The following is a 57671-nucleotide window of genomic DNA, read 5'->3' as shown; positions in this document are numbered from 1 at the left end:
CAGATCTCCCTGAGACAGTGCGTTATTCGGCTGAATATAATCACTGAACTCCTTCACTTCAACCGTGTATCCTTTTTCTTCAAGACCGGGCTTGATCGCTTTTGTCACCATATCACTGTACGGTCCGGATGTTGCTCCGATGGTCACTTCTTTTTTATCTTCCGCACTTGAACTTGCTTCGTCTCCGCCGCAAGCTGCAAGAATGCTCATTGCTACCGTTAATGCTACTAATAAAATCCATTTTTTCACTTGTTGTTCCCCCTAAAGTAGTTATCGTTTATCGACTAATCGTGCAAACACATCACCCGTATATTGGATGAGTTGAACTAAACAAATTAAAATGACGACGGTGGTGAACATCACCGTGTTGTCATAACGGTAGTACCCGAAGCGGATCGCCAGGTCCCCGACTCCGCCTCCACCGACGATGCCGGCCATGGCTGAATAGGCAACTAAACTGATCGTGGTAATCGTAATCGCTTGAATCACTGCCGGACGCGCTTCTGGTAACAGCACGTCCTTAATAATCATCCAAGGACTTGCCCCCACTGAAACCGAAGCTTCGATAACTCCTTTGTCAATCTCCCGGAGCGACGTTTCTACCATTCTCGCAAAAAACGGAATTCCCGCAATAGAGAGCGATACGGAAGCTGCCGTCGGTCCAATCGTGGTACCGGTCAATAGTTTGGTTAATGGTAAGAGTGCTACTAATAGAATAATGAACGGAACCGAGCGCACCATATTGACGACAAATCCAACGACCTTTTTGATAAAACTATTTTGTAAAAACAAGCCTTTGTCTGTTACGAAAAGAAGAATCCCGAGCGGCAACCCCACCAAAATCGCAACTCCGAGTGAAATCCCCACCATATACACCGTTTCAAAAAAGGCTTTATTCAATTCTGGTAAAATTGCAGTCAATGAATCAGGCAGCATTCTCAAGCACCTCCAAGCTCTGCGTCTTCACCGTGATATACCGGATCGCGGCTTCGATTTCGTCATGGGAGCCGATCAGTTCCATGATAAAAATCCCCAGTGGCACTTCCTGAATATATTCAATCTTGCCGTGAAGAATATTGCCTCGCACTTTGTATTTCTGGAACACTTCTGAAACGACGCTTTCCTCTGCGATCGATCCTTTGAATTGGATTTTGATCAGTTTTCCTTTTCTTGATTCCACGAGGTGTGGCGGGAGCTCAAATTGAAGGATCGTTTCAATAAATTGCTTCGTTAAAGGCTGCTTAGGTTCTGCAAACAGGTCGTAAACCGGACCTTCCTCTACGATTTTCCCATCCTGCATCACGGCCATCCGGTCGCAGATTTCTTTCACCACTTCCATCTCGTGGGTAATGAGCACAATTGTCAATCCCAGTTCTTTGTTGATTTTTTTCAATAGCTTCAAGATGGATTTCGTGGTATTCGGATCGAGTGCCGATGTCGCTTCATCGCAAAGCAATACCGATGGGTTATTAGCAAGGGCTCTCGCAATCCCGACTCTCTGCTTTTGTCCTCCGCTGAGCTGAGCCGGATACGCATCCGCTTTGTCTGAAAGACCGACCATCTCAAGGAGCTCGACGACCCTGGGCTTGATTTTCGCTTTCGGTACACGTGCCGCTTTCAAGGCAAAAGCCAGATTGTTAAAAACCGTTTTGGATTTGATCAAGTGAAAATGTTGAAAGATCATGCTCGTTTTTTGACGGGCGAGTCTTAGTTGTTTGGATGAGAGCTTCGTAAAATCCTGTCCATCAATGATAATTTCTCCTGATGTCGGGGATTCTAATAGATTCAAGCAACGAATGAGTGAACTCTTGCCCGCTCCACTGTATCCAACGATTCCAAAGATCTCACCCTTTTCGATCTTCACGGACACGTTATCGACACCGACCACCGTTTGCTTCTTTGTTTTGTACGTTTTCACCAAATTCCGAATCTCGATCAATGTGCACACCCCTTTTTTTGTCCAATAAAAAATGCCTCTTTCAACTGAAAGAAGCATCGCCTGTTTATCTCGACTTATCTTTCAGAATGAAATCATTCTGCAGGAATTGGCACCGTTCCAATACTGGAGGTTGCCGGACGTCATAGGGCCTGATCCCTCGGTCACTCTGGATAATTGAAAGTATGTAATTTTCTAAATTTTTATCTTATAGAGGATAATACTGGTGATTGGTGGGGATGTCAATAGGTGATTTTGAGTAAAGATTAATGTAAACGTTATCTTTGTTGATGGAATAGGAAGGAGTTTTTTTCAACTACTATACTACCCATATATACATCCTAATCTCTCAAACAATCGATCGAAAACTAAAACTTCAACCCCTTCATCCCTGTCAACACATCCAACTCCCTCAACCGCTGCTCACAATAAGAAGAATTCCTCCTCAAATAAGAATCAACATAAGCCGGATGACACATAATCTCAAGCGTCGCCCCTTCGTACCGGCTGTCCAATATCCGCTCCAATCCCTCAACCGACACACCCTCACCATAAAAGTCCATCGTGAACCGATCCGTTAATACATTCATTCCATCTACGTCCCCATCAAGCACATTCCGAACCGGAACCTCATAATGCTCCGACAACCTCTTCACCACCGGGATCAAAGGCCGAAAGCTATGGACGTGATGATGACTATCGATATGGGAAAGGGGCAATCCGAATGATAAAAATTTATCAATCTGTGTCTCCCACTCCATCTCAACCTCCTCCACATCGATTTCTTTTTCTTCAAAAATCCTGCTGGTGTAACGGAAAAAGCCTCTCTCATCTAGTAGCGATGGTACCCCGCCCGAAACTGGTCTCCCACATGTCAGCGTTAAATGGATGCCAACCTGTAATTCCGGATATAGCCGAGCCAATTCCACCGCATGCTCAGTCCCCGGCATATTGACCAACATGGTTGTCGAGTTGACGATTCCATACCGGTGACTATCAACAATGCCGTAATTCACCCCTCGGCATAAACCAAAATCATCTGCATTGACGATCACGTTCCTCATAATCCCCCATCCCCTTTTCTCTAATAGGTTCTTTCTACAAGAAAGCTCGCTTTATCTCCTCTGAAGATCGCTTTGGAAAATTCGATCACCGATCCATCCTCTACATAAGCAGTCGTTTCGATTATAAAGCAAGGTGTCCCCTCTGGTACCTCAAGCTTTTCCGCCACTCGTTCATCTGCTAAAAATAACTCGATCGTTTCGACGGTTTTTTTAATTTTTATCTCAAACTGTGTTTCCAGGAGCTTGTAAAGAGATCTTTCGCATTCGTCTTTATCCAGCCCAGGCGTCTTGTACCAGGGCAGATATGCCACCTCATATTGCAGGGGCAGCCCGTCCGAATAACGGATCCTCTCTAAACGATTGACTGGATCTCCATTCTTCAATTCCAACGCTTTTTCCACTGTTGATTCTGCCGGGATGACACTCATGCTTAGTACCTTGATTTTAGGTTTCTTACCTTGTAATCGCAGTTGCTCTGTGTAGTTGTCTATCGTCGAGGATAGAATTTGACTGACTTTCTGTTCCGCGACAAAGGTTCCTCTTCCTTGCTCGCGATACACGTAACCTTCAAGTGTCAGCTGCTGGAGCGCCGTTCGGATCGTCGTACGGCTGACATTGAATTTCTCGCAAAACTCCGCTTCCGTCGGCAATTTTGTATTTGGCTCGTATTCTCTATTTTTAATCAGTTCGATAATTTCTTCCTTTACATGTGAATGCAGGGCTTTTACTTCTTGTGTCTCTTTCATTCTGCTTCTCCCTTCCACTTTCTTCCTATATTTGCTATAACACATCCACGATCAATTCTCTATTCCTATTCATTTTATCATAAAATACATTTGTTATTACAATTAAATAAAAAATAGACATAAATCTTATATTTGTCATTACAATATATAGACGAGCGAAAATTTGTATGATACATTATAAAAAATAGAAATCGCTTTCAAGATGAAGGGAGATCGACAGAATGTCATTAAAGGTGGTCATAATCGGAGGCGGATCAAGCTATACACCAGAAATTATCGAGGGGTTCATCCACCGATACGAATCTTTTCCTGTCACGGCCATTACGCTTGTAGATATCGATACAGGGAAAGAGAAGCTTGAAATTATCGGGCAGTTTGCTCGTCGGATGATCCAAAAAGCAGGTGTGCCGATTGAATTGGAATGGACTCTTAATCGGCGGGAAGCTTTGATCGGTGCTGACTTTGTTACAACACAAATCAGGGTGGGCGGCCTCTCTGCCCGGGAAAAAGATGAACGGATTCCGTTAAGTCATGGATTCATCGGTCAAGAAACCAATGGAGCAGGCGGTATATTCAAGGCCTTGCGCACCATCCCGGTACTCATGGAAATTTGTCATGACATCCATCACATTTGTCCCAATGCATGGCTTATTAATTTCACCAACCCCGCAGGAATTGTAACAGAAGCCCTGCTTAAATACAGCACACATAAAAAAGTCATCGGGGTGTGCAATATCCCTTTCAACATGAAGAACAGTGTGGCTGAGATGATGAATTGTCGTGCAGATGAAGTACAAATTGAGTTTGTAGGGATGAATCATTTTGTGTTTGGAAAAAGGGTTTGGATCAACGGACTGGATATGACGGACCTCGTCCTCGAAAAACTAATCAATCAAGAAGGAGACTATTCTCCTGCGAACATCGTTTCACTTGGATGGTCCAAGGAATTTTTAAAAGCCCTGGGGATGCTTCCTAATCCTTATCATCAATACTACTTCCAACGGGACTCTGTGTTGGAAAAGGACCTTCAAGCTTATAAAGAAAACGGTACACGGGCAGAGGTTGTTCGAAAAGTTGAAAAAAAACTTTTCATCCAATATAGGAAAGAAGAGTTAAACAAAAAACCAAAAGAACTGGAAAATCGAGGAGGTGCCTACTACAGTGATGCTGCCTGCAGCCTCATGACGAGCATTTACAACAACTCAGAGGACATCCAAACCGTCAACACACTGAACAAAGGATCCATCCCTGACCTGCCTCACGACGCTGTCATCGAAGTAAACGCCGTCATTACGGGGGACGGACCTCGGCCAATCGCCATCGGACCTCTCCCTCCATCAGTCAGAGGGATCATCCAACAGATGAAAGCGTTCGAAGAGCTCGTCATTCAAGCAGCAATGTCCGGTGAGTACAATCATGTTTACCAGGCCATGGTGATGAATCCGCTAGTACAGAACGAAGGGGTAGCAAGCCAACTAGTCGATGAATTATTAGAAGCTCACAAAGAGTTTTTACCGCAATTCAATTAATCTAGTAAATGGGGGAAAGAGAAATGAGTAAAGTAATGGGGTTTATGGAAAGCAAGTTTATGCCTATTGCAGGACGAATCGGGTCACAACGACATCTCGTTGCCATCCGTGATGGTTTCGTCACGATCATGCCGTTGATCATCGTAGGATCTTTGGCTGTCTTATTAAATAATCTGCCGATTGAAGCCTTCCAGAATTTCATGGTCGCTGTGTTCGGTGAGAACTGGAAATCCGTTGGCGGGAATATGTGGAATGGGTCATTCGCCATCCTCGGACTGCTCGTCGCCGCATCCATCAGTTATCATTTAGCCAAGTCCTATAATATCGATGGGTTATCTGCAGCATTAGTGTCGATCGCTTCACTCATCATCCTCACACCGGTAACGGAAGACTGGGGAATTTCCTTCGCGTGGACCGGAGCACAAGGGATATTCGTCGCCGTGATCACGTCGCTCCTTGTCACAGAATTATTTAAAGTGTTAATTCGCTCGAAGTTTACGATCAGTATGCCCGACGGTGTGCCGGAAGGTGTTGTAAAATCATTCAAAGCCCTGATTCCGGCTACGATCATCTTGATTCTTGTGGGTCTTATTCAAGCTCTCTTAACTTCATATGCAGGAAAAAGCATCTTCGAAATCGTTTTTACCGTGGTTCAGGAACCACTGCAAGCTGTATCAAACTCACTGCCATCAGCCATTGTTGTAGCCTTCTTAAATCATTTCCTTTGGTTCTTTGGTTTACATGGCACAAACATATTAGGTCCGATCATCGAACCGATCTACCTACCATTGATTGAAAAAAATCAGCAGCTGTTCGCAGACGGCATGAGTGCCTTCGACGTTCCATACATTGTGACGAAACCATTCTTCGATGCGTACGTGTACATGGGTGGATCCGGTACGACGATCGCCTTGATCATCGCCATCTTCCTTGTGGTGAAAACGAAGCATTACCGCACAGTCGGGAAACTGTCTGCTGCACCTGGAGTCTTCAATATTAATGAACCGGTCATCTTTGGGTTGCCGATCGTGTTAAACCCACTTATGTTTATCCCGTTTTTACTCGTACCAGTTGTGCTGACCGTTACATCTTATCTGGCACTGAGTTTAGGTATTGTACCCAAAACCGTCGCGATTGTTCCTTGGACGACACCACCGATCATTAGTGGATACCTTGTAACAGGCGGATCCTGGAGTGGAATCGTGCTTCAACTCGTGAACCTGACGATCGCTACACTCATGTACATTCCATTCCTACTCGCATCTGAACGTGCCCAATTAAAGAAAACGACCGAAACGAGTGATAAAATCGCATGAATGCTGAACAAAATTTAACCTTAGAAGAAATATCTTTTCATATCATATTACACGCTGGCAACGCGCGGTCTTCCGCCATGGAAGCCCTCCAGGCAGCGAAGAAAAAACAATTCGACACGGCCGGGGAAAAAATGGCTGAAGCAGCGAAAGAAGTTCATCAAGCACACCATTACCAAACGCAATTACTTCAAAAAGAAGCAAGCGGTGACACACAGAATCCTACGATTCTATTGATTCATGCCCAGGATCATCTCATGAACGCCATCACCGTTAAAGAACTGGCCCAGGAAATCATCGAACTACATCAAACCAAGTAAGGAGTGCTTTATATGAATATCATGTTAGTCTGCTCGGCAGGAATGTCAACGAGTATGTTAGTCCAAAAAATGCGCAAAGCTGCTGAAGAAAAAGGTCTTGAAGCCACCATAAATGCTACATCTGAAGCTGACTTAAGCAATCACTTAGATAAACTTGATGTGATTCTCATCGGTCCCCAAGTACGCTACCTATCATCTAAAATTATGGAAAAAGCTGAGCCTTATCATATTAAGGTGGATGTAATCGATGGGATGTCTTATGGGATGATGAATGGTGAGAAAGTGTTGGAACAGGCTGTGAGTTTGTTGGGGAAATAATTTTTTCATGATTGAGAGTGACCTGTAATGGGTTACTCTTTTTTTATGTTGAATAACATTAAGAAAGTGTCCCCCAATTAAGGAGAACACTTTCACTCGATTACATCACATCATAATCCGTCACATTACGCTCGACCACTCGAGCTCCTTCCACACTCACAAACATTCCGCTCGAACTTCCAAATACATTGGTCGCGATCAGGTTATCCATCGCTGCTTTCACCGCCACAGTATCAATCGGATCAATCGGGTCATTGATGGATAGTTTCCCTGACTTCCCCGTTTCCGTTTGGAATTCCAGTTCTAATACTTTTGCCATGTTGCATCTACCTCCTTTCTATTAAACGATCGATCATCATTTACTCGTTAATGTCGAAGCTTTGGACCTTTTCGATGTTGAATAATCCTTTTGATGAAAGACTTGCCAGGGATAAAGCCGCGCTGTTCATCTCATCTGCCGTTGCCAGTGCATTGATGTAGCTATACGATTTGTACACAATCTTAGGATTCCCTTTCTCGTCCTGGCCATCATTGTAAGCCAGACGTATTCTCGTAGATTTCAAATCCGCTGTTGCCATGTGCCTCACCTCCTTTCACCCTTTATATAGAGTAAAGGGAAAGGGAAGGACACCCTTTATTAAAATTTATTAAAAGAGGGACGGACCTCCACTCCTAGTACCAGCTCCTAGGAATAGAGGTCCGTCCCTCGTTCTTAATAAAGTTTCCCCTGTCTGTATAGAACCGTGGATAGTTTCATGACGGAGTGGATGTAGCAGTTTTGCCGTAATGGGAAAGGGTCGCCGAAGAATAGTGGCAGGACGGTGTCCATGGTTGTTTTCATTTTGTCGTAGAGGAGGTTGAATACTTCTTCCTCTGTGTAGAACTGGGTTTCCCGTCCTTGCAGCCATTCGAAGTAGGAGACGATGACCCCACCTGCATTCGCAAGGATATCCGGGATGATAATGACTCCTTGATCACTTAAGTAACTATCCGCTTCCGTTGTGATTGGTGCATTGGCCCCTTCCACGATGATTCTTGCTTTCACCTTTTCTACATTATCTTTGTGTACCTGATCCTCTAATGCCGCTAACATCAGAACGTCTACATCTAAATACAGAACCTCATCACGGCCACGGATTTCAGCCTTTACTCCGATTTCCTTCAACTGTTCATCTTTCGTGGGAAGATCTCCTTTATTCTTCATCGTAAACTCCACTAATGCCGGGATATCAAGACCATCCGAGTTGAACAACGTCACATTCCGGTCACTCACCGCCACCACTTTATTCTGTAAATGAGTGGATTGATATGCTTCAAGTGCCGCCACCGAGCCGACATTCCCGAACCCTTGTACAGCAATCGTTAACGCACGGTCTTCAAAATCAAGAGCTGTTTTCGCAAAGACATTATCGGTTTTCGTCAATAGACTCTTCTGTTCTTTTACAAAATCATGAACCAGATAGCGGAATGTAAAGAAGACACCTTTACCCGTCGCCTCTCTCCGGCCCAACGATCCGCCGTTCACAACACTCTTGCCCGTAAAGCTACCTCTATAAGGCATTCCCGGCCGGATGCTCTTGTACTCCGCCATCATCCAGTCCATTTCACGTTCCCCCGATCCCATATCAGGAGCAGGGATGTCTTTATCGGGTCCCAGGACATCGCTGAAATATTGGACATACTTCCTCGCAATCAGATGAAGCTCCTTCTCGGAATACTCCCGGGGATTCAGGATGATCCCGCCTTTTCCTCCACCGAATGGAACATCATGAAGGGCATTCTTCAACGTCATTAATGAAGCCAGATTCACGACCTCTTCCTCATTCACGGTCTCGTGAAAACGAATCCCTCCCTTATAAGGCCCGAGGGCATTATTATGTTGAACACGAAAAGCAGGGATTCTGACCACCTTCTCATCCTCCAACGGAATCCTCAAATACGATTTATGTACGTGGTTCGGTGTCGACAGAATGGAAGTTAATGAAGTGAACGCTTTCTTTCTCGTCTCACCTTTCACTTCGGGTAAAAAAGATTCGTCCTCTAATAAAGCATCCAATGACTTTTGAACAATATCTCTCGTTTGACTGATCAAATCGGTCCCTCCTATTAATTTGAAGAAAATAATGGTATTTACTATAGTGTTACCCTGTCACTCCTGGTTAAAAACGACTATTCTTAAACTCTCACATCAACATCTCCCACCAAGCAGAAAAACCACACCTTATCCAAAAGGTGTGGTCTTCTACAGATGCTATTCAATAACTGCTTTTTCTGACGACAAGCTCGGATGAAACAAACACTTTATGAGTGACTTTTTGTTTTTGTTCAAGACGCTTCATCATGAAGACAACAGCCGTTTCCCCCATGACTTCAGTTTGGACTTTGACAGAACTAAGTGGAGGATACACATACTTTGCGACACTGATATTATTGACGCCGATAATATTGACACGGTCAGGTACACTGAGCTCCTCTTCATGAAGAGCACGCAAAGCACCGATGGCAAGGGAATCATTGCCGCAGAAGAATGCCGTTGGCAGTTTGTCACCGTTCTCTGCGATCGCTTTTTTCATTAAGTCGAAGCCATCGTCCACCGTGAAGGAACCGACATACATAGCTGATTCTGACAGCATCCCTTTTTCTTTAAACTTCTCACGGCCACCTATATAGCCGATTTCAGTGTGTCCTTTTTCGATAAAATAGTTCAACACTTTTTTCGTGGCGATGGAGAAATCAGTGAGAACAGAATCAAAATCCTCACCCTTTGGTCTGAAGTTGACGAAGACGATGTTCTCCGTTATGCAATGGAGATTCTCTGCCTGTTTTGGACTAGAGGATTAAAGCTTCGATTCTAAAAAAAAAGAAGATTGTTTAAAATGCCCACCTTAGTGGCCTTTTTCAAGGAGGATGGCTTCTGGGAGAAATGATGAAGATTTAAATTTTCATGAAATCTGTTCAAAGTGAAGATGTTATGAATTGGATTCCAGTCACCAGATAGCCGATTTGTACCTGGAACCCTATGGAAGGAAACAAAAAAAGACACCCCATATACTATGATAAAGGATGTCTCTTCTCTTCTGGCTTTTCACTCAATCAATTGAGTATATAAATTGCTGTCATAAGTTACTCTACCATCCATGATAAAACAACTTTCCATTTTTTATTGAGAGTAATTCTCCTGAGTTCCCTTCCTCAACTTTATACGGCTCACCACTCTGCATAACCGTGTCTACAATGGAAGCGAATTGGTCCCTTGTATATTTTTTTGATCGATGTGACATCAAATCGATAAAGAGGTCTTTATATTTCACGTCAGTTGCAGAAACGAGAGAAACGGTTGCTATTATCTTTCTGCCAATAATAACGTGTGACACATCTGAGCTTGGAGTATAGTAGAAGCGCCCTCCGTACCATTTCGCAATTTCATCATACTCCTTCCCGACTTTATATATGTCAAAATCACGACTTAGCTTAAACGTATGTCCATTAGAATCAGTCATGGTGAATTCCATCGGGTATAGTTCCTCATCAGGACTGTCTTCGTTTGTACCATCCTTTTCTTTCTCACCTGCAGAGGCACTTCTCATTTCTTCGTTGCTTGCCTTTTCCTTTTCAAGACTCGCTTCTTCTTCAAGGCGCTTTTTGTCTTCAACCTCTTCTTTCACCTGATAGAACGCATCTTTTGCCGACTGTATTTCTTCTTTCATCTCAGCAGTCGTTTGATTATCCGGCAAAAGGTTGACCTGTTTCATCATTCTCTCTGCTTGTTGTTCGAACTCCTGTTCGTTTAATGATGGTTCTTCTGCAATTGCTTTAAGGTTTTGGATTTCTTCTTGTACTTCTTTATATTGATTTAACGTTTGATCAATACGATTCACCTGTGTGGAATAATGATTAGTAAAGAACGATCTAAGGGATGAGCTTTCAAGGTTGTCGAATGTCTTTAATTTTTTTGCCAGTTCGCTTTTTATTGAAGCTACCTTTTCAGCCATTTTTTCTTCTAAAGGGCTTTTCTCCAGGAGACTGCTCACATCGTTAATGTTCTGTTGAAGCTCATTGGCCACTGGAACGGTCTGGTTATAATCCTCTATTTCTTTCATCATGGGGATTAAATTTTGGCGAAGTTCCCTTTCCTTCTCTTCTCCACTTTTCAAAATTCCCTTCTCAGCATTTCGGAGTGATATTTGAGCCGACTTTAGTTCTGAAGGTTCAATCGTTTTTAGTAATCCGCCCTCTTCCGTTTCTTGCAGGTTCAATTCCATTTCTTCATAAACCGCTTTAATGTTTCCCTCAGCATCAGCGAATAACTGATTTGCTTTATCTTTGTCTGTTTGGGAAATGATATATACCGTCAAGATTGAAAAAACCAGTAACCCAACAGCTGCAGCGGCAAAGCTTTTAAACCTGCCCTCTTTCCAGACTTTCTTCTGTGAAGACGGAGAAGGTTCATGATGAAATATGGCTGTATGAATGCGTTCTTTCGCCTCGTTATTTAGTTGAAGCGGGGGAAGCTTTTTTTGTAGATTGTCTTCATTATGATTCTTCATTTGTAAATCCTCCTGTTATGGATTGCAGCTTTTTACACGCACGGTGATAGGTGATTCGAACTTTGTTCTCCGTCCACCCAAGAATGGTGGCTGTTTCTTTTACGTCAATGCCATTTATTCCTCTTAAAACCAACACATCCCGATAGTTAGATTTAAGCTTCTGAATAGTGGTTAAAAGTTCGCGACTTCCTTCATTCAGAAAATAAAGAGATTCAGGTGTTTCTAATGAAGCGGCTTCATGATTTTTTGGGGAAAAAGAAGTAGTGGACCATTTATTCCTCTTCATCTTTCTTAGTTCATCAAGGGCCAGATTCCTGGCAATGGAATATAACCATGTTTTCGGATTCGCTTTTCCCTCAAACGAGTCCACGGAATTCAGTGCCCGAATGAATACTTCCTGAACAAGATCTTCCACATCAGCAGAACCCATCCGATATACCAAGAAAGTATATATAGGATCACTGTAAAGTCGAAACCAATCTGCGACCAATCTATTGTTGGACATCCCATTCCCCCGCTTTTTTCTTTTACATATTAGACGATATAGAAGTTGAAATCATTTCACTTTTTAGTTTTTTTTCCAATATAATAGGAAATTATTTTCAACAACGGTGATCATGCCTATCCCAAACTAATGATTAAATTCGGTACCAGGCACTCGTATATCTAACCCCTCCAAAATAAAGGAAACCTTGACAACCATCCCCAATATACTATAATTGTATTATTTATATTCCGACTAAACTAATAAGAATTATAAGATAAGGATGATTACATGTTTATACAGATCAACCACCTTAATAAGCAATATCTCGATAAGAACGGGAAGCCAACTGATGTCCTTAAAGATATGAACCTTGAGATTGAAAAGGGTGAGTTTGTTTCAATCCTGGGACCTTCAGGATGCGGAAAGTCTACACTCCTCTCCATCGTGGCTGGACTGACCAGCTCGACTTCCGGAGAAATTCTTGTAGATGGAAATCCGATCAAGAAACCTGGAAAAGACCGGGGGATGGTGTTTCAACAAGCGGCACTTTTTCCATGGCTGAATGTCCGTGACAACGTGACGTTCCCTCTCAAAAAAGAGATGTCAAAAAAAGAAGCGAAACAGCAAGCCGCCAAGTACTTACATATGGTCCAGCTGGGTAACTATAAGGATCATTATCCTCATGAGCTGTCGGGAGGGATGCAGCAACGGGTTGCGATTGCACGGGCTCTCTCCATGAACCCGGAAATCCTTCTCATGGATGAACCATTCGGCGCACTGGATGAACAAACACGCTCCCGCCTTCACCACCAGCTTGAAACGATTTGGATGGAAACGAAGAAAACGGTCCTGTTCGTCACTCACAGCATCTCTGAATCTATTAAACTTTCAGATCGGATCATCGTCATGGGTACCCGCCCCGGTACGATTTTGGCAGATATTAAAGTGGATCTTCCTCGTCCACGAGATGCTCATAAAGAAGATATGGTGAAAATCGAAGAACATATCATGAGCTATTTAAAGAAGGAAATCGATAAAGTGATAAGTGAGGAATTGGCCTATGAACACAGCTCTTAAACGCATCATCTTTTTTGCCCTCATTATAGGCCTTTGGGAATCGGGATCACGATTTGGACTATGGACAGAAGTTGTCCTCCCCTCTCCCACATCCGTTTTCGAGGCCCTATTTACAGGAATTGCAGATCAAACCTTGATCATTGACCTTATTGCGAGCTTCAAACGTTTATTCATCGGGTTAGGTATTTCATTGCTTATCGGAACCAGCATAGGCGTTCTTCTGGCCAAATCAAAAACGGCCGACGATACGCTGGGATCTTTACTGTTGGCCTTCCAAAGTGTACCGAGCATTGTCTGGCTGCCACTGGCCATTATGTGGTTCGGTCTCAATGAAAAAGCGGTGATTTTCGTCGTCATCCTCGGCGGTACATTCGTCATGGCCCTCAACATTCGAATGGGCATAAAAAACGTCTCTCCCCTCTTTTTAAAAGCAGCACAAACAATGGGATCGAGAGGTTTGGACTTATTCATTCGAGTCATCTTCCCTGCATCGATTCCTTATGTGGTCACGGGTTCACGTCTTGCTTGGGCCTTCGCCTGGAGAGCGCTGATGGCAGGGGAACTGTTAAGCACCGGTCCCGGACTCGGCTACACTCTCCGATACGCATCCGATTTTGGTGACATGAGCCTGGTCATTGCCGTCATGATCATCATTGGAGTCATCGGGGCGATTGTGGATCAACTGATTTTCCAGCGCATTGAAAAATCAGTGATTAAGCGTTGGGGATTGGAGTCTTAAGCATATTTAAGAAAATAAAAACAGGAGGTTACAAAATGAAAAAAGCATTTCTACTCTTAACGATTTTCTTTACATTCCTAGGTGTATTAGCAGGCTGCGGTACTGAAAAGAGTTCAGGCGGTGACGTAAGCGAGAAGGTCGTCATCGGTTACTTCCCTAATATTAATCACGTTCCCGCAATGGTTGCGAAGGATAAAGGATTCTATGAAAAGCAGCTGGGTGACGGTACAAAGATTGAATATAAAACCTTCCCGGATGGCTCGTCGTTTATGACCGCTTTAAAAACAGGCGAAATTGATGCCGGTCTTGTCGGGCCTGGTCCAGCTATGAACAACTACATGACCGGTGCTGACGTGAAGATCATCGGTGGGGGATCTACTGGTGGAACCGTGGTCCTTGCCAGTAAAGAAAGCGGCGTAAAGACCGTGGACGACTTTGCAGGCAAATCCTTCATCACACCAGCCGTTGGTTGTACACATGATGTTCAGGTCGAAACATTCTTAAAAGAACATGGCATTGAATCTCAACGTATCGGCGGAACCATGAAACATGTGACAGGAAACCCTGCACAATATGCCAACATGCTGAAATCAGGGAAAGTCGATATTGCCGTAGCGCCGGAACCCTGGGCCGCCGTGATTCAACAGGAAACAGGTGCCAACATCATCATCGATCATGATGAAATTTCATTCGGGGAAACATTACCTGCTTCCGTCCTGGTTGCTTCAGGAAAATCCGTTAAAGAAAATCCAGATACCATTCAAAAAATCGTGGACGCTCATAAAGAAGCAACTTCTTTCATCGCTGAAAATCCGGAAGAAGCAAAAGAAATTACCATTAAAGACGTGAAAGACGTAACCGGCCAAGAACTAAGCAAGGAAGTCGTCGACCAGGCATGGGAACGAATCGGTTTCACTTACAAAGTGGACTCTGATGCCGTTCAAGCCTTCGCTGATTCATCCTATGAACTGAAGTTCCTGAAAGAAAAACCGGAATTCACCGATTTAATTGATAAGCAGTTTATAGACTAACCTGACAAGGTCCGTCCCTCTTCTCGTATGAGGGACGGACCTCTGTTTCAGAAGGAGGAAGTGGAGTGGGAGTAAAATCTATTATTGCAGTAATTGCCTTATCTTTTATCTTGTTGGTTGGCTGCCAGGGTGAAAATGTTGAGGAGTCTTTTCCTATGGAAGTAGAGGTCGGTGAATTGGCCGCTGTGGATCAGAATGGGGAAACTACGTCTTTAGGTGAGCTCAATAAGGGAAAGATAGTGATTGCTGATTTCATCTTTACGAATTGCGATACAGTTTGTCTTCCGATGACGGCGAATATGTCGAAGCTACAAAAGAAGATACAGGAGGCGGGATTGGATGGAGAAGTTCAGCTGGTTTCGATTAGTGTGGACCCCGAACATGATTCTCCTGACGTTTTAAAGGAATATAGTGGCCGATATGAAGTTGAAGATGAGAATTGGAGTTTCTTGACGGGATACTCCCGGGACGAGATCGAATCTTTTGCCAATGTTTCTTTTAAAACTCCTGCTGCTCAAGTTGAAGGCTCTAATCAATTTGTTCATGGAACTTCTTTTTATTTAGTGAGTGAAAATGGGATTCTGCTGAAGCAATATGAAGGGGTGTCCAATCCTCCATATGAAGAGATCATTGAGGATATTGAGAAGTTGAAGTGACCTTTTCGAATTGAATCGCGGAGGTTTTTTATGTAGATTTACTTCTGAAGTTTATTCTAAACCCTTTATAGTTCGTTTCTTGTACTGTTTTTGGGAATCTGTATGAGATAGAAGAGTTATTTCACTAATCTTTCATAATTAAGCCACTTTCATGGTGGATTAAGCCAGATTGGGGTTTATTAAGCCTTTTTTCAAATTATTGATCCGGAATTGGGGGTAATTGACCCGGTTTTCAAATCATTAAGCATCCCTGTCGAAAAATCTGATTCTTTCCTACTCACAGCCCGATTAACAAGGGAAGGAGTGGATATACTTCAATCATATTCCATAAAAAACCTTCCACAAAAAGTGAAAGGTTTGCATTTATACAATCAATAATCAACTTCAGTTGAAATTTCATCCCACATAATGGATATCGTTTGAGAGGAGCCGCTTACACCGCAGTTTTTCACAAATTCAGTGTGATTGACGTAAGTTGGCTGTCCAGATTTGATTATTCCTTCTACTGACCCTTTCACATATAACTTCCCATCTATATCTAGCTGACTGGCTTCCAGGTTACCAGCTACACACATTTTTGAGTTTGTACTAATGGATAAATGTTTGGAAATTGAAGCGTCCCCCCCAACATAAGTATAGGAGTTGTCTTCTATATCCATCTGCCCGGCAAGGCTCATGCTGCCTCCGATATATACCTTGGAACTGTCCAATCTTAACTGCCCTCCAAAGCTCATCGTACCTTTTACTTCAAGGATCACTGTTGAAGCATTATTCATATTCTTCCCGAGTGACATGGAACCGTCTGTATGAATTTTTGTATTGTCCATGTTATTGGCATTATCGTCCAGGATGAGTGCCCCAGTTGTATAAATAAGTTTGTCATCTAAGTTATTATGGTTTTGAGGATAGGACCCAGATCCAAGAACTAAGATCTCAGCGCAACTATTATATATAATCGGCGGGTTTTTACATTCAGCCCGAATATTTTCCGGTTTCTGAATCTGATTAAAGTCTGGTAGTTCTTTCGATGAGGTCGACCCGATTCTAATCGGGATCGTCATGATCGTATGTAAGGTAGTTTCTTTACTTTCCGAACTTCCTAAGCTTTTAAAATGGATGATCAGTTCATTCTCTTGTTCATTAAGGCCACTAAAGTTCATTAAACCATCATTTTTAGTTAGTTGAAAATAGGACGCCAATTCTTCATCTTCTATTTCTACTTTTTCATTTTCCAGGGATCCTTCAACCTTCACTTTTAATCCTTCACTATTTGTTGTCCCATCTATCTCTGATTCTTTCAAGACATTCCTGACCTTACCCCCGAAATACTCCACGCCCATCTCCGCCAAAGCAACCGATTGATATCCCTTCTCCACTTCCTTATTCTGTTTCACACTACTAAAGGACTGACCCATAAAAGATAATGAAATCACCATAAAAACGACCACCATCAATAAGACGGTTACCAATGCATATCCTTTTTCGTTTTTCATATCATTCATTATGTTTACTTCCCTTCAGTCTATATAAGGTTGTATCTATGATGAACTTATTTTTAGGATGGTGCTTATCTGTAATCGTAACGAGTAAAGGATAATCGATATTGCTTGGTTTGATAGGCTTTTCCGGGGCATTCTCCAGTGAAAAACACAGATCGTTATGATGAAACTCCTCTTCTTGTTCACTGTATTTCATTTTGATGGTACAACCCGGGTTTTCCAGTTCATAGGATTCTGAAGTCTGATGAATCCTCGTCAACTTCATGGTTAAAATATTCGCTTCCTGCTGAATACTATTTTGAGAGACAGCCTTTTTGGTATAATTGATCCCTTGATAGAAAACATTCCATACAACTGCACCTATAATGGACAAAATGGATAAAGTAACAAGGACTTCAACAAGTGTTAATCCACGTTCGTTATGTATCAAAGTAGAAGCCCCCTTAGTCATGTACCATCAAGTATCCGTAAGTTTCACTTACTATTTTTTGATCTTCAAGCACTTGAATGAGCAATTGATGAGCTTTTATTGGAGATGGAGATTCTGTTGTATCCAAATCCGAGTGTTTATTGATCGTTACATTTACCTTAAACCCATCTATGGTGGAAGTGAAATAATGATAGTTATGTGGGTCTGTGCCTTCATTTTTTATGTAATGTGATGGCGGAGTTTCAAGGCTGCCCCTTTCCTTCCACGCAGCAAGTTCTCCCCTGGCCACGTTCACAGCCTTCATTTTCTCGCCATTATACGTATTCATCCTGCCCATCTGGGGAAAGAAATTCACAATCGTCAAGAGAACGATCGATAAGATCACCATCGACAAAAGCACTTCAAGTAACGTAATCCCTTTTTCATTTTGCGTCATAATCTTATCCAACATCCTCTTAAACTGATTATATTTATCTAAATCGATTATACCATTTACATTCTACTAATCACTAAAGCATTTGCTGGACTACACCAAAAAAAATCGGTGCCGGGCACAAAAACCACGTTTTGTGCCCGGCACCGATAGGCCAGAATTCTACTAAATAACTATATTCGTTTCCACAGGGATCCCAATCGTAAATATGGTCATCTTATCATTTGATTGACAATGGATCTGGCCTCCGTGCTTCTCTATTAGCTTTTTACAGATGTATAGACCGATTCCGGTTCCAAGATCTTTCGTTGTGTAAAAAGGTTCGAAGATGGCTTCGATGGTTTCTTCTTTAATCCGCGGACCGTTGTTGGAAATCTCCAGTTTTGTTTTGCCTGCTTCTTCTTCACAGGAGACGGTTATCTGACGGTGGCCTTCCACTTCTTGAAGAGCGTCAATCGAGTTCATGATGAGGTTAAGAAAGACCTGTCTTAGCTCATCCCTGTTTCCCAACACCTTGATGGCCATATCACACTGAAAATCAATAGATACACCACCATCCAGAAGGCTTGGATACAAGAATTCAATGGTTTCCTCCAGGTGATTCGAAAGAATGATCTCTTCCCTTGCACTCTCAATTAAATCTTTTCTCGATACATGCAGGAATTGAGAGATACGGTAATTCAATTGCTCAAGCTCATGCTGCATTATATCCAGATACGGTAAGTCAGGATAACCGTTTTGCAAGAGTTTGGTGAACCCCATAATAGAAGTGAGTGGATTTCTAAATTCATGGACAAAGCTCGAGCTCATCTGGCCCAGGATCGTCAGGCGTTCTTTATGGGTTTGATCAATATATGACTCTTTTTCCTGGAGCTGCTGCTCTTTGATTTCCGTGTATTTTCTGACGGCCAAGTAGGAGAAACGATCGAATAACGCATTGATTTCTTCAATGATGGGCTGTAATTCCCTGAGCTCGATCCCTGAATTACTTACCCATTTTATGATGATGCTTTTTCCTATATTCACGTTGTACACAAACTCACTGATATTGACGTTGGCGTTGACTCGTTCCAGGGCAGTCTTGTGTGCAAGGCAGGTGATTTCTTCTTCACTGAGGGGCTTCTCGATCGCGCGTTTCACTAAATGAAACATTTTCACCCCATTGTTCAACACTTCTTTTTTATATAAATCATTTTCTGAAATGACGATGTTTCTGCGCCAATTAAGTAAAAATTCGTCTGAATGATCTTCTAGAAATTGTATTAGCATGGTAGAAGCACTAGTCATTGATGGCAATCCCTTCATTCCGTTTATTGTCAAAATATTCGTTGATATTACTATAACAGAAAATGACGGATAGGATGATAGTCATTTGGTATTTTATACAGCTGAAGATTCCTGAGATGGTTGCAAAAAAATAAGACTAATGACCACCACATAGTGTAATCATTAGTCTTTCTATATGTTATATAACCTACAAACCGCTAAGCTCCTCTACAACTTTTTGAGAAACCGCTCCTTCTCCACCAAGTACAGTATAGTACCACGTACCATTATCTGAGATGTACTCTCGTACAGGCTTAGGAACCTTATTTTTTTCTACAAGGATGATAGGTTCGTAGTATTTAGCGGAGAGTACAGACCCGGTCAGTGCATCGGCAAAGTTTTGACCTGTCGCAACCGTGATGATATCTCCAGGCATTGCAAGCCGTGTGGCGATGTTAACCGATGTTTCAAAACGGTCCGCTCCAAAAATCCGTACAGGATTCGTATGAGCGAGTTGCTTTTGGACTTGATCGGAAATGGCTGCTTTTCCTCCGACAATAATCGTGTCCGTGACAGACTTCAAAGCACCCTTCGTTTCATTCGCTAATTCATTAGTAGGACTTAACAAAATCGGTATTCCATTGGAGGCAGCATAAGGCGCGATGGATAAGGCATCCGGGAAATTGCCGCCGTATGCAATGATTGCCTGATCGTAATACCCTAATTCTTTTGCAATGTTGACCGCTGTTTCATATCGAGTTTCCCCCCCGATTCGACGAACATCCAAGCCGTTATTCTTCAAATCCTTAGCAACTTTAGCTGATATTGCTCCCTCTCCTCCTAAAATAACAACCTCCTTTGCTCCTAATTCTTTTATTCGTTCTTTCACCTTACCATTTAAACTATCCTTTGGATTTAATAGGATCGGCGCATCTTTCTGATAAGCGAACGGTGCACCCGCCAAAGCGTCAGGGAATGTGTTATCTCTTGCTAATACAACCGTTTCAGCCCCGTCAGGCCATCCTGCCTTTGAGATTTCAATGGCGGTTTCGTACCGGTCTTTTCCATAAATCCTATACACATTATCCGTGGTTTCTTCTCCAGTGAATGCGGTTAACCCATATCCTCCGTCCCCGCCAAACATATTCAGATCAGTGGCTGCAATATAATAGGAGCCTGGAGGTAATGAGTAATAAATCTGGAGATTATCGCTTCCATCTTCCAGCCATTCGTCAGGATAAACAGGCTCACCTTCCGAAGTGAAAAGTAAATATCCCAGACTATTGAGAGTCGTCAATGTCTTTCCGTAAATATACGTATCTTGCGTTTCACCGATATCTAAACTATAAAAATCCAAGTCTTCAGCCCAACCAAAAGTGCCAAGTACAACATCGTCGAGGCGGATATGGTCAGCCTGGTAAGGATAATCATTGGGTTCCTTTTCATACACTTCACCCATCAACCTCATTTCATCGGTCTTCCTTAATCCTTTCATCTTTTCTTTCAGTCTAGTGAAGGTTGAGTCATCAAGTGTCGTTGAAGATTGTTTCTTTGAGAGGGATTGAATTTCTTCCTTAATGGTTCGGTGATCAAACGTACCTGCAGCAAGCGACGGTGAAACACTAAAACAGAAGATCAATAGAAATACAAATAAACCGGTACTGATTTTCTTCATGATCCCAGCCCCTTCGAATTGAATTATATGTAACGCCCAACAATATGTTGGTTTACAAACTTATATTATTTTGGAAAGTTGAATTTAAGTCGTGAGAATTGGGTTCTATGATCTTCTTAAAATGGTTTGTTGGAGAATGGAATATTCAAAATACGAGAAATCGTATAAATGAGGTTAGTGACAGAAAAAGCAGTTGGGAATGTACGGATGGAAATATAGGATTGCCTGCCTATATTTCATAATAAAAAGGAATAACAAACTATGGCCTTAGAAAATACGCATTCTTGGCTTCTTGAGAAACTTCATAAATATACGATTTTCTTCAGTTTTAAATATTTTTATCCCTACTAATTTTAATGGTGTCCATATTTCTTTCATATAATATCCAGACATTGTTATTCCTCCTAACAAAGTAATTTTTCATTAACAGATATTTCCTGTATTTCTATTATAGAATAAATTTCAGAATAGTCTATCGATTAAGCAGGAATACTTATCGACAACTTTTTCAGTAGAGTCCATCTCTATTAAATATTTTATTATAGTATGGTTATCCTTTTACATAATTCTAAGTACCCATAAAACTTCTATTTATAACCTCCTAATATTTTCTAATCTCCCCCCATTTTTCTTTCTCTTTCGACAATAACTAGTCCTTACTCATTACTTCTAATTCCGAAATAAACAAGAGAGAGATGCTTATTAATCAAATTTCCTCATAGTGCACTTCTCTTCCTACCAATAAATACCTATATTTTCAGACTTTTAAGATAATGAATACGAATCATGTAATTATTTTCCTCCCTCTTTATACTTGTACATAAGCTACTAAAGGAGGAAATAAATTGAAAAAAATACTAATTGCACCAATTATCCTTTCCACTACTCTCTTTTCTGCCGCCCTTCCGTCCAGTGATGCCCTTGCCGTCCACCCCCAAGAACACGCATTAAATACAGCCTCCAAGGAATGGAATGAGAATGCTAATGTCTCTCTTTTTGTAAAAGAAAAGCAAGCAGTCAAACGTGTTGCAGTTAATTCCAATGATGCTCTTAACTATTTAGATCAACATAAAAGTAAAATTGGAATGAAGAATCCCAAAGCCAGTTTAAAGGTGAAGGAATCAAAAAAAGATGAGTTGGGGATGACCCACGTCCGCTTCCATCAAACAAAGAATGGACTGCCTGTTGAAGGTTCTGAGATTATTGTTCACTATAACAAAAACAATGAAATTACAGCTGTGAATGGTTCTTACAATGAACAAGTGGAAACGAGTGAACTGAATACGTCTACGCTCGTTTCCAGTGAAAATGCGATGGAAGTAGCGAAAGCCTCTGTTCATGCTCCCGAAAAAACAGAATACACTCCAACTTCGGAACTCGTGATTTATCCGTTTGAAGGAAAAAATCATATCGCCTATAAAGTGAATGTGAACTTCTTAGGAGCAGAGCCAGGAAACTGGTTTGTTTTCGTAGATGCGAAAAGTGGAAAAGTGGTGGATCAATATAATGGAATCATGCATTCCGAAAAGATTAAAACTCAAACAGGAACAGGGACCGGTGTATTAGGGGAACATCGTCTTTTACATATTTCTCAAGTAAAGGAACCGCGTTCAGGCACCGAGTTCCAGATGGCGGATTATAGTCATGAGAATTTGGAGGGGATTTTAACGTACGATTATCCTTCAAGAGAGGTTTTCTCCAATAAAGATGCTTCATTTAAATCAGATTACGATCGTCCTGCTGTGGACGCCCATTATAACTCAGAGAAGGTTTACGATTATTATCTAAATGAGCATGGCCGAAATTCCCTTGATGATGAGGGAATGGCGATTGTTTCTTATGTTCATTATGGAACAAATTATAACAACGCCTTCTGGAACGGACGCCAAATGACGTATGGTGACGGAGATGGCCAATTCATGGTTCCTCTTTCTGCCGGGCTTGACGTGGCTGCTCATGAAATGACCCACGGGGTTATTTCCAACTCCGCCAATCTTGTGTACCGTTTTCAACCTGGTGCGTTAAATGAAGCTTTCGCAGACATTTTCGGCGCATTGATCGATGATGAAAACTGGGAGCTGGGAGAAGACATCATGGCACCAGCTGCTAAAGAAGACGGCAGAGAATCTCTTCGCAGCTTAAGTGACCCAAGCAAGTATCCGGTGGGAGAGAAATATGTAGCATACGGAAATGGTGAAGGAAAATATCCATCACATATGGATGAATTTTATGATCTTCCCCGTGCCTTGGACAATGGTGGTGTTCATATTAACTCGTCCATCATTAATCATGCAGCCTACCTGACGGCTCAGGATATTGGACGAGAAAAGCTCGGAAAAATTTATTACCGTGCATTGACGGTTTATTTGACGCCTACGTCTGATTTCAGCGATGCCCGTCAATCGATCATTCAATCTGCTGTCGATTTATATGGAGAAGGCAGTGCAGAGGTAGAAGCAGCTACCGGAGGCTTTGATTCTGTAGGTATTGTGGAATAAAATAGGGTATTAAAAAAGCATGAAGGTCATTCTTCATGCTTTTTTATTATTTTCATAACCATTCAGGTAAAGAATTTTCCTTAAATACATTTGTCTCAAACTCCTCAGGTGACATTGGGTGACCAATCCCATATCCTTGTACCATATCACAGTTACTACTTTTCAAGAACAGATATTCCTCCTGACTCTCCACTCCTTCTGCGGTTACGTTTTTAGTGAAGATGTTTCGCCATAGAAATAGTGCTTCTTACAATAGCTTGATGATCTTCATGAGTTGTAATTCCTCTAATGAAAGAACGATCGATTTTTAACGTATCTAAGGGATATTTCTTTAAGTAACTTAGAGATGAATAGCCCGTTCCAAAGTCATCCATAGATAAACTTACTCCTAAACTCTTTAATTCCTGTAGTTTAGAAACCATCACTTCTTGATCGCACATAGCAACGCTTTCTGTTACTTCTAAAATCAATGTAAGCTGGATTGATATTGTTTTTCTTGATACTTTCTTCCACTTTTCCAACAAATGATTTGTCCAGGAGTTGTCTAATCGAGATGTTAACTCCTACTTTCAATGCTTTATATCCCGCCTTTTGCCATCGATGATTTTGTTTCAAAGCATTATCAAGGACCCATTCTCCAATAGGGATAATCAGTCCAGTTTCCTCAGCTATTGAAATGAATTCAGCTGGAGATACATTACCTAAGGTTTTACTTCTCCAACGTATGAGTGCTTCCATTCCCCCTGTTATCACAATGTTGTCCACTGAAATCATCCTTTAAATTAGTAGAAGACGGCATTACCATTTGAGTTACAATGCTTATTATATATGAGATAACGAGACATAATCTATCATTTCACGACAAATCTCCACGAATATAGATATATTTCTTCAGAGTATTGTAAAGGTTAATACAGTGTGGAACAAGGAAGTAAAAGTTCAAATCTTCTTATAAGGATTAAAATATAAAATTATGTAAAAAGCATGAAGATATTTCTTCATGCTTTGAAAAAAATGCATACTGTACCGGAATCAACTATTTCAATGTCCAAAATCAAACCGCTCCTCAAAATCAAAAGGTAGCTGAAATTGATCACGTACCCCCGTTAAATACGCCACATCGAAATACGTTTTCTGTGGCCGCGGCAGCTTATCCACCCATGGGGAATAGGTCTTAAACAAAATCACTTTGTCTGATTCATCAAATTCTGCAAACCTCATCCAGCCATTGCCCCCGTGATAGCTTGACTGGTAGTCGACAAGCATTTGTAAAACTTGATTACCTGCTGCATTTTGTTTCATTCTGTGAGTGGATCCTTGATGATGGCCATTGACCGTCATAAACACCTGGTTAAATGGATTGACCAGTTCTTTCCAGACCAGTGCCCCTCTCTCCGTATCAATTGGAGCGGCTCCATCTATACTGATGATTTGATGAGAAAGAAGGATGGTCGGTGTTTTTGGGTGTGCTTTTAGAACCTTTTTTGCCCAAGGAATATCCTCTTTCATATGTTCCATATCGAGGGATAGAAATAAGTAATGATAACTTCCCGCTTTAATGATGGAATACGAACTATACCCGCTTGGAGAAGAATCTTTATAATACGATTTGCCCGTAAAACGCGTCGATCCATAATATTTAAGATAGGGATCTCCTTTACCGTAGTCATGATTTCCTGCAATAGTAACATACGGTGCCTTTCTTTTGTCGAGGATACCGACGCTAGTAGAAGAGTGGACCCATTCCTCCAACGAGTCGCTTTGATCGACCATATCTCCTAAAAAAGCAGTCATGGCGATGTTTAACCTGTCATACCTCTTTGAAATCCATCTCATTTGTTCTTTGAATATCTCTGGTTTATAGCGTACAGTTTTTTGAGGATCCGGGACGAAAACAAAGGAATAATTCTTCTTCTTCGTTCGTAATGATTGATATTGATTGGACCCATTTTTGACGTGATCACCGGGTTTATGTTGGATAAGCCAGTCTTCTTTCTTGAGAGATCCATTGGCGATGCGGATTTCCTGTAAATTCCCTGTAAACAAAGCATTCGCTTTATTCTCTCTTTCTGATGCCCCGATATTCCATCCTTTTCCTTTTGCAAAATCAATCCCGAACATTTCAGCAGTGGAGTGTCGAAAGCCGGCTTCTCCATTTATATAGATGACAGTATTTTTCCCGTCATTAATGATCGCTACATGATACCAGTCTTCTTCACTATCCAGGGCAAGGGACCATTCTGTTTCGGTGCGTTGAAGATTCAAGGGATGACTGGTCCAGTGAATTTGTTTATATTCGGATACAGATAAGTTGGAGCGTTGCCCACTCCTTGAAAGGATGCTCATTCCACCGTGCTCTTTTGGAGAGAACTGTTTCGGCAGTTTGAATAATACCTCGATCGTATATCCGTTTTTAAAGCGATTATGATTCAAAGGGGCACCTTTACCCGTTTGAAAGTATTGACCTCCAGCATCACTTTTTTTGTGATTAAATTGTAGGGTTTCCATCTCAGCCTTTTGTTCGTAATCTTCTTCCGACCAGCGGATGAAAGGAAGTTTTTGATTGGAGTCTTCAAGGTTGATTAACCGGAGATGATTGGCGTTCCCACTTACATCTTTCATCACTAGATTCTTCCCGGTGATCGTTCCGGATTGAATATAATCCTTCGAGAAGATCCAATGGGCAGCGATGGAGGTAGTAGAAGAACCTCTCTCTTCGATGTCCCGTCCAGATATAGCAGGAGGGAATAACACCCAAAGTAGAACCATAAAACCCGCCAGTCCCGTTATGAATAGCATGTGTTTTTTGTCTAATTTCAATGTCGTCCCTCCATTTCACTTTGAATTGCAGAAGTGTTTTCTAATTAGTATGGACCGTGTCGAATAGAAGATGTATCCTACTGAAACAAAAAAAATCTCCTAATGAACAATCATTAGAAGACTTTTTATTCGGACACTTCACTCTCTGAGGTCCGTCCCTCTTATCACTCTTATCAACCGTATCTTTTGACCAGGCTCCAATAACTCCAATAGACCAAGGTCTTCCTCACGAATTCTACCGACTACGTTCACAGCAGGGTTTTTCTCCAGATCATTTCGGACAATCTGCATTTCCCCTTTATAGCGTCCATACAGATCATTGTCCTGGGTGATGGTCCCCCGGGGTCTTTCCACGGTATTTGAAGGGGGAACATCGTGACTCGCCCTTGTATCCAGGAATCGATACACATCTCTTCCCGGATCAGGTCTGAGTTGATATTCTCCCTCAATTTCACCGCCGCCCTCATACGCAAGCTCCATTACATTTTCTTGATTGTAATCCATTAGCTTACGAAGCAGTTCCTGTGAACATCCGGGATCCCCAATGAATACACCCTGGACACCCCAACGTCTCAATTGGATGGCACTCCAGTAAGGGTTTTGATCACGATGATCCTCCAAAGTTGGGAGACCCTTGTATAACGGTCCTCTTTTTTCCTCGTCACCCGGTATAAAGGCATAAACCGGAATGTCTAAAGCTTCAAACAGTTTTTGTTGCTTCTTATAATAATCCTGATCCAATCCTGTTTCAGGTTTAGGATAAAAATTATGCCACGCTACCATGCTTCCTGTTTCCAGTCCGCTCGAGGTCCACTCTTGAAGCTCCCTTTCCCCAACCGTACTGGCATTGATGGCAATCTGAAAGTGCTGGGATAACGCCAACATTTCTTCAACTGTAAACCCATCATCCAGACGCAGTGCCGTCACACCCAATTCCTTTAACTCTTCAAAACTGTCCAACCCTAAGAAGGAGGAAGTGTTTTTTGATACATCGGCGAACACTTCGAACCCTTCACTTTTAAAAATGGATAACAGGTGACCGACATGCTCCCTGCTAAATGCCGATTCTTCAGGAATGTGAAGAGAGGTGAACGCCAGATTGATACCCAGCGAAGAAGCGCGAAGAATTCTCTCTTCGGCTGCTTCATCAGATAAATAAACGGAGATTCCGATCATTCGAACTCACTTGCCATTTCGTCTTTAAAGCCAACCAGATACGTGATAGCAAACCCGGCTGCATAGGCAATTAAAAGTCCGATAGTGTAGTAAAGAATTTCTCCTGCATTCACAAGAAAAATCAGCGGCAATCCTGAGACACCGATCGCGAATGTCGCGACATCAAAGTACGCTTGGAATGCTCCGCCGAATCCAGCACCTAAACAAGCCGTCAGGAATGGTCTGCCTAATGGTAACGTCACACCAAAGATAAGCGGTTCACCAATTCCAAGCATCCCTGCAGGAAGAGCTCCGCCAATGGCTCTCTTCAACTTCTTCTTCTTCGTTTTCATGAAGATCGCGAAAGCTGCTCCAACCTGTCCTGCTCCACCCATTGCAAGGATTGGAAGAAGCGGGTCGTCCCCGATTGTGTTGATCAGTTCCAAATGAACCGGTGTCAGTCCTTGATGTAACCCTGTTACGACCAGGGGCAGGAAGGTGGCACCGAGCACGAATCCTGCCACTAATCCACCCATTTCAATCAGCGAAAGGAGTCCGTTCGTGATCAAATCTGAAATAAATCCACCTACCGGCATGAACACCGTGTATGTTAATAATCCCGTGACAAGTAACGCAATCGTTGGGGTAACGATGATGTCCACTGCTTGTGGAATAACCTTACGTACCTTCTTCTCAACAAACGCCATAAAAATTGCAGCAATCAATACTCCGATCAGTCCGCCCCTGCCTGGAAGCAGATTTTCACCAAATAGCGTCACATCACCAATGGCAGGGTTAATAATCAGAATACCCGCCAAACCACCAAGTGCAGGAGATCCACCGAACTCCTTCGCCGCATTCATCCCGACAAGGATACCGAGATAGCCGAATAATCCACTTCCGATGATTGATAGCATCATCACAAGCTGTGACTCACCATTTAACCAGCCGGCTTGAACGAAGAACTTCGTAAACCCTGTAATCAATCCTGACGCAATCAACGCAGGAATAAGAGGAATGAAAATATTCGCCACTCGTCTTAGGAGTAATTTAAAGGGTGTGCTATTCTTCTTTTTCAAATCAGCTTTTTGCTCGGCAGCACGAGCTTTCAAGTCAAGATCACCAGAGCCCTCAGCAACCAGTTTCCCGAATTCTTCTGTTACTTTATTGACTTTACCCGGCCCTAAAATCACCTGGTACGTTTCATCTTCTACAAAACCTAATACTCCTTCAATCTTCTTGATGCTCGTCTTTTGTACCAGATCTTCGTCATATACTTTCACTCTCAGTCTAGTCATACAATTTTCATAGCTTGCTATATTATCAGCACCGCCAAACTGCTCTAAAATAACGCCAGCCAATTCTTTATTCGTCATTGTTCAGCTTCCCCTTTCAAGTCTTCTTTGTATTCCTTTTTCCCTTCTATTTCTATGAAGAGATCTGGACAGGTACCCCTATACAAAAAGCCTATTTTTCAATGGCTAATCGAACATAACCATTGGCATCTTCTAATCGCCTCTTCGCTTCTTCATAATCACAGCCAAGAGTGATCATCACAATGGAAGGTTTCACTTCGTTGTTTGCTTTCTTTAAGGTGGATGCTGCCGTTTCCCTATCAGCACCTGTGATACTCTCGATGATTCCGATCGCTCGCTGCTCCAGCTTATAGTTACTGATATTCACATCTACCATCAGATTCCCATAAGCCTTACCCAGCTTGATCATGGCCGCAGTCGAAATCATGTTGAGGACCATTTTCTGTGCAGTTCCGGCTTTTAAACGAGTGGATCCGGTTAAGGCTTCCGGTCCGGCATCTACTTCAATCGCATGCTTTGCTTCTGCAGAAATTTTTGAGCCTGTATTACACGATAATGCAACTGTAGTAGCACCGAGTTCTCTTGCATACCTTAGACCTCCGATGACATACGGGGTACGTCCGCTCGCTGCAATCCCGACCACCGTATCCACCGACGTCAGCCCGATTTCTTTCAGGTCGGATACACCTAACTCCTCATCGTCCTCAGCTCCCTCAACCGCTTTGACAAATGCTTTTTCCCCTCCTGCAATCAATCCGATAACGACGTCACTACTGACACTAAAGGTCGGAGGACATTCCACCGCGTCAAGCACACCGAGTCTGCCGCTTGTACCCGCACCTATATATATCAATCTTCCGCCCTGAGAGATGGACTTCACTACCTCGTCGACCGCTTGTTCCACTTGAGGAATCACCTCTTGAACAACCAAAGCCACCTTCTGATCTTCCTCATTCATCATGCGGAGAATCTCACCTGTACTAGCTGTATCGATCCCAAGCGTATTCTGATTTACCTTCTCTGTTGATAATTCAAAAAATTTATCTTTCATAAGTCATTCCTCCCAAGAGTCTGTATGCGTTTTCATTACTTCTATTATAATCATGTTTGAAATTAAATTTCAATTGTATTTTTCATTGTATGAAATTTTATTTTAAAACAGACCTATGTTTTTTGTGGAAAAGGAGGAGAAGTTTTCTAGAATGGGGGGGTTCATAAAAGAATAAAACGACAAATAGGAGTTGGAACAAGCTTCCTACTCCTGTTTTTTCTTTAGTTTATGTCTATCTTTCTTTACATTCAGAGGTCCGTCCCTCAAAAATCGATCTGAGAATCATTTGTAATGTCTGCTGAATCAAGCATTCCTGGATGAAATCCTGGAAGATATAGTTCGCTTTCAGCCCTTCTCATTGCTGAGCGGGATGGGAAGCTGACGAAGTGGTTCATGGTGGCAGCCGCCCGTTCCCGTTGTTTGGTGATCACTTTTTCTGAACAGTTGATTTCCAACTGCTCGCCATTCGTAAACTGGATGTATGTTTTTCCCTCTGAAGTGACAGTTGACTCGATATGCTGGCAGAATAACCAGATACAATCATAGTCGGTTGGAGCGATGGTGGGTATCGCATAGATGAATTCTTGCGGGCAGACCATAAGAGGTGTCTTCCGTAAATACTTCGTAGCATGGCGAACGGCTTTGATCCTGCCGTCATAGGTGGAGCGATAAACCATACAGGAATCTTCCAAAATCTCCATTACGGATTTTTCACTGAATGTCTTTCTCCCGGAATAGTCATACATGACCGATTGATGAATCCCATCATACGCAGGACCAATCGCCACCGTCCTTCGAGTAATCAGCACCTTTAATTCCTTCAATACAAACACCATCCTTTTCCTTTTATAATAAAGCCTCTTTTATCTGAATCTTCTTAAATATGAGACTTTATTACTATTATATACTAATGCCAGAAGATTTCCATTTATATTTATATATTTTTGAGAAAAATCTCATAATTTGAGGAATTGGATTATTTCCTGGGAGATAGTGTCGAAACAAATCATTCGATAACATTCGCTCATTTAAAAATTGATTGTTCCATTCTCACCTAGATAAATTGATGGGAAAGTCTGGACACCTGTTGGAAGAGTGCGTAGTGTTCCCCACATGAGCAATGTATAAATGTTCAATCCTGGGGAAATTTTACGTGTAACGGGAAGAAAACGGTTGCAGTGGCGTCTGTCCATTTAACAATTTTCGACAAACAGCACATAAGTATGAAAAACTGGCTCATAAAACAGAATTCCGAATCAAAAAGTGTTGATTTCGGCTTATATATTCCAATAATGGATCATAAGTAACGAAAAGTGGCTCATAAACCAGGGAGAGTCTTATCTAACCCTTAGTTTCCTTCACGATCATATTCTAAAGTCATGAAAATCGACCAAATGATCCTATTTCACTTAAGAAACTAGATTATTTTTCATTTGTAGGGACCAAAATGACTTCAGAATGAAAAAGGGAGGGAATTAGTTAATAGTAGAAGCTACGGTCCTACACCATTATAGGTTGTTAGCTTTTTACAAAATTCATTGATCCCCGGAAGACAATAAATTTATTTTTGTGGAAATCAACAACAATTATTAACAGCCTAAACATTAAAAGTCAGGTTTAATCATTCATTTCCCATTGTTTTGTCATTAACTCTCAACACATTCCCCAAAAACAAAAATCCAAAATTCACAATAAGTGAATTTTGGATTTGAGTAGAGATGGGTAACAAAATGAGCATCAGTCATGCGTTTTACACATTCCTAAATTGCTTCCTTCGTGCTCTTTGAACCGCATAACTTCCTTGATCACATCCTCCACAAAAATAGGAGTCTTTATAAACGCGCTTTCCACATGCAATCGTTCTGTACGTTTGTGGGCGTCTTTTCCAAATGGTCCTACGTTGAGAACAGGACCCTCTAACTTATTCATCTCTTTAAATGGAATGCTATAAGTGGTGCTCCACACAGGGGTATTTTCTTCAAATACAGCCCAGCCTTTGTTATTGTCCTGATAGTTCACATAGCTGAGGTCAGATATTCCATTAAAGTAATGTGCTTGTTCGACAGGCAGATTAAATTGCTCCTTAGCTGTTTCCGTTACTTTTTCTATACATTTTAACACCAAAGGATGCTCAGACGTATTGACAGCAGGATAATAAGGTGGCGTAAACATCAGTACAATGGCAGGTGTCAGCTCCTGACAATTAATGAGGAGTGTATCGGCAATTCTAAAGGATTTCTCACGATCGTCCCCTTGGTTTATCCCTATGTCATGTTTCAGGGCCTCGATATAATCTTTCCCCAGCTTCTTTTCAGCATATTCAACCAGCTCGGAATAACGAAGGACTGAAACCTTTCCTACAGAAGGAATCCCCTCTCGTTTACATAATTGACGATACCATTCATTGCATTCCTCCGCTGCAGACACGGCAACCTGCTCAAATATGTTCATGATATCCGCGGCTGTTCGTTTCATTGTAAAGACATTATATAGAGCGACAGTTCCATATGGAGTTTGTGCTGAATAATTAAGCCTTAGATCTTCTTGCTGAAGTGTAATGGGAAGAGGAGCATTCTCTCCGTATTCTGTTTCTCTAAATAGTGGATTCCATTCCATTTTCTGAGTAAGAAATGACGCAATAAAAGAAGAAGTCATCCCACTTAAAGGTTCACCAACATGAGTCTCTCTTCCATAAAAGAGTGCGGATGGCATAATTTTACCGATTGAGCCTGAATAAACGTGATATGCCGTATCGGTAGGTTTCTGGGAAAATACCGGTTCACCATTTAGAAAGAGAGTATAGTCAAGATCATATTCTTCTTTTAATTCATTTAATACAGCGACCGCTGAACGCATTCCAGATGAATTGACCTCTTCATCCGGTACTGTTAATAAGACAAGATTGATCGGCCACTCTTCATGGGCAGCCTTTTCAATGATACCCATATGAATGGCTAATCCCGCTTTCATATCCATGATCCCCCGTCCCCATAGGTAGTCCCCGGAACGTAAATCATTTTGGGCTTCGGGATGCAGTTCATCAATATACTGTTTCAGTTCGCTGGTTAAGCTCTCCGGATTGAAAGCGAGTGCTTCTAGCTCTCCATATTCTTCTGTACTAACCGTATCGAAGTGACTGATTAACACAATCGTTTTATCCGCTTTTTCATGCTTGTATAAAGCAGTTAAAAACTTACGGCCAAAATCTGCTACTCCCAGCTTAAGCAACTCGGGGTTAGAATGGAAATAAGGAATGTTTTTCATTTTTTCAAACAACTTAACGGGGAAATCTAATTCTCCCTCTGTTAACGTTCGACTATGCCAACTCACCAGCTCACACAATAATGCTCGTAAAGACTCAGGCGTCCCCCACTGTCTCATGATATAACCTCCTTCATAAGCTGCTGATTCAGCCAGTGCTCTAAACGAATCAGTCCTTTTTCTAATACTTCCATGCTATAGGCAAAAGAAATGCGAATATACCCTTCTCCATATTGCGTGAATGTGCTACCGGGTACTACGGCTACCCCGGCTTCCGTCAATAGGCGAGTAGCAAATTCCAGGGAAGAAAGATTGTACTGTTTGATGGAGGGGAAAATATAGAATGCTCCTTTGGGAAGTATTACCTCGAATCCCATTTCCACCAATCGTTTGTAGACAAAATCCCGTCGCTTTTTGTAGGCCAAATTCATTTCAGCAGGGACATGGCGATTATTCGATAATGCTTCGATGGCAGCAAATTGGCCTGGTACCGATGCACAAACGACATTGTAGATATGGACCTTCACAACATGCTCCATAACAGGTTGTGGTCCCAGTACAAAACCAATCCGCCAGCCTGTCATAGAATGAGATTTCGACAACCCATGGATAAGAAATAATCGATCTTTCAAGTTTTTATAAGATGCGAAGGAGTGATGCTCTCCTTCAAAAGCATTCTCACTATAGATTTCATCTGAAATAATGAACACATCATGCTTATCGATCACTTTTACCAGCTCATCCATTTCTTCCTTACCCAAGGTGACACCTGTTGGATTGGATGGATAGTTAAACAAGATGGCCTTCGTTTTATCCGTGATTAAAGCTTCCAGTTTTGCTGGTGCAGGCCTGAATTGAGTAACAGATGTATCTAAATAAACGACTTTTGCTCCACACATCGTAATAATTGGTTCGTACCCAGAGTAGAGCGGTGCTGGTAAGATAACTTCGTCCCCTTCTTCAAGGATCGTTCTGAAAACAGAATCAATGGCTTCACTTGCCCCATTTGTTACAATCACTTCCGTTTCCGGATCATAGTCTAAGCCATATTGATCAGCGAAGAAATCTCTAATGGCGGTTCTCAATTCAAGTAAGCCGGCATTATGGGAATAACCTGTTTTATCCGAGAGAATGGCCATGATTCCTGCGTTTTTCACCGCTTCAGGCGTAGGAAAATCAGGTTGTCCAACGGTAAGATTGATGGCGTCAGGGTAAAATACCAACTGATTAGAAAACTGACGAATTCCAGGTATAACCAATCCTTGAGCTCGCGCATTTATAGTGATTGACATATACTTCTACACCTTTCTCTTTTCCACACTACTTCGTAAATCCTGGTAACCAGAGAGATAGCGGCGGGAAAAATGTAATAACGAGTAAACAAATGAACATGGAAACAAGAAATGGCACTATCGCCCAAGCAATTTTTTCAAATCTCACTCCTCCTACACTGGAAGCTACGAATAGATTCACACCCAAAGGTGGCGTGATAAACCCGATCGCTAAATTCGCTACCAGGATGACTCCAAAGTGTACAGGATCTACTCCTACTGCTGTAACGATGGGCAATAGTATTGGCGTAAGGACTACTAAAGCAGAAATCGTATCAATGAACATCCCGACAATTAAGAGAAGGATATTGATTGCAATGAGTATGATGAGTGAGTTCGTCGAAAGATCCGTTAAGAACACAGAAATATCATTTGGAATTTGTTCTAATGTCATAAAGTACGCAAAGGATACAGATAAACCAATAATGATCATAGTGGTAGCGTTAATCACGACTGCCTCACGGAAACTCTCGAATACTGACTTCCACGTTAATTCTTTGTAGACGAATAGACCAATGATTAATGAATACACGACAGCAACCACGGCAGCTTCAGTCGGAGAGAATACCCCTCCATATATCCCACCTAAGATGATGACAGGAATGAGCAGCGCCCATTTCGCATCATTGGTTGCTTTCACAACATCTTTAAATCGGAAAGATATTTGTTCTTCAGGAGCATATCCCCTTTTCTTTGCAATCACATAGGCAGTAAACATCAGTCCAAGACCTATGAGCAATCCGGGAAGGATTCCAGCTAAGAACATACTTCCAACAGAAACTCCGCCGATGACTCCGTACAACACAAAAGGAATGCTTGGAGGTATGATGACTCCTATTGATCCTGCAGCAGCAGCAACGGCTGCCGCAAATCCACCTCCGTAGTTACGTGCTTTCATAGCTGGAATCATGAATCCTCCTATAGCAGCGACAGTAGCTGGTCCAGATCCGGAAATGGCAGCAAAGAACATACAGGCTACGATGGTGACCATGGATACCCCTCCAACCATCCACCCAACCATGGCAGTGGCGAGGTTTAAGAGCCGTTGGGAAACTCCTCCTTTCCCCATTAAAATACCTGCAAGCATAAAGAATGGAATTGCCAGTAATGGGAAGGAATCCAAGGATGTAAATGCTTTCTGAGTAATGATGGCAAGGGGCAGTGTAGATCCAAAGTAAATGGCTACAAGGGCTGAAACCCCAAGAGAGATGGCAATCGGAACACCAATGAGTAAACAAAGCGCAAGGGATCCAAAGAGTAAAGCAATGGTCATACTTGTACCTCCTCAGAAGGCACGTCATCATTCGTGCGCCAAATCTTGATGAACTGTTGAACTAGACGCAGAACCATTCCTGCCCCGCCTATAGGAATCGCTAGGAATGGCAACCACATCGGGATTTGCATGGCCGGGGTAATTTGTCCGTTTTGAAAACTGGCAAGTACGAGTTGCGTCCCATAAAAAGCAAGGAATACGGCTAATCCAAACCAAATGATCAACGCTACCGTTTCAAGTATTTTTCTTGATGTCCCTCTAAATAGATCGATAAATGCCTCAATGCGGATATGCTGTCGTTTTTTCACGGCATAGCTGGCACCAATCCATACTTGGAAAATATGAATATATCGAGCCATTTCCTCAGTCCAGCTTGGTGCTGAAGAAAAGACGTACCGTCCGACCACTTGAGCAAAAATCAGGGCAACCATAATGGCTAAAGTGAGGACTAGAATCATTTCTTCGAGGTACTCGAATTTCTTTTTCATACATGTTGCTCCTTTCAAAAAAAACGAAGAATCAAGGAGGTGAACCTTGATTCTTATTTTCGTTATTAGTTGTTTGCTTCTAACGCCTTGTCGACTAAATCCTCACCGATTTTCGGTACGTATTGGTCATAAACAGATGTCGCTGCTTCACGGAAGGCTTCACGTTGTTCATCCGTTAAGTCATTCACCTGCATACCGTTTTCCTTCAGCTTATTTAAGAACTCTACATCTTGTTCCTGAGCTAACCCACGTTGTTCATCACGGTATTCTTCAGATGCTTCTGTTACTAATTTTTGCAAATCTTCAGGTAATTCATTGTAGAAATCATTATTCATTAACAGAGCAGTTGCCGCATAGACATGTCCCGTTAGAGATAGGTAGTCCTGAACTTCATAAAACTTATTCGTGTAGTAAAGTGAAACCGGGCATTCCATGGCATCATACGTCCCCTGTTGCAGTGCAGTATATAATTCACCAAATGCGAATGGTGATGCGTTAGCTCCGAATGCCTTGAACGTATCTGTGTGAAGAGGATTTTCAAGAGTCCTGAACTTCAATCCTTTCAATTCCTCAGGATTTTCAATCGGCCCATTATTGTTTGACATGTGGCGGAAACCATTTTCTCCAAACACCAAGCCTTTAAGGTCATTCTTTTCTAAATCGGCCATCAGTTCTTGACCAAGTTCACCATCAAGGGCTCTATAGGCTGCTTCATTACTATTGAAGAGGAAAGGTAAGTCGAACACTAAGAACTTTTCATTAAATGAGGCAAGGGGGGCAACGGCGGGAATCGTCATTTCAATGTTCCCTAATTGAACAGCTTCAATTGCTTCACGATCTGATCCATAAAGCTGGCCATTAGGGTAAAGCTCTACTTTAATTCGGCCGTCCGATTCTTTTTCCAGTTTTTCTTTAAATGTTTCCGCTGCAACATGGGAAGACTGTTCCTCCGGTACTAAGTGAGCAATCCGGATCGTGTAGGTATCTTTATCACCTTCACTGGAAGAACCACTGGGCCGTCCGCATGCTGATATAACCAAAATGGCAATCAATAATAATGGAATGAATTTTTTCAATTTTCTTCCTCCTCTTGATAATATCCTTGAATTCTGCGTTCAATGTTGTTCATATGAGCCGACATCTCTTTTTTGGCTATTTCGACATGTTTTAATTGGAGTGCTGTGAAGATGCGGTTATGTTCTTCATAAGCCTCTTTGGCACTTAACCGGAGAGTGTTTGAAAGCACCAGAAATGCACGGTTCACTCCGGTGTTTGAAGTATGTATCATATCTCTTAGTTTCGGGTTTGGATTTTCTTTAGCTAATAGAAGATGAAATTCCCGATCAAGCTCAATGAATTCCTCATAACAATCTTCTGTAATCGCTTGCCATTGTGATTTCAGGTTTTCCTTTAATTCTTCCAGTAATTGATCTTGAAATGTATCTACAATGATTTCAAGATTATATACTTCCAATAATTCGCGGATTTCAAGGAACTGCAAGGCGTCTTCTTCGGTAAATGAAGCGACCGTTGCCATCTTAGCATCTGAAATCATGATAAGTCCTTCAGCTGCAAGTCTCTTCAACGCTTCCCTAATCGGGGTTCGACTGATCCCTAACTCCTCAGCAAGCTTTTTCTCCGGAAGTTCTTCATCGGGTGCCAACTTACCAGAAATAATGTCTTTTTTGATTAAATTGAAGGCTTGCTCAGCTAACGTTTCCTTCTTAATGATTCTCTGCAAGTCACTCCCTCCCATCTTTTTATTTATATTTTCTCTTCATGATGTCTAATGTATTTGGTGGTATACCGTATACTTAATAAGTAGGTATACCGTATACAAGTATGATAATTTATGCTAGTCTATTTGTAAATATAAAATTTAGAATATTTTAAATATTAGGAAGGTGACTTGGATTGAGCACAGATTGGATGAAAGAATTAACCGCTATTCTTACAAAAGAAAAATTAAGCACTAGTGATGGTGACCGATTCCGCCATAGTAAAGATGAATCATTTCATCCTCCTTCTGAACCGGAAGTTGTGGTGTTTCCCCAAACCAAAGACGATATTACCGCGGTCTTGCAGGTAGCTAATCGATTTGATATCCCGGTGACTCCCTATGGGGCCGGCTCAGGACTAGATGGGCAGTCCATACCTGTTAATCACGGCATTTCAATGAACTTTGAACGAATGAAAAAAATTATTTCATTTAACCCTGAAGACTTAACGGTTACGGTACAACCCGGAATCACCCGTTTGGAACTCAATAAAGAAATAAATCGGCATGGGCTATATTTCCCTATAGATCCCGGTGCTGATGCGAGCATTGGTGGGATGACTGCAACGAATGCCAGTGGTACAACAGCCGTCCGTTATGGCTCAATGAGAGACCAGGTGTTGAACCTGGAAGTGATTTTATCAGATGGCAGAATCATAAAAACAGGTAGTGAAGCAAAAAAATCTTCAAGCGGTTATCATTTAAACAGCCTATTTGTAGGGTCAGAGGGAACTTTGGGGATTATTTCAGAAATCACCTTAAAACTGCATGGCATCCCGGAACACACCATCGCTGCCCGCTGCACCTTTCCTTCACCTAAAGCATGTGCGGAGGCTGCTCATGCAGTATTAATGAGCGGCATCCCTATAGTAAGAATGGAGCTTGTTGATGCCAGCAGTATCAAGCAAGTAAATGTCTATGGAGACTATCGATTTCCCGAAGCCCACTCCCTCTTTTTCGAATTCTCAGGCACCCTGGTTTCAGCAGAGGAAGAAGCTTCCGTTGTACAAGAATTAATGGAGGAATCGGGATGCGGGAATTGGGCTCGTGCCAGCGGGTCAAAAGAACGTGCTGAATTGTGGCGGGCACGGCATGAGCTGGCCTATGCCTATCGTCATATTAAAGGAATGGCCGTAGCGGGTTCAGACGTATGTGTTCCTATTTCTAAACTGGCAGTCTTAGTCGTCTATGCCCGTGAACAAATAGAAGAAAGCGGCCTTTCTGGAGGTGTCTTCGGACATGTGGGAGATGGGAATTTCCATACGATCATCGTATATAACCCGGATGATCCCGGTGAAGTGAAACAGGCAGAAACGATTAATGAGAAACTGGTATTGAAAGCAATAGATGTTGGTGGCACATGTACGGGCGAACATGGTGTCGGCCTAGGAAAGATGAAGTATCAAGAAATGGAACATGGAGGGGCTGTTGAAGTGATGAAATCATTTAAAACACTCCTGGATTCCAGAAATAGATTGAACCCAGGGAAGATATTCTATTAAACTCAGAACTATACAAAAGCCTCCATTCGATACAAATGCATCGAATGGAGGCTTCTTATTATTACTATTGTGCCAAAAGTGATTCAACCACCGAATCAGAGATGGCTCCTTCTCCACCAAGAATATAATACCTATCGGTAACCGGAGCGAACATAGTAAGGGTATCCATCGTTGTAAACTGTGCCTCTTTCGGATGAGTCAATACTACGGGATTTCCTTCTACAGCTGCCAGTGCAGAACCAGCCAGGGCATCAGGATAGTTCTTACCTGTTGCGATGAATGGTGTGGACATGTTCAATTCACTAGCGAAATAGTTGATGATGCTGCTATTCGTTTCGTAACGGTCACTTCCGCTCAATCGCTCATAGTTCATGAACTCCTCAGCTACCATTTCCGGGATAGCTGATTCTCCGCCGATTACATAGAACTGCTCAAACATGCTCTCTTCAATATAGCTGCGAACAGAATCCGGTGTTCCGCTTTTCTTTGTTAATAGAATCGGCATTTCCAAGGAAGCCGCTATCGGGGCAATGGAAAGGGCATCCGCAAAGCTTTGCCCGCTTGCCACGACTGCACGATCAGTGAAACCTAATTGTTCAGCGATTTTCACCGATGTTTCATAACGATCGGCTCCGCTGATGCGGGAAATCGTCTTGATTCCTAAATCTTTGACTTCTTTCTCGACATTGGCCGTAATAACCGATTTCCCTCCAACCAGAATCACCTTTTGCACTTTCAGGCGTTTCAGTTCGTCCTTCACCGACTTAGGAAGGGTTGTCGAATTGGTTAACAATAATGGTGCATCGTGGTGATAAGCAAGAGGTGTGGCGCTTAATGCGTCCGGGTAATTACGCCCCGTTGCAATTATTGCTACATCAGATTGCTCCCAGCCTTTACTTGAAATCTTCACTGCCGTTTCATAACGATCGGTTCCAAAGATTCGTTCCGTACCAATATCCGCTTGATCGATCCCTGTAAAGGCACCTAAGGCATCCAATCTTCCCCAGCCGGATACAGTATCATATCCCGGAAGAACCAATTCTGCAGGGTACGGATACTCATCTTCGTAATAATAGTCGTTACCCGGGCTATCTTCTTCGTCAAACGTAATGTCGACAGCTGTTCTTGTTAAAATTCTCTCTACTTGAGCGGGCGTTAACCCGGTATCATGGGAAAGCAGTAAACCAGCTACCGCCGCCACATGAGGTGTCGCCATAGACGTTCCACTCATATAGGTCACGTTTCCATCTGGAACTAAACTTGGAATATCCGTTCCCGGTGCCACGAGGTCAATTCCATTTCCAAAGTTTGAGTAATCAGAAACAAGGTCCATATTATTCGTCGCTCCAACGGAAACCACATATTTTGATGAACCAGGGTAAGAAATTTCTTCCATTCCATCATTACCTGTTGCGGCTACCACGGTCACTCCATGGTCATGAGCATATTTCAATGCGTACTCAATGACCCGGCTGTAAGAGCCGCCAAGACTTAAATTAATGACTTGAGCTCCGTGATCGACTGCATATTTGATCCCGTAAGCGACTTGTTCTGTATCACCGCTACCAGATGCATCAAGTACTTTAACAGGAAGTATCTTCGTGTGGGGGTTGATTCCTGCCATCGAATAGTGATTATTCGCTTCTGCTGCGATGATTCCGGATACATGGGTTCCATGACCGTGGTCATCCATCGCATCTGAATTTCGTCCTACAAAATTATAACCGTCATTCTTTAGGACATGATTGCTCAGATCTGCCAGCGTGTGGTCTACACCTGTATCCACAACAGCAATGACCGTATCTTCCAGATCTTTTTCTTTCAGGAGCTCCTGAAGCTGTTCGTACTGAATATCTGCATCAGGGGTACCGCCATTGTCTCCATTATTCTTAAGTGACCACTGGTAAGGATATTGAGCATCTGCGGACAAGGCTTTATAGTGTTGAACAGGTTCAACAAACTCGACTTCAGGCAGCTTCGCAATCTCTTTTGAAGTAGCTTTTAATGATGCTGTAGACACTTTATCGCGAGCGTCTCCATCAACTTCTACCACATACATATGAGAGAAGAAAGAATCCTTCGCCTTTAACGGGGAGATCGATTCAACCCCCAGCGTCTCCGCTTTCCCCTGGATACTTGCTGCATCTTTTTTATCTTTTAATTTCACTATTAAACGAGTTTCGTCACTGGCAGCCTTAATAGGGGAAAGTCCCGCTTTTGCCAGAATAGTAGAAACCGTTGAATTCGTCAGGTTTGAAATCCCGACGCTTTTACCTGTGTTCTCGACTTTCTCCTGGATGAACTCAGGAGTCGATTCAAGTGCATTCTTGTACAGATTATTGATCGCTTTTTGATCTTCTTTAGTGATTTTGTATGAACTTGCACTGCCATTAGCTGCAACATCGGCAAACAAGTCCTTTAATTGAACAAGATCACGGTAAACACTATCACGCAGTGTTTTACTGAAAATCATTTTAGAGCTGATAAAGGGAGCAGCTTTGTAATATAGAGCCGACAACTCTTGACCTTTTTCCGTTTTCGCTAATACCGTTTCACGAACGGTACGTAAATCTCTTAAAATACTTTTTCCATTTTCTCTTTCTTTCGTGCTTAACTCCGCTGGACACTCCTCAGCTATGGCTTCATCAGAAGGAGGTAACGTAATGCCATCGTAGCTGACCGTATATGGAATCACCATATCTTCAAACTCTTCTTCGAACTCTGCATACTCTTCTTCCATTCCATAGGACTCAATCTTAATATAATAAGGACCGACCCAGGAAATCGGGAAGTCAATGATTGCTGGTTCATTCTGAAAAGAATATCCCATATATCGATCGAAGGCTTGATTATCGATCGCGTTTTCCAGACTCGAGTAAACCGTCACATTTAATTCCAGTTCTGATTGAAGCTTCATCCGTAAATGGGTATAATCTGTCATTTCACTTTCAGAAGGATCAACCTTATACCAATGAACGTTTTCAGAGACATCGAATTCCCCATCGAACGGTGTCCCAATCGTCAACGTTCCTTCCTCATTCGGTACACCAGACTCTTCCGCCTTGAATTCCATTACGGAAAACTGGCTGAAAATCAACGAAAATACGAAAACCAAAGCTACTAAACTACGAATCCTCTTTTTCATGTAGAACCTCCATCATTTTAAAATTAAACTACAGAATCTATTAAAACACAGAATGACGGAATTGGAAATATTTTATATTTTAAGGGAAAATATAGTTATATATTCCCTGTTTAAAAGTCAACTTTTTATGGAGAATACCTATTCCACTTAACCTGTAAATCAATCGATTTTATCTTTTCACGCCAAGATCAGGTCTAAACCAGATAGAAACACACCAACCTTCAAGAAAAGAGCCAGCCACTGTTCATGATGAACAATGGCTGGCCCTTTCAATAATGAGGTCCGTCCCTCCTTATAACTGGGTCAGGAACATGGACAATGCCGGGAAGTACGTGATGATTAATAGGTCAAATACCATGACGATAATGAATGGTGTGACGGCCCTGATTAATTTATCATAGGAAACATCTGCGATTCCTTTTACGATAAAGAGGTCTAATCCTACTGGAGGTGTGATTAACCCGATGGAAAGATTCACAACCATCACGACTCCGAAGAACACAGGATCGATCCCCACTCCCATGGCGATTGGCAGAAGCAGCGGTGTCAAGATCGTAATCGCAGCAGAAGCGTTTAAGAAGCAGCCTGCGATAAAGAAAATGACATTGAACATGAGTAATATGAGTAACTTATTGTCTGAAATGCTTGTCACAAGTTGAGTAAGTTGTTGAGGGATTTGTTCTGCTGTCAAGAGCCAACCGAATAAGTTGGCAGCTGCTATAATAAATACAACCATGGCCGTCATCTTACCTGCTCTAAGGAATGATTCGGGTATGTCCTTCCAGTCCATATCTTTATAAACAAACTTGTTAATAAAAAATGCATACGCTGCAGCAGCTGCACCCGCTTCGGTCGGAGTGAAGATTCCTCCGCGAATCCCGAAGATAATGATCAGTGGCAGGACGAGAGCAAGTGCCCCTTCAAATAATGTACGTCTAAACGAAGCAAATTCAAACTTACCTGACTCTTCGGAATAGTTATTCTTTTTTGTAATCCAATAATTTAACATCATGATGGAAAGACCGATAATGATGCCCGGCACAATCCCTGCCGTAAATAGATCCCCGATTGATACACCCGCTGTAACTCCATACACGATCATGGGGATGGAAGGGGGTATGACCACTGCAATCGTACCTGCACTTGCTACCGTAGCAGCAGCGAAGCCTTTGTCATATCCCTTTTGCTCCATCATGGGAATCATCATCTTCCCTACTGCTGCCGTGTCAGCAGCCCCTGAACCTGAAATTCCGGCAAAGAACATACTTGTTAATGTAGATACCTGTGCCAAGCCTGCACGAATCCAACCGACCGTGGCAAAGGCAAAGGCTGCAATCCTCCGCCCCATGCTTCCCGACATCATGAACTCTCCTGTTAACATAAAGAACGGAATAGCTAATAATGGAAATGAATCCGTCGATGTGATCAACCTTTGAGGAATGACTTCCAGTGGGACATAATAAATACTTGCGAGAAATCCGGCTACTGAAGCCCAGATGAGAGAAATGGCGATTGGAACTCCTATCAGCATCAATAGAAACAAAATACCAAGAGCTACTAAGGCAACGGTCATACTATCTCCCCCTTTTCTTCAACTTATATTCGTTTGCTGCTGAACTTCTTCTACCTTCATCGCATCTTGCACCTCAACTTTTCCCTTCCTCACATCATATATATTGTTTACCGAATGGATAAGACAGATAATTGAGCTGATCAGAACTGTAACGTAGATGAGCGTCATGTTAATCCCCATTGCTGGTGAGATTTGCAGATTAGTATATTGCAGGATTCTACCCCCAAAAAATATGAGGAAAAGAAACAGAGCTGAGTTTATCGCTTCCATAAAGTAATGAAGATACTTTTTGGGTTTTTTAGATAAATAATGATGCAAGATTTCTACTTGAGCATGACCTTTCGCTTTGTATACAATCCCTATCCCCAAAAACACAATCCACACAAATAAATAACGAATGAGTTCTTCCGCCCATGTCAGGTTAAAGACGGAAAAGTCAACCATAGGCAAAGCATCATTTAAGAATGTGCTTTGCAGAACAAAACGAGAAAACACCTGATAAACGGTGGTGACAAATGCAATCATAAAAAACCCTATCATAACCCATCGACTGATCCTATCTACCCCATTACTCAAATGAGAGATAAACTGTTTCAACATGTAGCCCCCTATTATTCCCGTAGATTTTCAATCTTTTTAAATAATTCTTTTCCAATAGATGCTTCAAACTCCTTGTAAACAGGTTCGACTGCTTTTCTGAATGACTCTCTGTCAGGGTTTTCCTCTATTTGGATGTCTGTCTTCTTTAGATCCTCGAGAAGTTTCTCTTCGTCTTCAAGAGCTACCTGTCGTTCAAATTGGATTGCTTCCTTTGCAGCTTCATCGACCACTTCTTGTAAATCTTCCGGGAGGGTGTCAAAGGTTGTTTTACTCATGATGAATACGGCTGCATCGTAGTTGTGGGCGGTTAAGGATAAGTATTGTTGAACTTCGTTGAATTTATTAAGATAAATCTGGGCCAGTGGATTTTCTTGGCCGTCTACCACATGTTGCTCTAAAGCAGTATACAATTCCCCGAACGGGATGGGGACAGGAGTAGAATCAAGTGCTTTGATGAAAGAAATATAGGGTGGTGATTCTTGAACACGGAGCTTCAAATTCGCTGCATCAGCGCTCGTTTTAATTGCCTTTTTGTTATTCGTCATATGTCTCCAGCCGTTTTCCATATAACCCAGATTAATGAGTCCCCTATTCTCTAAGTCGGAGGCAATATCGTTTCCAATCTCACCATCCAGCACTTTGAAAGCATGTTCCCTGCTTTCAAATAAGTATGGAAGATTAAGAAGATTAAACTTCGGTGCAAAGTTGGTGACAGGAGCGACAGAACCAATGTGGAAATGAATGGATCCAATCTGGGCACCTTCAATTTGATCACGGCCGTTTCCTAACTGGCTGCTCGGAAAAATATCGATTTGAATTTCCCCGCCTGATTTTTCTTCTACCAGCTCTTTAAATTTCAACGCCCCTTCGTGATAAGGATGCGTTTCTGTCTGCAAGTGACCAAGCCTCAGGACATATTCTGCAGATTGTTCATTTCCTTTTGCCATTTTTGAACATCCACTTACCAGGATCATCATGATGATGGTTAGAAATGCCACGTACTTTTTCATGCAACACCCTCCTACTAACAAAATGTAAACCCTTACAATTTTCTGTAGATGAAATGATCACATTCTTGGTGATAAAAATCCCCTGTAAAAGTCATGACATGGCCGCCATCATGACTTATTCAACTCCACGGGGTGACAAAGTTAACCTAATAAAGGAATTCCATGCTATGTATTCTTTACTGTCCATACCAAGTCCTCCTAATTTAAATACAACGGGACTTAGGAAACACTATAGCATCGTCTACATTTAGGTACAGTCACCCAACCACTACAATTTATTTTATTTTTAATTTTCAAAAAAATCAATACTTTTTCATGATTTACAGAAAAATAATTGTTGAATGAACAAGTTGAAAGTGGTTTAATTAAACTATATTGGTTGGGTCACTGTACCATTCGTGATTTTTTTAAGATTAAAAGGAGGTTTTGAAGTGAGTCCGATTGGAGCGGCAAAGACAAAAGAATCGTCTGTTTCCTTGGAATCCAGAAAGATGCGTAAATCATTACGCTTGAAAAAGGGTTGGATGAAAGGAGTTATCTTAACATTAGTACTTGCTTTACTTGCGGGGATTATAGCCGATTTTCCCATTTTCTCAGTCATGGGTGTAATGATTATATCCATCCTTCTCGGGATGAGCTGGAAAGGATGGATGGAAGTCCCTGCAGACGCAGCACCAGGGATCACCTTCAGCAGCAAAATTCTATTGAGGGCCGGGATAATCCTGATGGGATTGCGATTAAACTTTGAACAAATCCTTTCCGCCGGCTTCTCTATTGTATTCATTGATATTGTAGTCATTGTGTTCACATTGGTTTTCATGATGTATCTGGGAAAGCTTCTATCCATTGATCGTCATCTCTCTACTTTAATTGCAGTGGGAACGGCCGTTTGCGGAGCTGCAGCCATAGTCGCTGTTGCTCCGCTTATAGGCGCAAAAAAGGAACTTACTGCTATTTCAGTGGCCTTCATTGCCATTATGGGAACGATTGTTACGATATTCTATACATTTCTATACCCTGTACTCGGCTTTAATCCGTATGAATACGGAGTGTTGACAGGAGCGACCTTGCATGAACTGGCTCACGTGATCGCTGCTGCTGCACCTGGTGGAGACGTCAGCAGTGATACAGCCATTCTCGTTAAGCTGGGGAGGGTTGCCCTTCTTATACCTGTCGCCATTGTGTTAGGTTCCATGTATTCCAAAAAAAGCGGACATTCCCTTCAACAAAAGCGGACATTCAAGGACCTACCTGTGCCCTGGTTCATTTTCGGTTTTTTATTCATGTGTTTAATCAATACAGTGGGAATTCTTCCTACCGCATTTACACAAATGCTTATTGCATTAAGTATTTTACTATTATCGATGGCAATGGCCGGTTTGGGCCTTAGTGTCAACTTCTCGGAATTCAAGAAATTAAGCTCTAAAGTGCTGGTCACAGGTATCGCAGGATCATTTGCCTTAATACTACTGGGGATTCTCCTGACTAAGTTGTAAACAGGGAAGTGCCAAATGTTTCACTAGAGGTTGATCCATTAGACATGGTACACTGAATTTACAGAATAATACCTGTCATTACATGTATCTATTCATATGAAAATCAGAAAAATATAGTTTAAGAAGGTTGAGTCAACCTAATAACAGCTACCATTTCACAGATGGATAGGGGCGATTGTATGCAATTAAATAGAAAAGGCATATCTGAACAAGTGGCAGATAGCATAAAAAAGAAAATACAAGATGGAGAATTTAGAGTTGGAGATAAAATTCCCGGAGAACGGGAAATGGGAATCGAGCTTTCCGTCAGCCGAAATACGGTGAGAGAAGCATATAAGATCCTGGAAGCTTACGGTTATATTACAGCAAAACACGGAACAGGTGTATTCGTTGCAACACCTGAACATCAGATACAAAAAATGACAGAATCCTTCTTTGTATCTTCTGATCAGATTGATGATTTCTTCTCTGTGCGTAAGATTCTAGAAGAATGGACGGTAAAATGGTCCATCGAAAATTCCAACGTAGAGCAATTCCGTGAGTTAGAACATATCCTGGAAGAAGCCAATGAGATCCTGAGCGCAGGCGCAGTGAATTATGAAAGACTGGCAGAGCTTGACCATAAATTCCATTTAACATTAGCGAACAATTCAAATAACATTGTTCTCATTCGAATCATGAATTTCCTTATTGATCTATTATCAGAATCACGTACCAAGTCGATTCAAATTCCCGGCAGAGCCATACAGTCGGTCGAGGAGCATGCCAAGATACTGGACGCCATGAAACAAAACAATATTAATCTGGCTCAGAAATATATGAAAGAACATATAGAGAGCGTGGAACACTCCATTAAAGAAAATATAGATTCCCTTTAATCTCACATTGAAAGAGCCAGCTTCCTCACCCGGGAAGCTGGCTCTTTAGGTTATCTGCTGATGGGGTGTTGAGAGGACAATGGGACAGGGAGTTCCACTCCAAATTGGCTGCCTAATGATCGCAATTCTTCCAATACACTTTGAGATAACTGCACTCCTTCTCGTTGACGTTTATCCCGTTCCCTTTTTCTTCTTTCCCCCGGGTAACGGATTTCATCGTTTCCAGGGACCTTCGGAACAGCTTTCATTTCTTCTAATAAGATTTTAATAGAATCAAAGAATACATTCAGGTTCATGAATTTTTCTATATCCATGAGAATGAAGAAGTGACCCACATTTGCGTTTTCCTTTTCCTTATCCTCATAGATACTCTTCACATGTGGTCCGAATGCAGCACCGGTTAAGAGGCCCGTCAGGATTTCAACAGCAAGCGCCAGGGCTGATCCCTTTGCTCCTCCTAAAGGCAGGACAGAACCGTTTAACGCCGCTTTGGGATCATTAGTCGGTTCCCCTTTTTCATCAATCGCCCATCCATCTGGAATTGTCTGTCCCTGTTTCTCCGCTAAAATGATTTTCCCCCTTGCCACAATGCTTGTGGATAAATCGATAATGACAGGTTGATCATCCCCCGTAGGAAAACCGAACGCCATAGGGTTCGTGCCAAAGAAAGCTTCCTTCCCTCCCCATGGAGCAATACCAGAGGGGGAATTTGTGAAACCGATACTCGCAAGATTCTGTTCACAAGCCAGTTGACAAAAATAAGACGCAGTCCCGAAATGATTACTATTTTTAATTGCGATGGCCGTTACACCGCTCTGTTTTGCCATCTCAATTCCTTTTTTTATCGCCTTATAGCTGATGACATGACCAAGCCCATTATCACCGTTCACTACGAGAACAGAAGGACTCTTTTGCTCCATCTGGATGGACGGATTCAGGTTGATCCTTTGATCGCTGAAGCGTTTTGCATAGATAGGAAGTCTGCTGATACCATGACTATCCACCCCTTCTAAATTAGCCCTTAAAAGAGATTCTGCCACGACTGTAGCATGATCTTCTATCATCCCTATTTCCCTTAACAGTTTTTTGCAAAATTGACGTAAATCAGATTCAGCATACGTAGTCATTTTCTGCTCCTTCTTATCATAATGTTTTTTCCATAAACATTGACTCCCCACACGTAAAATGTGCAGGGAGGAAGAAATCAGGCACTGCGATATAATTTCGTCATAACAAATTCTTTATGACCTAATGCTTCAGCACAAGTGAGTCGTCCATTCACCGTACGACAAATCATTTCCATTAATTGATCTCCCGCTTTCTCTAAAGAAATTTGACGAGAAAGAAGTCCTTGCACATCCACATCAATATGTTCGCTCATCGTACCCGCCGTAATAGGGTTCGCAGTAATTTTCACAACCGGCTCGATCGGGTTACCTATGATATTTCCTTGACCTGTCGGGAAAAGGTGCAGAACCGCTCCACCAGCAGCCATCAGAGTAATACATTCTGCCGCTGCGGATGACGTATCCATGAAGTAAAGCCCGTTGCCATTGGCCGGTACTTCAGCAGGATCCAACACGCCAATAACCTCTTTTGTACCGGTCTTGGCAATGTTACCAAGCGCTTTCTCTTCAATTGTAGAGAGTCCTCCAGCAATATTACCTTGAGTGGGCTGAGATCCTAATAAATCGACTCCCTTGGAATCAATTTCACCTACATAGTCATTGTAAACCGCCATGAATTTCTCGTGTAACTCAGGAGTCGCCATCCTGTCACGGATGAGATGTTCCCCACCTGTCAATTCTGATGTTTCACCAAAGAATACAGTAGCGCCGGCTTCAACCAAACGATCAACCGCCTGGGCCACCGTAGGACAGGATCCAAGACCTGTCGTCGTATCAGACTCACCACATTTAATACTGACGGTTAAGTCCTTTAGTTCAACCGGCTCTTTCTGAAGCTCGGTAGCCCATTGAACATACTCTTTCGCTTTCCATGAAGCAGCCCGGATCGTTTCTAAATCCCCGTTTCCTTCAATGGAGAAATACGAAACAGGCTTCCCGGTTTCAGCAATTCCATCAGCAATTTTCTTCGACCAGTTCTCTTCAATTCCAATAACGACCACAGCCGCCACGTTAGGATTGGAACCTGTTCCGATCATTGTCCTGAAATGTAAATCAAGATCAGGTCCATACTGAAGTCTTCCATATGCGTGAGGCAAAGCCATTGTACCTTGAACTTGTCTCGCTACTGCTTCACAAGCAGCATTTGAAATATCATCTACCGGTAAAATAATGACGTGATTACGAATTCCAACTTTTCCATTTTCTCTGCGATAACCATATAATGTTTGTTCCATCCTTACCACCTCGCCGTTTTAATGTTATGAGTGTGGACGTAGTCGCCTACTTCCCATTTTTCCGTTGTTACACCGATTTGAACACCATATTTCAGCACCGGCTCATCTTTCTTTAAAGAAACCAATGAGATCTTGTGGCCTAATGGAACATCCCCTTTTGAGGTGACTTCTACTTCTGAATTGTCATCCATGAAGATCCCCACAACCTTTTCACCTGTTGAAATCGGTGAAGTGGCAACTCCTACGTGATCACCGTTGTGATGGATAAGAAACTTATGAGTGATCATCGCTTTTGAATCTTGAGTATTTCTTTCCGTAACCGTACCTGCCTGACTATTGTGACTCATTATGGTACCTCCTTTTTAAATTGGTTGAGTGACCCAACCACTTAATATACCTTTATTAAAACACCTATCATTCTGTTAGTCAATGAGATTATTTAAATTTTCAGAATTTATTTTCGACAATTTACACGGTACAGAGAGAGCGCTCTCCTTTTAGTACTTTCCCAATTTCCTTTGCCACTAAAAAGGACGTACGGACTTGAGATTCTTCAGTCAGACCTGCAATATGAGGTGTGAGGGTGACGTTCTCACAAAGAAGTAGAAGATGTGAGTCGAGTATCGGTTCATGTTCTAATACATCCAGGTAAGCTCCTGCAATTTGTTGATTCTGCAGGGCTGAAGCCAGGGCTTGTTCATCAATGATCCCTCCTCTTGAAGTATTAATAACATAAGAAGAAGGCTTCATCCTTTTTAATTCAGATGTTGAAAGGAGATGCTGCGTTGATGGAGTAAGAGGGACATGGAGGGAAATAAAATCGGCTTCCACCAACAATTCTTGAAGGGTTTCTTTTACATGTACACCCGTTTCGGAAACCACATGATCATACTCTGTAATAAACGGATCATACCCGATGATGTTCATACCAAATGCATTGGCGCGCTTCGCTACACGGTGAGAAATTTCCCCAAGCCCGATTAACCCAAGGGTTTTCTGATAAAGCTCCCCACCTGTGTATTTCTTTCGATTCCACTTTCCGTTACGAACATCCGCATTTGCCAAATGAAGGGGCCTTGATGAGCTTAGAATCGCTGCAAGTACATATTCCGCTACAGAAGTTGCGTTGGCATGACGGGCAAACACCACCGGAATATTCTTCTCTTTCGCCCGTTTAACATCAATATTATCCAAACCGACTCCCAGCCTCCCAATCGCCTTTAGGCGGGTGCCTGCTTCCATTAATTCTTCATCAACGATAGTCTGGTTTCTTACAATCACCGTATCGTATTGAGGAAGAATCTCAAGTAACCTCTCTCTATCGGTCCACAGGGTATCATCATAGTCGACCTCAAACCCTTGATTCTTCAGCTCTTCAATACCCTCTCTCCAGATTAACTCTGTGATCAATGCTTTCATTTAAATTCCTCCCTTTTAAAAGTCATCTCTTTATGGTTCGGTCACCCAACCAATAACTACTTATCATTTAATCATTTCTCGTTTGCCCGGTCAATATTTTTTGAATATTCTTTAGGTTCCTCTTAAGTCCTATTATTAGGTTCTACATAGATACAGAAACCCCTCCTAGAATAGGGGGCCACCTCTGCTCTTATATTTAAACAAACGTTTGATTAATCAAATCCATCCCTCTCACAGCAATAATAGGGCAGTTAAACGATCGTTTAAAACACAAGGAAAGTCCTGTACTATTTGAATATAGTCCAGGACCCTTTTAATCGTTTTGATCAACTTTGCTCCACTAACTTTTCTACAACACTGCTCTCAACCGTACCTTCTCCACCCAAAACCATAAAGTGCTTCAAACCGTTTTCCATTTCTAATCCTTGTGTTTGCAGTAGTAATTCATCCTTTTTCACCTACAATAGCAGAACCTTATTTATAGTAAGTAAGACAGATCACGTAAGCGAATCAGCAAAGCACTGGCCTGTTGCGACAACCCATAGCTTGTTGGACCTCGATGCATCTGTTGGCATATTCCTCCTCGTTTAAATCAATACATCCTGCAACCTGATACTTTTGGAGGAGATCTTTCAGATGCGGACATTACCACTGCAAATTTTGTAATAAAAATAAATAACAATCCCTATATATTCGAAATCCTTTATAGTGGAAAATAAAATAAAAAAGGATAAGGGGAGTGAAGATCGTAATGAAGATGATTCATAAGTTTCTCGCCACTTACTATTACACCTTGATCCAAGACTGTCTTGATGAAAAAATGAAGGAACACTTAATCCATAAATTACGCTATCATGAATCAAAATTAAACACGTAGATAGAGCACTCTATTTTCGTCTACTTATTTCTTATAATGTCCTTTTTTCATTCAATAAAGAAGCCCTCAACCGCAATGGATTGAAGACTTCAAGAGCTATCCCCTTATAAAATACTTTATTAAATAATCAAGCCAGACCTTATTTCCTTTTTCGTTAGGTATATTTTCCTCTGTTAAATAGTCCTTTAATTCTTTTTTATTGAAATCCGGCCATGAGTCCCAGTGGTTAAGATACACGTATTTTTTCTCTCTGGTGTACTTCTCTAAATCAGCTTCTTCCTGAGGATAGTAATAAGCACCTGAAATTGGATTGGCCGGTTGGATAATGAAGGTGACTTCAGGATTCTGTTTCTTGAAATCTCCAAGGATCGTCTCAAGATTTGCAATCCGGTTCGACATTCTTATTTCCCCGTTGTCATACAATAAAAATGGTTCCAGCAACAGAATATCCGGCTTCATATCAGCCAGTGGTTTATGTAATTCCTCCTTCACAACCTGTTGTGAAGTTTTTTCTGCGATTTCTTTCAACGTCACCTTTATCAAATCGGGACCGTACGTGTCGAGCAGCGCCTTTTCTAGTTCTTTCGGCCACGCCCCTTCCTTCCCAGTTGTAGAAGAAGATCCAAGAATCATCAGATGAACTGGTTCATCACCTTCAATCTTTCTCTTAAACGTTTCTTTTAATTCTGGCGGAAGATAATTTAGCTTATCTAGTTTTACTAGCCTCTTCCTATCTTCTTCAGCCGCTGCTTTTTCTTTCTGCTCTTCTTCACTCACCGCCTGAACGCTGGCTGCTTTTTTTTGGTCCCAATGATATTTTCCGCCTGCTAATGTAGAAAATGTGACAATGGCCAGTACCCCTAACAAAAACTTCCTCATTCTCATCCCCCATAACGTAAAGTCTATGAATCATATGATAGAGGAGAGAGAGTACAGAATTTGTATATACGTGTAGATGGCGGTTCGAAAAGTTACGACAAAATAACTGGTATTATTTAGGGTTTAGAAAGCATTAATCAAACGTTTGTTTAAAAAAAGAGCCTATCTATACACAATAGATAGACTTCATAATTTCCCTAACGCACCGGCACCAATTCAAACATATCTTTCTTATGTTTTACCCGGTACACACCTTCCGAAATTTCATGTTCAGTATACTTGGATAACCCATCTTGTATATGTACGTCATGATCCAGCACCATCAAAAAATCCGATTTCATCAATACTTCCTTCAAATAGGAGAGCCGATCTTCTGTTTCAACGCCCCTTATGAAAGAATAGTTCTTCGACAGGTGTTCGTACCTTATCAAATAGGTGAAATACCCTCCGTCATCCGCACTGCCGGGACTATAATACGTAATCATAGGTTCCGATACCCCTGATGTTTTAATCACAGAAGAGTACTCTTTTACGTCGCCCCGACGCTCAACATGTGCTTCCGGCCGGGTCACCAATACTTCCAGATGTCCAATGTACGGGATTAAGAAACAGACTGCCAATAGAATGCCCGTTACCCTTTTAAAGGATTTCACATAGTTAGACCATACATAGACAACCACCGTCATGAGCATGCCGCCTACATACACGGTAATGGTCGACTGATAGCGGTTAAACCCTGCAAGCCTTGACGCTTCGTTCTCAGGCATCAGATACACATACATATAATAAAGAGAACACATGTACACTACGTAAAAGAGATTAAACAGAACAAACGAAGCCACTAGTTCATTAGGCGTTTTGCGCTTCATACAGACTATTAATGTAAGGGCAACCAGATTGACCAACAATAATGCCATCACATGAGGCGACGACAAAGGGTTCAGCGCAGCGTCCAGTATCATTCCATCAAAACCTGCTAAAAACACCTCCGATTTCTCAATATCCTGCAGTTTATCCCCTGTAATGGCAAACTTATTATCTCCATAGCTCTCACTATAAGCTTGTAACGTATACGTGTGCCAAAGCAAATTCACCACTAAAGGAAGAACCATCAACAGAACCAATGAAGCATAAGGCATGACCTTATCGATTCTCTTTTCAATTCCTTCCCGATGAGAAGCAATCAGTATCCCTAGCATAGCAATCCCGTTAAACAATAGAAAAACCTTTCCGCTGTCTTTCAATAGAATTAACAAGATCACAATCGGAATGTTTACGAGTAGCAGTCTTTTCCAATCCTTACGGTAGTAATAAGCGATTAAAGGAATCGCTAACGCCACTGACCCTAGAATAATATCTACCAGTAAACTGTAGAAGATTTTCGCATTCACTAATAGGAGGGTAAAGGAAATAACCACAGGCAGGATAACCGTCCATGGCTTTTTCCAGAAACTCCACGTGAATAGAACTGTGAACCCAGCCATCGTCATGAATCCTTGAGCCATCAATGCCAAACCTTCATGGAATCCTAAAAGATTGAGGAAATAGTAAATAAACACGGCACTTCCAGGCGGATAGTTCTGAAAAGTCACCAGCGTACTGGCATCCGGCAGACCATCCAGCCTGACAATCTCCTTCACCACCAACCCCCAGTGGCTGAAATCATCATAGTTTAAAAAGAGAGTCCCCTTCATATATAGCATGACAAACAGAACAGCTAAGGAAAAGAACACCAGCGCAGGATGCAGCAAAGGCTGAAATGAGATTTTTCTAAAAGAGAATAGTACGAGATAAATCAGACATAAAAATAAACCAGTATAATAGATGATATTCGCTGCCAATGGCATCCGATGAAGCAACCCTGCCCCGAAAAGCACCGTCGTGACACTCGAAAAAAGGAATAACGGAATATAGGCAGGCTGAACGTTCACCTTATAGAGGAAAAATAATCCCCACCCGGCAAGGGAAAGAAATAACAAGAATAGCAATAATATAGACGTAAGCATGATTCCTCCTGATACGTAAAAAACAAGTAGTAGAAAACCCATTATATCATTCTTCGTTGGAACAAAATCGCACATCAATCAAAAAAGGAATCTCCGAATTTCGGAAACTCCTGACTCATTTATGCTTCATGTAGTTTTCTTCGGTTGTTTCTACATTTTTCGAAGTGGTGTAGGAAGAGGAAGACATGGTAGTAGATGAGAGTAGCAGGAACACTATAGATTGAAAAAAGCAATGTCAACCCAATCCCCTCTGACGCAATGGCAAGAAATATGCCAGGAAGAATGGCTATTAACGCATACATCAAAAGTTGGAACAAATACACGTTTCGTTTAATTTTTAGAGCATCCGTTACTTTATCAATCAGATAGGCACATAAAAGTCCAAATACAAGGTAAATGGGAATGGAAGGCATGATCGTCATGACAAATCCATCACTATAATTCATATAACAACATTCATATTCTCTTTCTTCCATTGGAGTATGCAGTGCCCACCCCATAAACAGAGCAAAAAACAGAGGTGAGATAATAGCAGCTAATGCTTTATTGTAAAGATCCTTCATCGGACATCACCTAATATTGTTTTGATAATGTTTATTTTACCATATTTATTTGTGAAAGGAATCACATATTATAAAAAAACTCCTTTATCATGAACCTGATAAAGAAGTTCTCTTTCATTATTGCTCAATGACTCTTGCTACTTTACGCCAACACGTCTTGCAGCTTCCTTTCAGAACAATATTATGATTATCAGAATCTACACTGTAATCAACAATTGTCGTGACACCGCATGCTGGACAAAATACATTTCCTTCAAATTTCTTACGGATATGTTCCGGCAAGGCAATCCACCTTTTATGTGCTAATTCATCCCTCACGTTTCCCACCACACAATAAAATAATCTTCAACAATCATTAGAAAAAGTACGTCGAATCGCATTTTCAAATTCTGTTTCAGGCACGCGTGAATTTGCATACTTCTTCGTTACATTAATATCCCTATGACCCGCCAACTTAGATACTATTTCAAGACTGACACCCTGATCGATAAGATGCTGACAAAATGTATGTCGCAGCTTTTGAGCATTTATGTGGAACTTCTTAAGCATATACTGGACCGATCTCTCGGTTAATCGCTCATTCGTTTTGGAAACGAACAACGCTTCCTGTGGTTGAATAGCACCCATATAGTCAGAAAGAGAATGCACCACTTCTTCCGACAGAGGAATAATTCGTTGATCCCCATAAGTATCCGAAACGCTTACTTGTTTCGTTTCAAGATCTATATCCGCTATATTAAGGGCACAGAGCTCTGATACCCGTATCCCCGTATGAAGCAGCATATACACAATCGCTATATTTCTTTCATTTTCACTTTCTCTTATTTCTGATATAAGTGCTTCACATTCTTCTTTAGACAGCGTTTCGATCTCATTCTTTTTGCTTCCATGTTTGATCTTTATATCAAACGTAATGTCAGGTCTCTTTAAATATTTTGCAAAAGTACGTATCACTCCCAAGATTTTATCCGTCGTGATCGGACTCTTACCCTTTTCTTCTAAAAATAGAATGTAATCCTGAACATCACGATGAGTAATGTCCATTAACTCTCTGTGATTCTGTTGAAGCCATTTCTCATATTTCTTAAGTTCCTGTTGGTAAGTCGAGATGGTATTTGATGATTTTCCTTCATGTTCAAGCCATGTTAAAAACTGATCAATCGTAGTACTAGAAGATCCTTGCAAGAGTACCACCCTTTCGAATCAAACCTCTGTATACTATTATCGTAGAGCTTATAAATGAAGAAGTCAACTTCTCCGAATGTAGCAAGTTGTAATGAGGAAGGAATGATTCATTTTTAAAACTAGACTTTAAACCAAACGAC

The 57671-nt window shown here is 41.8% G+C and carries 55 protein-coding genes and 1 riboswitch (1 of these 56 running past the window's edge); of the genes, 13 read left to right on the top strand and 42 right to left on the bottom strand.

The window, feature by feature from the left end; all coding sequences use genetic code 11:
* The 5 genes from AC6CIB_RS11195 to AC6CIB_RS11175 all read right to left on the bottom strand — a co-directional run.
* Positions 1-210, bottom strand: the start of a protein-coding gene (locus AC6CIB_RS11195) for a MetQ/NlpA family ABC transporter substrate-binding protein (RefSeq protein ID WP_498281382.1). Its footprint begins 573 nt before the window's first position; the window shows 210 of its 783 coding nt (coding positions 1-210); the start codon lies at positions 208-210; its stop codon lies off the left edge, out of view.
* Between the two features lie 60 nt (positions 211-270).
* Positions 271-936 (bottom strand): methionine ABC transporter permease, encoded by a 666-nt coding sequence (locus AC6CIB_RS11190; RefSeq protein ID WP_498280690.1) that lies wholly within the window; start codon positions 934-936, stop codon positions 271-273.
* Positions 926-1939: a methionine ABC transporter ATP-binding protein gene (locus AC6CIB_RS11185; protein ID WP_498280688.1), complete on the bottom strand. Its 1014-nt coding sequence runs from the start codon at positions 1937-1939 to the stop codon at positions 926-928. The genes AC6CIB_RS11190 and AC6CIB_RS11185 overlap by 11 nt, the downstream gene beginning before the upstream one ends.
* A 71-nt stretch (positions 1940-2010) precedes the next feature.
* Positions 2011-2116: riboswitch (SAM riboswitch) on the bottom strand.
* A 188-nt stretch (positions 2117-2304) separates the two neighbouring features.
* On the bottom strand, positions 2305-3000 hold the full coding sequence (gene chbG, locus AC6CIB_RS11180) for a chitin disaccharide deacetylase (protein ID WP_498280686.1): 696 nt from the start codon (positions 2998-3000) through the stop codon (positions 2305-2307).
* 20 nt (positions 3001-3020) lie between these two features.
* The gene (locus AC6CIB_RS11175; RefSeq protein ID WP_498280684.1) at positions 3021-3746 is read right to left on the bottom strand and encodes a GntR family transcriptional regulator; all 726 of its coding nucleotides are present in this window, start codon (positions 3744-3746) and stop codon (positions 3021-3023) included.
* 221 nt (positions 3747-3967) lie between these two features.
* On the opposite strand from AC6CIB_RS11175, the gene AC6CIB_RS11170 reads away from it, so the two are divergent.
* Genes AC6CIB_RS11170 through AC6CIB_RS11155 form a run of 4 tightly spaced genes read left to right on the top strand, consistent with a single transcriptional unit; the run spans position 3968 to position 7226 of the window.
* Positions 3968-5275 carry a 6-phospho-beta-glucosidase gene (locus tag AC6CIB_RS11170; protein ID WP_498280682.1) on the top strand — a complete coding sequence of 436 codons (1308 nt, stop codon included), beginning with the start codon at positions 3968-3970 and terminating at the stop codon, positions 5273-5275.
* Between the two features lie 23 nt (positions 5276-5298).
* Positions 5299-6591 carry a PTS cellobiose transporter subunit IIC gene (celB, locus tag AC6CIB_RS11165; protein WP_498280680.1) on the top strand — a complete coding sequence of 431 codons (1293 nt, stop codon included), beginning with the start codon at positions 5299-5301 and terminating at the stop codon, positions 6589-6591.
* Complete coding sequence (locus tag AC6CIB_RS11160; RefSeq protein ID WP_498280678.1) at positions 6588-6908, top strand: PTS sugar transporter subunit IIA; 321 nt, start codon at positions 6588-6590, stop codon at positions 6906-6908. The genes celB and AC6CIB_RS11160 overlap by 4 nt, the downstream gene beginning before the upstream one ends.
* Before the next feature lie 12 nt (positions 6909-6920).
* A complete protein-coding gene (locus AC6CIB_RS11155; protein WP_498280676.1) occupies positions 6921-7226 on the top strand; it encodes a PTS sugar transporter subunit IIB in 306 nt (101 codons plus the stop codon).
* A 100-nt stretch (positions 7227-7326) separates the two neighbouring features.
* Here the strand turns inward: AC6CIB_RS11155 and AC6CIB_RS11150 are convergent, their stop codons facing one another.
* The 6 genes from AC6CIB_RS11150 to AC6CIB_RS11125 form a co-directional block, all read right to left on the bottom strand.
* Positions 7327-7545, bottom strand: coding sequence for a DUF2922 domain-containing protein (locus AC6CIB_RS11150; protein WP_498280674.1), 219 nt, complete (start codon positions 7543-7545; stop codon positions 7327-7329).
* Positions 7546-7585: 40 nt separating this feature from the next.
* Positions 7586-7804, bottom strand: a complete 219-nt coding sequence (locus AC6CIB_RS11145) for a DUF1659 domain-containing protein (RefSeq protein ID WP_498280672.1) — start codon at positions 7802-7804, stop codon at positions 7586-7588.
* Between the two features lie 134 nt (positions 7805-7938).
* Entirely contained in the window at positions 7939-9318 is a 1380-nt protein-coding gene (locus tag AC6CIB_RS11140) for a Glu/Leu/Phe/Val family dehydrogenase (RefSeq protein WP_498280670.1), read from the bottom strand.
* A 163-nt stretch (positions 9319-9481) separates the two neighbouring features.
* Positions 9482-9934: a substrate-binding domain-containing protein gene (locus AC6CIB_RS11135; RefSeq protein ID WP_498280668.1), complete on the bottom strand. Its 453-nt coding sequence runs from the start codon at positions 9932-9934 to the stop codon at positions 9482-9484.
* Positions 9935-10354: 420 nt separating this feature from the next.
* Positions 10355-11773: a coiled-coil domain-containing protein gene (locus AC6CIB_RS11130; RefSeq protein ID WP_498280666.1), complete on the bottom strand. Its 1419-nt coding sequence runs from the start codon at positions 11771-11773 to the stop codon at positions 10355-10357.
* The gene (locus AC6CIB_RS11125) at positions 11760-12278 is read right to left on the bottom strand and encodes an RNA polymerase sigma factor (RefSeq protein ID WP_498280665.1); all 519 of its coding nucleotides are present in this window, start codon (positions 12276-12278) and stop codon (positions 11760-11762) included. Before AC6CIB_RS11125 ends, AC6CIB_RS11130 begins: the two co-directional genes overlap by 14 nt.
* 270 nt (positions 12279-12548) lie before the next feature.
* Here AC6CIB_RS11125 and AC6CIB_RS11120 point away from each other — a divergent pair, with 270 nt between their 5' ends.
* The 4 genes from AC6CIB_RS11120 to AC6CIB_RS11105 all read left to right on the top strand — a co-directional run bounded on the left by AC6CIB_RS11120 (position 12549) and on the right by AC6CIB_RS11105 (position 15763).
* A complete protein-coding gene (locus tag AC6CIB_RS11120) occupies positions 12549-13337 on the top strand; it encodes an ABC transporter ATP-binding protein (protein WP_498280663.1) in 789 nt (262 codons plus the stop codon).
* On the top strand, positions 13321-14076 hold the full coding sequence (locus AC6CIB_RS11115) for an ABC transporter permease (RefSeq protein WP_498280662.1): 756 nt from the start codon (positions 13321-13323) through the stop codon (positions 14074-14076). The genes AC6CIB_RS11120 and AC6CIB_RS11115 overlap by 17 nt, the downstream gene beginning before the upstream one ends.
* A 35-nt stretch (positions 14077-14111) precedes the next feature.
* On the top strand, positions 14112-15107 hold the full coding sequence (locus tag AC6CIB_RS11110; RefSeq protein ID WP_498280660.1) for an aliphatic sulfonate ABC transporter substrate-binding protein: 996 nt from the start codon (positions 14112-14114) through the stop codon (positions 15105-15107).
* A gap of 65 nt (positions 15108-15172) precedes the next feature.
* Positions 15173-15763 (top strand): SCO family protein, encoded by a 591-nt coding sequence (locus AC6CIB_RS11105; protein WP_498280659.1) that lies wholly within the window; start codon positions 15173-15175, stop codon positions 15761-15763.
* Positions 15764-16134: 371 nt separating this feature from the next.
* Here AC6CIB_RS11105 and AC6CIB_RS11100 read toward each other — a convergent pair whose 3' ends face one another.
* From AC6CIB_RS11100 to AC6CIB_RS11080, 5 genes are all read right to left on the bottom strand, one after another.
* Positions 16135-17265 (bottom strand): hypothetical protein, encoded by a 1131-nt coding sequence (locus tag AC6CIB_RS11100; protein WP_498280657.1) that lies wholly within the window; start codon positions 17263-17265, stop codon positions 16135-16137.
* Positions 17258-17692: a type II secretion system protein gene (locus tag AC6CIB_RS11095; protein ID WP_498280655.1), complete on the bottom strand. Its 435-nt coding sequence runs from the start codon at positions 17690-17692 to the stop codon at positions 17258-17260. Before AC6CIB_RS11095 ends, AC6CIB_RS11100 begins: the two co-directional genes overlap by 8 nt.
* 13 nt (positions 17693-17705) lie before the next feature.
* On the bottom strand, positions 17706-18143 hold the full coding sequence (locus AC6CIB_RS11090; protein WP_498280654.1) for a type IV pilus modification PilV family protein: 438 nt from the start codon (positions 18141-18143) through the stop codon (positions 17706-17708).
* Between the two features lie 147 nt (positions 18144-18290).
* The gene (locus AC6CIB_RS11085; RefSeq protein ID WP_498280652.1) at positions 18291-19412 is read right to left on the bottom strand and encodes a histidine kinase N-terminal domain-containing protein; all 1122 of its coding nucleotides are present in this window, start codon (positions 19410-19412) and stop codon (positions 18291-18293) included.
* A gap of 187 nt (positions 19413-19599) precedes the next feature.
* Positions 19600-21066 carry a cell wall-binding repeat-containing protein gene (locus AC6CIB_RS11080; RefSeq protein ID WP_498280651.1) on the bottom strand — a complete coding sequence of 489 codons (1467 nt, stop codon included), beginning with the start codon at positions 21064-21066 and terminating at the stop codon, positions 19600-19602.
* An 845-nt stretch (positions 21067-21911) separates the two neighbouring features.
* On the opposite strand from AC6CIB_RS11080, the gene AC6CIB_RS11075 reads away from it, so the two are divergent.
* Positions 21912-23564, top strand: coding sequence for a M4 family metallopeptidase (locus AC6CIB_RS11075; protein WP_498280649.1), 1653 nt, complete (start codon positions 21912-21914; stop codon positions 23562-23564).
* A 212-nt stretch (positions 23565-23776) separates the two neighbouring features.
* On the opposite strand, the gene AC6CIB_RS11070 is transcribed toward AC6CIB_RS11075, so the two are convergent.
* The 13 genes from AC6CIB_RS11070 to AC6CIB_RS11010 form a co-directional block, all read right to left on the bottom strand.
* A complete protein-coding gene (locus AC6CIB_RS11070) occupies positions 23777-24034 on the bottom strand; it encodes an EAL domain-containing protein (RefSeq protein ID WP_498280648.1) in 258 nt (85 codons plus the stop codon).
* Entirely contained in the window at positions 23976-24329 is a 354-nt protein-coding gene (locus tag AC6CIB_RS11065; protein ID WP_498280646.1) for an EAL domain-containing protein, read from the bottom strand. Before AC6CIB_RS11065 ends, AC6CIB_RS11070 begins: the two co-directional genes overlap by 59 nt.
* Before the next feature lie 276 nt (positions 24330-24605).
* Positions 24606-26384 carry a LamG-like jellyroll fold domain-containing protein gene (locus tag AC6CIB_RS11060; protein WP_498280644.1) on the bottom strand — a complete coding sequence of 593 codons (1779 nt, stop codon included), beginning with the start codon at positions 26382-26384 and terminating at the stop codon, positions 24606-24608.
* Between the two features lie 138 nt (positions 26385-26522).
* Complete coding sequence (locus AC6CIB_RS11055; RefSeq protein ID WP_498280642.1) at positions 26523-27560, bottom strand: MupG family TIM beta-alpha barrel fold protein; 1038 nt, start codon at positions 27558-27560, stop codon at positions 26523-26525.
* A complete protein-coding gene (locus tag AC6CIB_RS11050; protein WP_498280640.1) occupies positions 27557-28915 on the bottom strand; it encodes a PTS transporter subunit EIIC in 1359 nt (452 codons plus the stop codon). Before AC6CIB_RS11050 ends, AC6CIB_RS11055 begins: the two co-directional genes overlap by 4 nt.
* 91 nt (positions 28916-29006) lie before the next feature.
* A complete protein-coding gene (murQ, locus tag AC6CIB_RS11045; protein WP_498280638.1) occupies positions 29007-29906 on the bottom strand; it encodes an N-acetylmuramic acid 6-phosphate etherase in 900 nt (299 codons plus the stop codon).
* A gap of 263 nt (positions 29907-30169) precedes the next feature.
* Positions 30170-30730: a competence protein ComK gene (locus AC6CIB_RS11040; RefSeq protein ID WP_498280636.1), complete on the bottom strand. Its 561-nt coding sequence runs from the start codon at positions 30728-30730 to the stop codon at positions 30170-30172.
* A 913-nt stretch (positions 30731-31643) separates the two neighbouring features.
* A complete protein-coding gene (locus AC6CIB_RS11035) occupies positions 31644-33287 on the bottom strand; it encodes a M20/M25/M40 family metallo-hydrolase (protein ID WP_498280634.1) in 1644 nt (547 codons plus the stop codon).
* On the bottom strand, positions 33284-34459 hold the full coding sequence (locus tag AC6CIB_RS11030) for an aminotransferase class I/II-fold pyridoxal phosphate-dependent enzyme (RefSeq protein WP_498280633.1): 1176 nt from the start codon (positions 34457-34459) through the stop codon (positions 33284-33286). Before AC6CIB_RS11030 ends, AC6CIB_RS11035 begins: the two co-directional genes overlap by 4 nt.
* 28 nt (positions 34460-34487) lie before the next feature.
* Positions 34488-35771 (bottom strand): TRAP transporter large permease, encoded by a 1284-nt coding sequence (locus tag AC6CIB_RS11025; RefSeq protein WP_498280631.1) that lies wholly within the window; start codon positions 35769-35771, stop codon positions 34488-34490.
* Positions 35768-36259, bottom strand: coding sequence for a TRAP transporter small permease (locus AC6CIB_RS11020; protein ID WP_498280630.1), 492 nt, complete (start codon positions 36257-36259; stop codon positions 35768-35770). The genes AC6CIB_RS11025 and AC6CIB_RS11020 overlap by 4 nt, the downstream gene beginning before the upstream one ends.
* A 65-nt stretch (positions 36260-36324) precedes the next feature.
* The gene (locus tag AC6CIB_RS11015) at positions 36325-37335 is read right to left on the bottom strand and encodes a TRAP transporter substrate-binding protein (RefSeq protein ID WP_498280628.1); all 1011 of its coding nucleotides are present in this window, start codon (positions 37333-37335) and stop codon (positions 36325-36327) included.
* Positions 37332-38000 carry a GntR family transcriptional regulator gene (locus tag AC6CIB_RS11010; RefSeq protein WP_498280626.1) on the bottom strand — a complete coding sequence of 223 codons (669 nt, stop codon included), beginning with the start codon at positions 37998-38000 and terminating at the stop codon, positions 37332-37334. The genes AC6CIB_RS11015 and AC6CIB_RS11010 overlap by 4 nt, the downstream gene beginning before the upstream one ends.
* A gap of 173 nt (positions 38001-38173) precedes the next feature.
* Here AC6CIB_RS11010 and AC6CIB_RS11005 point away from each other — a divergent pair, with 173 nt between their 5' ends.
* Complete coding sequence (locus tag AC6CIB_RS11005; protein ID WP_498280624.1) at positions 38174-39538, top strand: FAD-binding oxidoreductase; 1365 nt, start codon at positions 38174-38176, stop codon at positions 39536-39538.
* 64 nt (positions 39539-39602) lie between these two features.
* Here AC6CIB_RS11005 and AC6CIB_RS11000 read toward each other — a convergent pair whose 3' ends face one another.
* The 4 genes from AC6CIB_RS11000 to AC6CIB_RS10985 form a co-directional block, all read right to left on the bottom strand.
* Positions 39603-42683 (bottom strand): cell wall-binding repeat-containing protein, encoded by a 3081-nt coding sequence (locus tag AC6CIB_RS11000; protein ID WP_498280622.1) that lies wholly within the window; start codon positions 42681-42683, stop codon positions 39603-39605.
* 292 nt (positions 42684-42975) lie between these two features.
* Positions 42976-44256 (bottom strand): TRAP transporter large permease, encoded by a 1281-nt coding sequence (locus tag AC6CIB_RS10995; protein WP_498280620.1) that lies wholly within the window; start codon positions 44254-44256, stop codon positions 42976-42978.
* A gap of 18 nt (positions 44257-44274) precedes the next feature.
* A complete protein-coding gene (locus AC6CIB_RS10990) occupies positions 44275-44856 on the bottom strand; it encodes a TRAP transporter small permease (protein WP_498280618.1) in 582 nt (193 codons plus the stop codon).
* Between the two features lie 11 nt (positions 44857-44867).
* Positions 44868-45866, bottom strand: coding sequence for a TRAP transporter substrate-binding protein (locus AC6CIB_RS10985; RefSeq protein ID WP_498280616.1), 999 nt, complete (start codon positions 45864-45866; stop codon positions 44868-44870).
* 431 nt (positions 45867-46297) lie between these two features.
* Here AC6CIB_RS10985 and AC6CIB_RS10980 point away from each other — a divergent pair, with 431 nt between their 5' ends.
* Positions 46298-47362, top strand: a complete 1065-nt coding sequence (locus AC6CIB_RS10980) for a YeiH family protein (protein ID WP_498280614.1) — start codon at positions 46298-46300, stop codon at positions 47360-47362.
* Between the two features lie 179 nt (positions 47363-47541).
* Positions 47542-48240: a FadR/GntR family transcriptional regulator gene (locus tag AC6CIB_RS10975; RefSeq protein ID WP_498280612.1), complete on the top strand. Its 699-nt coding sequence runs from the start codon at positions 47542-47544 to the stop codon at positions 48238-48240.
* A 50-nt stretch (positions 48241-48290) separates the two neighbouring features.
* On the opposite strand, the gene AC6CIB_RS10970 is transcribed toward AC6CIB_RS10975, so the two are convergent.
* From AC6CIB_RS10970 to AC6CIB_RS10955, 4 genes are all read right to left on the bottom strand, one after another.
* Positions 48291-49367 carry an Ldh family oxidoreductase gene (locus AC6CIB_RS10970; protein WP_498280610.1) on the bottom strand — a complete coding sequence of 359 codons (1077 nt, stop codon included), beginning with the start codon at positions 49365-49367 and terminating at the stop codon, positions 48291-48293.
* Positions 49368-49444: 77 nt separating this feature from the next.
* A complete protein-coding gene (locus AC6CIB_RS10965) occupies positions 49445-50602 on the bottom strand; it encodes a UxaA family hydrolase (protein ID WP_498280608.1) in 1158 nt (385 codons plus the stop codon).
* Positions 50603-50604: 2 nt separating this feature from the next.
* The gene (locus AC6CIB_RS10960; RefSeq protein WP_498280606.1) at positions 50605-50949 is read right to left on the bottom strand and encodes a UxaA family hydrolase; all 345 of its coding nucleotides are present in this window, start codon (positions 50947-50949) and stop codon (positions 50605-50607) included.
* Between the two features lie 121 nt (positions 50950-51070).
* Entirely contained in the window at positions 51071-52021 is a 951-nt protein-coding gene (locus tag AC6CIB_RS10955; RefSeq protein WP_498280604.1) for a hydroxyacid dehydrogenase, read from the bottom strand.
* 751 nt (positions 52022-52772) lie between these two features.
* Between AC6CIB_RS10955 and AC6CIB_RS10950 the strand changes: the two genes are divergently transcribed.
* Positions 52773-52898 carry a hypothetical protein gene (locus AC6CIB_RS10950; protein WP_498280602.1) on the top strand — a complete coding sequence of 42 codons (126 nt, stop codon included), beginning with the start codon at positions 52773-52775 and terminating at the stop codon, positions 52896-52898.
* A 96-nt stretch (positions 52899-52994) separates the two neighbouring features.
* Here the strand turns inward: AC6CIB_RS10950 and AC6CIB_RS10945 are convergent, their stop codons facing one another.
* The 5 genes from AC6CIB_RS10945 to AC6CIB_RS10925 form a co-directional block, all read right to left on the bottom strand.
* Positions 52995-53777, bottom strand: a complete 783-nt coding sequence (locus tag AC6CIB_RS10945; protein WP_498280600.1) for an SGNH/GDSL hydrolase family protein — start codon at positions 53775-53777, stop codon at positions 52995-52997.
* A 197-nt stretch (positions 53778-53974) separates the two neighbouring features.
* Positions 53975-55783 (bottom strand): hypothetical protein, encoded by a 1809-nt coding sequence (locus AC6CIB_RS10940; protein ID WP_498280598.1) that lies wholly within the window; start codon positions 55781-55783, stop codon positions 53975-53977.
* A gap of 119 nt (positions 55784-55902) precedes the next feature.
* Positions 55903-56346, bottom strand: coding sequence for a hypothetical protein (locus AC6CIB_RS10935; RefSeq protein ID WP_498280597.1), 444 nt, complete (start codon positions 56344-56346; stop codon positions 55903-55905).
* Positions 56347-56463: 117 nt separating this feature from the next.
* Complete coding sequence (locus AC6CIB_RS10930) at positions 56464-56628, bottom strand: hypothetical protein (RefSeq protein ID WP_498280595.1); 165 nt, start codon at positions 56626-56628, stop codon at positions 56464-56466.
* Between the two features lie 63 nt (positions 56629-56691).
* The gene (locus AC6CIB_RS10925) at positions 56692-57531 is read right to left on the bottom strand and encodes a tyrosine-type recombinase/integrase (RefSeq protein WP_498280593.1); all 840 of its coding nucleotides are present in this window, start codon (positions 57529-57531) and stop codon (positions 56692-56694) included.
* Positions 57532-57671: the final 140 nt, after the last annotated feature.

The organism is Rossellomorea sp. GQ25 (assembly GCF_059758515.1).
The sequence above is the reverse complement of the archived record's forward strand: the minus strand, read 5'-3'. Positions and strand labels throughout refer to the sequence as shown.

What these genes read in the sequence shown, in the direction of transcription:
- AC6CIB_RS10985 (WP_498280616.1), bottom strand. Translation starts at nt 45,866, where the DNA reads ATGAAAAAGTACGTGGCATTTCTAACCATCATCATGATGATCCTGGTA.
- AC6CIB_RS11130 (WP_498280666.1), bottom strand. Translation starts at nt 11,773, where the DNA reads ATGAAGAATCATAATGAAGACAATCTACAAAAAAAGCTTCCCCCGCTT.
- AC6CIB_RS11170 (WP_498280682.1), top strand. Translation starts at nt 3,968, where the DNA reads ATGTCATTAAAGGTGGTCATAATCGGAGGCGGATCAAGCTATACACCA.
- AC6CIB_RS11145 (WP_498280672.1), bottom strand. Translation starts at nt 7,804, where the DNA reads ATGGCAACAGCGGATTTGAAATCTACGAGAATACGTCTGGCTTACAAT.
- AC6CIB_RS11125 (WP_498280665.1), bottom strand. Translation starts at nt 12,278, where the DNA reads ATGTCCAACAATAGATTGGTCGCAGATTGGTTTCGACTTTACAGTGAT.
- AC6CIB_RS11110 (WP_498280660.1), top strand. Translation starts at nt 14,112, where the DNA reads ATGAAAAAAGCATTTCTACTCTTAACGATTTTCTTTACATTCCTAGGT.
- AC6CIB_RS11055 (WP_498280642.1), bottom strand. Translation starts at nt 27,560, where the DNA reads ATGATCGGAATCTCCGTTTATTTATCTGATGAAGCAGCCGAAGAGAGA.
- AC6CIB_RS11190 (WP_498280690.1), bottom strand. Translation starts at nt 936, where the DNA reads ATGCTGCCTGATTCATTGACTGCAATTTTACCAGAATTGAATAAAGCC.
- AC6CIB_RS11030 (WP_498280633.1), bottom strand. Translation starts at nt 34,459, where the DNA reads ATGTCAATCACTATAAATGCGCGAGCTCAAGGATTGGTTATACCTGGA.
- AC6CIB_RS10965 (WP_498280608.1), bottom strand. Translation starts at nt 50,602, where the DNA reads ATGGAACAAACATTATATGGTTATCGCAGAGAAAATGGAAAAGTTGGA.
- AC6CIB_RS11150 (WP_498280674.1), bottom strand. Translation starts at nt 7,545, where the DNA reads ATGGCAAAAGTATTAGAACTGGAATTCCAAACGGAAACGGGGAAGTCA.
- AC6CIB_RS11035 (WP_498280634.1), bottom strand. Translation starts at nt 33,287, where the DNA reads ATGAGACAGTGGGGGACGCCTGAGTCTTTACGAGCATTATTGTGTGAG.
- AC6CIB_RS11120 (WP_498280663.1), top strand. Translation starts at nt 12,549, where the DNA reads ATGTTTATACAGATCAACCACCTTAATAAGCAATATCTCGATAAGAAC.
- AC6CIB_RS10935 (WP_498280597.1), bottom strand. Translation starts at nt 56,346, where the DNA reads ATGAAGGATCTTTACAATAAAGCATTAGCTGCTATTATCTCACCTCTG.
- AC6CIB_RS10950 (WP_498280602.1), top strand. Translation starts at nt 52,773, where the DNA reads ATGAAGATGATTCATAAGTTTCTCGCCACTTACTATTACACCTTGATC.
- AC6CIB_RS10995 (WP_498280620.1), bottom strand. Translation starts at nt 44,256, where the DNA reads ATGACCGTTGCCTTAGTAGCTCTTGGTATTTTGTTTCTATTGATGCTG.
- AC6CIB_RS10970 (WP_498280610.1), bottom strand. Translation starts at nt 49,367, where the DNA reads ATGACTACGTATGCTGAATCTGATTTACGTCAATTTTGCAAAAAACTG.
- AC6CIB_RS10945 (WP_498280600.1), bottom strand. Translation starts at nt 53,777, where the DNA reads ATGAGGAAGTTTTTGTTAGGGGTACTGGCCATTGTCACATTTTCTACA.
- AC6CIB_RS11115 (WP_498280662.1), top strand. Translation starts at nt 13,321, where the DNA reads ATGAACACAGCTCTTAAACGCATCATCTTTTTTGCCCTCATTATAGGC.
- AC6CIB_RS11020 (WP_498280630.1), bottom strand. Translation starts at nt 36,259, where the DNA reads ATGAAAAAGAAATTCGAGTACCTCGAAGAAATGATTCTAGTCCTCACT.
- AC6CIB_RS10940 (WP_498280598.1), bottom strand. Translation starts at nt 55,783, where the DNA reads ATGCTTACGTCTATATTATTGCTATTCTTGTTATTTCTTTCCCTTGCC.
- celB (WP_498280680.1), top strand. Translation starts at nt 5,299, where the DNA reads ATGAGTAAAGTAATGGGGTTTATGGAAAGCAAGTTTATGCCTATTGCA.
- AC6CIB_RS11025 (WP_498280631.1), bottom strand. Translation starts at nt 35,771, where the DNA reads ATGACCATTGCTTTACTCTTTGGATCCCTTGCGCTTTGTTTACTCATT.
- murQ (WP_498280638.1), bottom strand. Translation starts at nt 29,906, where the DNA reads ATGAAAGATAAATTTTTTGAATTATCAACAGAGAAGGTAAATCAGAAT.
- AC6CIB_RS11155 (WP_498280676.1), top strand. Translation starts at nt 6,921, where the DNA reads ATGAATATCATGTTAGTCTGCTCGGCAGGAATGTCAACGAGTATGTTA.
- AC6CIB_RS10975 (WP_498280612.1), top strand. Translation starts at nt 47,542, where the DNA reads ATGCAATTAAATAGAAAAGGCATATCTGAACAAGTGGCAGATAGCATA.
- AC6CIB_RS11050 (WP_498280640.1), bottom strand. Translation starts at nt 28,915, where the DNA reads ATGACGAATAAAGAATTGGCTGGCGTTATTTTAGAGCAGTTTGGCGGT.
- AC6CIB_RS11100 (WP_498280657.1), bottom strand. Translation starts at nt 17,265, where the DNA reads ATGAATGATATGAAAAACGAAAAAGGATATGCATTGGTAACCGTCTTA.
- AC6CIB_RS11090 (WP_498280654.1), bottom strand. Translation starts at nt 18,143, where the DNA reads ATGTTGGATAAGATTATGACGCAAAATGAAAAAGGGATTACGTTACTT.
- AC6CIB_RS10960 (WP_498280606.1), bottom strand. Translation starts at nt 50,949, where the DNA reads ATGAGTCACAATAGTCAGGCAGGTACGGTTACGGAAAGAAATACTCAA.
- AC6CIB_RS11085 (WP_498280652.1), bottom strand. Translation starts at nt 19,412, where the DNA reads ATGACTAGTGCTTCTACCATGCTAATACAATTTCTAGAAGATCATTCA.
- chbG (WP_498280686.1), bottom strand. Translation starts at nt 3,000, where the DNA reads ATGAGGAACGTGATCGTCAATGCAGATGATTTTGGTTTATGCCGAGGG.
- AC6CIB_RS11160 (WP_498280678.1), top strand. Translation starts at nt 6,588, where the DNA reads ATGAATGCTGAACAAAATTTAACCTTAGAAGAAATATCTTTTCATATC.
- AC6CIB_RS11175 (WP_498280684.1), bottom strand. Translation starts at nt 3,746, where the DNA reads ATGAAAGAGACACAAGAAGTAAAAGCCCTGCATTCACATGTAAAGGAA.
- AC6CIB_RS11000 (WP_498280622.1), bottom strand. Translation starts at nt 42,683, where the DNA reads ATGAAAAAGAGGATTCGTAGTTTAGTAGCTTTGGTTTTCGTATTTTCG.
- AC6CIB_RS11080 (WP_498280651.1), bottom strand. Translation starts at nt 21,066, where the DNA reads ATGAAGAAAATCAGTACCGGTTTATTTGTATTTCTATTGATCTTCTGT.
- AC6CIB_RS10955 (WP_498280604.1), bottom strand. Translation starts at nt 52,021, where the DNA reads ATGAAAGCATTGATCACAGAGTTAATCTGGAGAGAGGGTATTGAAGAG.
- AC6CIB_RS10990 (WP_498280618.1), bottom strand. Translation starts at nt 44,856, where the DNA reads ATGTTGAAACAGTTTATCTCTCATTTGAGTAATGGGGTAGATAGGATC.